The 56581-nt window shown below is 63.4% G+C and carries 58 protein-coding genes (2 of these 58 cut by a window edge); 39 read left to right on the forward strand and 19 right to left on the reverse strand.

Annotated elements, in window-relative coordinates; genetic code table 11:
- Positions 1 to 47, forward strand: the end of a protein-coding gene (locus JGU71_RS15925; RefSeq protein ID WP_199705164.1) for a S9 family peptidase. Its footprint begins 2101 nt before the window's first position; 47 of the gene's 2148 nt are visible here — the last part of the coding sequence; the start codon falls outside the window, past its left edge; its stop codon occupies positions 45 to 47.
- Positions 48 to 70: 23 nt separating this feature from the next.
- Here the strand turns inward: JGU71_RS15925 and JGU71_RS15930 are convergent, their stop codons facing one another.
- The gene (locus JGU71_RS15930) at positions 71 to 667 is read right to left on the reverse strand and encodes a TetR/AcrR family transcriptional regulator (RefSeq protein ID WP_199705165.1); all 597 of its coding nucleotides are present in this window, start codon (positions 665 to 667) and stop codon (positions 71 to 73) included.
- Positions 668 to 758: 91 nt separating this feature from the next.
- Between JGU71_RS15930 and JGU71_RS15935 the strand changes: the two genes are divergently transcribed.
- Genes JGU71_RS15935 through JGU71_RS15945 form a run of 3 tightly spaced genes read left to right on the forward strand, consistent with a single transcriptional unit; the run spans position 759 to position 3593 of the window.
- Positions 759 to 1541 (forward strand): SDR family oxidoreductase, encoded by a 783-nt coding sequence (locus tag JGU71_RS15935; protein ID WP_199705166.1) that lies wholly within the window; start codon positions 759 to 761, stop codon positions 1539 to 1541.
- Between the two features lie 25 nt (positions 1542 to 1566).
- Entirely contained in the window at positions 1567 to 2646 is a 1080-nt protein-coding gene (locus JGU71_RS15940; protein WP_199705335.1) for an NAD(P)H-dependent amine dehydrogenase family protein, read from the forward strand.
- A complete protein-coding gene (locus JGU71_RS15945; protein WP_199705167.1) occupies positions 2643 to 3593 on the forward strand; it encodes an NAD-dependent epimerase/dehydratase family protein in 951 nt (316 codons plus the stop codon). Before JGU71_RS15940 ends, JGU71_RS15945 begins: the two co-directional genes overlap by 4 nt.
- A gap of 32 nt (positions 3594 to 3625) precedes the next feature.
- On the opposite strand, the gene JGU71_RS15950 is transcribed toward JGU71_RS15945, so the two are convergent.
- Together JGU71_RS15950 and JGU71_RS15955 are read right to left on the reverse strand one after the other, a co-directional pair.
- On the reverse strand, positions 3626 to 4330 hold the full coding sequence (locus JGU71_RS15950) for a response regulator (RefSeq protein ID WP_199705168.1): 705 nt from the start codon (positions 4328 to 4330) through the stop codon (positions 3626 to 3628).
- Positions 4327 to 5910 (reverse strand): ATP-binding protein, encoded by a 1584-nt coding sequence (locus tag JGU71_RS15955; RefSeq protein ID WP_307829671.1) that lies wholly within the window; start codon positions 5908 to 5910, stop codon positions 4327 to 4329. Before JGU71_RS15955 ends, JGU71_RS15950 begins: the two co-directional genes overlap by 4 nt.
- 157 nt (positions 5911 to 6067) lie before the next feature.
- Between JGU71_RS15955 and JGU71_RS15960 the strand changes: the two genes are divergently transcribed.
- On the forward strand, positions 6068 to 7471 hold the full coding sequence (locus tag JGU71_RS15960) for a cation:dicarboxylate symporter family transporter (RefSeq protein WP_199705169.1): 1404 nt from the start codon (positions 6068 to 6070) through the stop codon (positions 7469 to 7471).
- A 136-nt stretch (positions 7472 to 7607) separates the two neighbouring features.
- Positions 7608 to 8309 carry a DUF2334 domain-containing protein gene (locus JGU71_RS15965; RefSeq protein ID WP_199705170.1) on the forward strand — a complete coding sequence of 234 codons (702 nt, stop codon included), beginning with the start codon at positions 7608 to 7610 and terminating at the stop codon, positions 8307 to 8309.
- A gap of 7 nt (positions 8310 to 8316) precedes the next feature.
- Here JGU71_RS15965 and JGU71_RS15970 read toward each other — a convergent pair whose 3' ends face one another.
- Positions 8317 to 8964: an MBL fold metallo-hydrolase gene (locus JGU71_RS15970; protein ID WP_199705171.1), complete on the reverse strand. Its 648-nt coding sequence runs from the start codon at positions 8962 to 8964 to the stop codon at positions 8317 to 8319.
- A 114-nt stretch (positions 8965 to 9078) separates the two neighbouring features.
- Here JGU71_RS15970 and purS point away from each other — a divergent pair, with 114 nt between their 5' ends.
- From purS to JGU71_RS15985, 3 genes are read left to right on the forward strand one after another with little or no spacing between them, the layout of a single operon-like run.
- The gene (gene purS, locus JGU71_RS15975) at positions 9079 to 9315 is read left to right on the forward strand and encodes a phosphoribosylformylglycinamidine synthase subunit PurS (RefSeq protein WP_199705173.1); all 237 of its coding nucleotides are present in this window, start codon (positions 9079 to 9081) and stop codon (positions 9313 to 9315) included.
- Positions 9312 to 9989, forward strand: a complete 678-nt coding sequence (gene purQ / locus JGU71_RS15980) for a phosphoribosylformylglycinamidine synthase subunit PurQ (RefSeq protein WP_199705175.1) — start codon at positions 9312 to 9314, stop codon at positions 9987 to 9989. The genes purS and purQ overlap by 4 nt, the downstream gene beginning before the upstream one ends.
- 19 nt (positions 9990 to 10008) lie before the next feature.
- Complete coding sequence (locus JGU71_RS15985; RefSeq protein WP_199705177.1) at positions 10009 to 11226, forward strand: MFS transporter; 1218 nt, start codon at positions 10009 to 10011, stop codon at positions 11224 to 11226.
- Here JGU71_RS15985 and JGU71_RS15990 read toward each other — a convergent pair.
- Positions 11207 to 11491, reverse strand: a complete 285-nt coding sequence (locus JGU71_RS15990; protein ID WP_199705179.1) for a YiaA/YiaB family inner membrane protein — start codon at positions 11489 to 11491, stop codon at positions 11207 to 11209. The genes JGU71_RS15985 and JGU71_RS15990 overlap by 20 nt on opposite strands.
- A gap of 115 nt (positions 11492 to 11606) precedes the next feature.
- Here JGU71_RS15990 and JGU71_RS15995 point away from each other — a divergent pair, with 115 nt between their 5' ends.
- The 10 genes from JGU71_RS15995 (at position 11607) to JGU71_RS16040 (ending at position 21152) form a co-directional block, all read left to right on the forward strand.
- Complete coding sequence (locus JGU71_RS15995; RefSeq protein WP_199705181.1) at positions 11607 to 12881, forward strand: M18 family aminopeptidase; 1275 nt, start codon at positions 11607 to 11609, stop codon at positions 12879 to 12881.
- 137 nt (positions 12882 to 13018) lie between these two features.
- Positions 13019 to 13660: a hypothetical protein gene (locus JGU71_RS16000; protein ID WP_199705183.1), complete on the forward strand. Its 642-nt coding sequence runs from the start codon at positions 13019 to 13021 to the stop codon at positions 13658 to 13660.
- On the forward strand, positions 13653 to 13970 hold the full coding sequence (locus tag JGU71_RS16005; RefSeq protein WP_199705184.1) for a hypothetical protein: 318 nt from the start codon (positions 13653 to 13655) through the stop codon (positions 13968 to 13970). The genes JGU71_RS16000 and JGU71_RS16005 overlap by 8 nt, the downstream gene beginning before the upstream one ends.
- Positions 13971 to 13973: 3 nt before the next feature.
- The gene (locus JGU71_RS16010; RefSeq protein WP_199705186.1) at positions 13974 to 14852 is read left to right on the forward strand and encodes a hypothetical protein; all 879 of its coding nucleotides are present in this window, start codon (positions 13974 to 13976) and stop codon (positions 14850 to 14852) included.
- Positions 14853 to 15130: 278 nt separating this feature from the next.
- On the forward strand, positions 15131 to 15379 hold the full coding sequence (locus JGU71_RS16015) for a hypothetical protein (RefSeq protein ID WP_199705188.1): 249 nt from the start codon (positions 15131 to 15133) through the stop codon (positions 15377 to 15379).
- Between the two features lie 329 nt (positions 15380 to 15708).
- Positions 15709 to 15957, forward strand: coding sequence for a hypothetical protein (locus JGU71_RS16020; RefSeq protein ID WP_199705189.1), 249 nt, complete (start codon positions 15709 to 15711; stop codon positions 15955 to 15957).
- A gap of 144 nt (positions 15958 to 16101) precedes the next feature.
- Positions 16102 to 18396, forward strand: a complete 2295-nt coding sequence (purL, locus tag JGU71_RS16025; RefSeq protein ID WP_199705191.1) for a phosphoribosylformylglycinamidine synthase subunit PurL — start codon at positions 16102 to 16104, stop codon at positions 18394 to 18396.
- A gap of 16 nt (positions 18397 to 18412) precedes the next feature.
- Positions 18413 to 20119, forward strand: coding sequence for an alpha/beta hydrolase (locus JGU71_RS16030; protein ID WP_199705193.1), 1707 nt, complete (start codon positions 18413 to 18415; stop codon positions 20117 to 20119).
- Positions 20116 to 20763: a CPBP family intramembrane glutamic endopeptidase gene (locus JGU71_RS16035; RefSeq protein ID WP_307829672.1), complete on the forward strand. Its 648-nt coding sequence runs from the start codon at positions 20116 to 20118 to the stop codon at positions 20761 to 20763. The genes JGU71_RS16030 and JGU71_RS16035 overlap by 4 nt, the downstream gene beginning before the upstream one ends.
- The gene (locus tag JGU71_RS16040; RefSeq protein ID WP_199705195.1) at positions 20760 to 21152 is read left to right on the forward strand and encodes a sterol carrier family protein; all 393 of its coding nucleotides are present in this window, start codon (positions 20760 to 20762) and stop codon (positions 21150 to 21152) included. The genes JGU71_RS16035 and JGU71_RS16040 overlap by 4 nt, the downstream gene beginning before the upstream one ends.
- Here JGU71_RS16040 and JGU71_RS16045 read toward each other — a convergent pair.
- Positions 21149 to 22474 carry a YhgE/Pip domain-containing protein gene (locus JGU71_RS16045; protein ID WP_307829673.1) on the reverse strand — a complete coding sequence of 442 codons (1326 nt, stop codon included), beginning with the start codon at positions 22472 to 22474 and terminating at the stop codon, positions 21149 to 21151. The two genes, JGU71_RS16040 and JGU71_RS16045, sit on opposite strands and share 4 nt — an antisense overlap.
- A 195-nt stretch (positions 22475 to 22669) precedes the next feature.
- On the opposite strand from JGU71_RS16045, the gene purF reads away from it, so the two are divergent.
- The 5 genes from purF (at position 22670) to JGU71_RS16070 (ending at position 29800) form a co-directional block, all read left to right on the forward strand.
- Positions 22670 to 24235: an amidophosphoribosyltransferase gene (purF, locus tag JGU71_RS16050; RefSeq protein ID WP_199705196.1), complete on the forward strand. Its 1566-nt coding sequence runs from the start codon at positions 22670 to 22672 to the stop codon at positions 24233 to 24235.
- 260 nt (positions 24236 to 24495) lie between these two features.
- On the forward strand, positions 24496 to 26067 hold the full coding sequence (locus JGU71_RS16055) for an ABC transporter substrate-binding protein (RefSeq protein ID WP_199705198.1): 1572 nt from the start codon (positions 24496 to 24498) through the stop codon (positions 26065 to 26067).
- Between the two features lie 12 nt (positions 26068 to 26079).
- Complete coding sequence (locus JGU71_RS16060) at positions 26080 to 27180, forward strand: ABC transporter permease (RefSeq protein WP_199705339.1); 1101 nt, start codon at positions 26080 to 26082, stop codon at positions 27178 to 27180.
- Positions 27180 to 28142, forward strand: a complete 963-nt coding sequence (locus JGU71_RS16065; protein ID WP_199705200.1) for an ABC transporter permease — start codon at positions 27180 to 27182, stop codon at positions 28140 to 28142. Before JGU71_RS16060 ends, JGU71_RS16065 begins: the two co-directional genes overlap by 1 nt.
- Positions 28139 to 29800 carry an ABC transporter ATP-binding protein gene (locus tag JGU71_RS16070; RefSeq protein WP_199705201.1) on the forward strand — a complete coding sequence of 554 codons (1662 nt, stop codon included), beginning with the start codon at positions 28139 to 28141 and terminating at the stop codon, positions 29798 to 29800. Before JGU71_RS16065 ends, JGU71_RS16070 begins: the two co-directional genes overlap by 4 nt.
- Before the next feature lie 4 nt (positions 29801 to 29804).
- On the opposite strand, the gene JGU71_RS16075 is transcribed toward JGU71_RS16070, so the two are convergent.
- Positions 29805 to 30455, reverse strand: a complete 651-nt coding sequence (locus tag JGU71_RS16075; protein WP_307829674.1) for a TetR/AcrR family transcriptional regulator — start codon at positions 30453 to 30455, stop codon at positions 29805 to 29807.
- A 78-nt stretch (positions 30456 to 30533) separates the two neighbouring features.
- Here JGU71_RS16075 and JGU71_RS16080 point away from each other — a divergent pair, with 78 nt between their 5' ends.
- Complete coding sequence (locus JGU71_RS16080) at positions 30534 to 31472, forward strand: oxygenase MpaB family protein (protein WP_199705204.1); 939 nt, start codon at positions 30534 to 30536, stop codon at positions 31470 to 31472.
- Positions 31473 to 31590: 118 nt separating this feature from the next.
- On the forward strand, positions 31591 to 32688 hold the full coding sequence (gene purM / locus JGU71_RS16085; protein ID WP_199705206.1) for a phosphoribosylformylglycinamidine cyclo-ligase: 1098 nt from the start codon (positions 31591 to 31593) through the stop codon (positions 32686 to 32688).
- Positions 32689 to 32799: 111 nt separating this feature from the next.
- Here the strand turns inward: purM and JGU71_RS16090 are convergent, their stop codons facing one another.
- From JGU71_RS16090 to JGU71_RS16110, 5 genes are all read right to left on the reverse strand, one after another.
- The gene (locus JGU71_RS16090; RefSeq protein ID WP_199705207.1) at positions 32800 to 33009 is read right to left on the reverse strand and encodes a DUF3073 domain-containing protein; all 210 of its coding nucleotides are present in this window, start codon (positions 33007 to 33009) and stop codon (positions 32800 to 32802) included.
- Positions 33010 to 33151: 142 nt separating this feature from the next.
- A complete protein-coding gene (locus tag JGU71_RS16095) occupies positions 33152 to 34111 on the reverse strand; it encodes an asparaginase (protein WP_199705209.1) in 960 nt (319 codons plus the stop codon).
- Positions 34108 to 34785 (reverse strand): MOSC domain-containing protein, encoded by a 678-nt coding sequence (locus tag JGU71_RS16100; RefSeq protein WP_199705210.1) that lies wholly within the window; start codon positions 34783 to 34785, stop codon positions 34108 to 34110. The genes JGU71_RS16095 and JGU71_RS16100 overlap by 4 nt, the downstream gene beginning before the upstream one ends.
- The gene (gene ygfZ / locus JGU71_RS16105; protein ID WP_199705212.1) at positions 34782 to 35909 is read right to left on the reverse strand and encodes a CAF17-like 4Fe-4S cluster assembly/insertion protein YgfZ; all 1128 of its coding nucleotides are present in this window, start codon (positions 35907 to 35909) and stop codon (positions 34782 to 34784) included. The genes JGU71_RS16100 and ygfZ overlap by 4 nt, the downstream gene beginning before the upstream one ends.
- A gap of 89 nt (positions 35910 to 35998) precedes the next feature.
- On the reverse strand, positions 35999 to 37063 hold the full coding sequence (locus tag JGU71_RS16110) for an alpha/beta hydrolase (protein WP_199705213.1): 1065 nt from the start codon (positions 37061 to 37063) through the stop codon (positions 35999 to 36001).
- A gap of 123 nt (positions 37064 to 37186) precedes the next feature.
- On the opposite strand from JGU71_RS16110, the gene JGU71_RS16115 reads away from it, so the two are divergent.
- The 7 genes from JGU71_RS16115 (at position 37187) to JGU71_RS16145 (ending at position 46019) form a co-directional block, all read left to right on the forward strand.
- Positions 37187 to 38050: an aminodeoxychorismate lyase gene (locus JGU71_RS16115; protein WP_199705214.1), complete on the forward strand. Its 864-nt coding sequence runs from the start codon at positions 37187 to 37189 to the stop codon at positions 38048 to 38050.
- 105 nt (positions 38051 to 38155) lie between these two features.
- A complete protein-coding gene (locus JGU71_RS16120) occupies positions 38156 to 39610 on the forward strand; it encodes a cytochrome ubiquinol oxidase subunit I (RefSeq protein ID WP_199705215.1) in 1455 nt (484 codons plus the stop codon).
- Positions 39611 to 39645: 35 nt separating this feature from the next.
- Positions 39646 to 40671 (forward strand): cytochrome d ubiquinol oxidase subunit II, encoded by a 1026-nt coding sequence (gene cydB / locus JGU71_RS16125; RefSeq protein ID WP_199705216.1) that lies wholly within the window; start codon positions 39646 to 39648, stop codon positions 40669 to 40671.
- 20 nt (positions 40672 to 40691) lie between these two features.
- Entirely contained in the window at positions 40692 to 42371 is a 1680-nt protein-coding gene (cydD, locus tag JGU71_RS16130) for a thiol reductant ABC exporter subunit CydD (protein WP_199705340.1), read from the forward strand.
- A gap of 1 nt (position 42372) precedes the next feature.
- On the forward strand, positions 42373 to 44133 hold the full coding sequence (cydC, locus tag JGU71_RS16135; RefSeq protein ID WP_199705217.1) for a thiol reductant ABC exporter subunit CydC: 1761 nt from the start codon (positions 42373 to 42375) through the stop codon (positions 44131 to 44133).
- Between the two features lie 236 nt (positions 44134 to 44369).
- Positions 44370 to 45110, forward strand: coding sequence for a Clp protease N-terminal domain-containing protein (locus JGU71_RS16140; protein ID WP_199705218.1), 741 nt, complete (start codon positions 44370 to 44372; stop codon positions 45108 to 45110).
- 57 nt (positions 45111 to 45167) lie between these two features.
- Positions 45168 to 46019: an SDR family NAD(P)-dependent oxidoreductase gene (locus tag JGU71_RS16145; protein ID WP_199705219.1), complete on the forward strand. Its 852-nt coding sequence runs from the start codon at positions 45168 to 45170 to the stop codon at positions 46017 to 46019.
- Positions 46020 to 46026: 7 nt separating this feature from the next.
- Here the strand turns inward: JGU71_RS16145 and JGU71_RS16150 are convergent, their stop codons facing one another.
- From JGU71_RS16150 to JGU71_RS16175, 6 genes are all read right to left on the reverse strand, one after another.
- On the reverse strand, positions 46027 to 46707 hold the full coding sequence (locus tag JGU71_RS16150; protein ID WP_199705221.1) for a heme-binding beta-barrel domain-containing protein: 681 nt from the start codon (positions 46705 to 46707) through the stop codon (positions 46027 to 46029).
- Between the two features lie 195 nt (positions 46708 to 46902).
- Positions 46903 to 47208, reverse strand: coding sequence for a DUF1416 domain-containing protein (locus JGU71_RS16155; RefSeq protein WP_199705222.1), 306 nt, complete (start codon positions 47206 to 47208; stop codon positions 46903 to 46905).
- 2 nt (positions 47209 to 47210) lie between these two features.
- The gene (locus JGU71_RS16160; protein ID WP_199705224.1) at positions 47211 to 48044 is read right to left on the reverse strand and encodes a sulfurtransferase; all 834 of its coding nucleotides are present in this window, start codon (positions 48042 to 48044) and stop codon (positions 47211 to 47213) included.
- Between the two features lie 82 nt (positions 48045 to 48126).
- Positions 48127 to 48612 carry a DUF4395 domain-containing protein gene (locus JGU71_RS16165; RefSeq protein ID WP_199705226.1) on the reverse strand — a complete coding sequence of 162 codons (486 nt, stop codon included), beginning with the start codon at positions 48610 to 48612 and terminating at the stop codon, positions 48127 to 48129.
- A gap of 295 nt (positions 48613 to 48907) precedes the next feature.
- Positions 48908 to 49345, reverse strand: coding sequence for a thioredoxin family protein (locus JGU71_RS16170; RefSeq protein ID WP_199705228.1), 438 nt, complete (start codon positions 49343 to 49345; stop codon positions 48908 to 48910).
- Complete coding sequence (locus JGU71_RS16175) at positions 49342 to 50121, reverse strand: LmeA family phospholipid-binding protein (protein WP_199705230.1); 780 nt, start codon at positions 50119 to 50121, stop codon at positions 49342 to 49344. The genes JGU71_RS16170 and JGU71_RS16175 overlap by 4 nt, the downstream gene beginning before the upstream one ends.
- Positions 50122 to 50293: 172 nt before the next feature.
- Between JGU71_RS16175 and JGU71_RS16180 the strand changes: the two genes are divergently transcribed.
- From JGU71_RS16180 to pstB, 6 genes are all read left to right on the forward strand, one after another.
- Complete coding sequence (locus JGU71_RS16180; protein WP_199705231.1) at positions 50294 to 51064, forward strand: winged helix-turn-helix transcriptional regulator; 771 nt, start codon at positions 50294 to 50296, stop codon at positions 51062 to 51064.
- A complete protein-coding gene (gene mshD / locus JGU71_RS16185; protein ID WP_199705233.1) occupies positions 51065 to 51958 on the forward strand; it encodes a mycothiol synthase in 894 nt (297 codons plus the stop codon). It begins immediately after the preceding gene.
- A gap of 258 nt (positions 51959 to 52216) precedes the next feature.
- Positions 52217 to 53314 carry a phosphate ABC transporter substrate-binding protein PstS gene (gene pstS, locus JGU71_RS16190; RefSeq protein WP_199705235.1) on the forward strand — a complete coding sequence of 366 codons (1098 nt, stop codon included), beginning with the start codon at positions 52217 to 52219 and terminating at the stop codon, positions 53312 to 53314.
- Positions 53315 to 53395: 81 nt separating this feature from the next.
- Complete coding sequence (gene pstC, locus JGU71_RS16195; RefSeq protein WP_199705237.1) at positions 53396 to 54442, forward strand: phosphate ABC transporter permease subunit PstC; 1047 nt, start codon at positions 53396 to 53398, stop codon at positions 54440 to 54442.
- Positions 54443 to 54445: 3 nt separating this feature from the next.
- Positions 54446 to 55354, forward strand: a complete 909-nt coding sequence (gene pstA / locus JGU71_RS16200; RefSeq protein WP_199705238.1) for a phosphate ABC transporter permease PstA — start codon at positions 54446 to 54448, stop codon at positions 55352 to 55354.
- A 53-nt stretch (positions 55355 to 55407) separates the two neighbouring features.
- On the forward strand, positions 55408 to 56184 hold the full coding sequence (gene pstB, locus JGU71_RS16205) for a phosphate ABC transporter ATP-binding protein PstB (RefSeq protein WP_199705240.1): 777 nt from the start codon (positions 55408 to 55410) through the stop codon (positions 56182 to 56184).
- A gap of 154 nt (positions 56185 to 56338) precedes the next feature.
- Here the strand turns inward: pstB and phoU are convergent, their stop codons facing one another.
- Positions 56339 to 56581, reverse strand: the 3' end of a protein-coding gene (gene phoU, locus JGU71_RS16210; RefSeq protein WP_199705242.1) for a phosphate signaling complex protein PhoU. Its footprint extends 441 nt past the window's final position; only the last 243 of its 684 coding nucleotides appear in the window; its start codon lies beyond the right edge, outside the window; its stop codon occupies positions 56339 to 56341.

The following is a 56581-nucleotide window of genomic DNA, read 5'->3' on the forward strand; positions in this document are numbered from 1 at the left end:
CCTTCGAGTACGCGTGGATCCTGACGACGTCGGGTGCGGCGACGTAAGTTTCCGGGTTTGGTTCCGACGGCTACCCGGTGCGGAGGATGCCGGGTAGCCGGGCAGCGACCGCGTCGGCGGCGTCGCCTCTGAGCAAGAGTCGCACCAGCATGCTCGATCCGATGATCAGCAGCATGGTCGCCTGCGCGTCGAGCGCGGAATCCGTTGTCGCACCGTCGTTATCGAGCGTGTCGGACAGCATGTGCACAGCTGGTGAGCCGAACTGCCGCCACAGATTCGACTGTAGGTCGGGGTTGTCGCGCAAGGTCGCGAGCAGCCCGGGCAGTGCCGCTCGCACGTCGGGACGTCCGAACATGTCGAGGGTGTAGTCGAACGACTTCTCGACCCAGTCGTCGGCGCTTTGTGCCTCGGCGACGGGTACGTGGTCGGGTACCCAGCCGAAGACGGCTTCGAAGATCAGATGCGTCTTGGACGGCCAGCGCCGGTAGAGGGCGGGTTTGCCGACGTCGGCGCGTTCGGCGATGGCGACCATGGTCGTCCGATCCCATCCGACCTCTGCCAGAAGCGTGCGGGCAGCGGCGAGAGCGGCGTCGTCGATGGCGGTGTCGCGCGGCCGTCCGGGGCGGCGGTCGCGGGGAGTGTCGTCGGGAGAAAGTGAGTCGACCATTGCCGAATATCGTAACGCGGCGTTACGTTGAATGTATCGTTACATCGCGTTACGTTATGGTCCCGACCGCACCTCGACAGAAGAGAATTGTATGTCCCAGCTGCTCGAAGGCAAGACGGTTGTCGTCTCCGGCGTCGGTACCGGACTCGGCCGCGAAATCGCTGTCGCTGCGCGCCGCGATGGTGCCAACGTCGTGCTCGGCGCCCGCACCGAAGCCAACCTGAAGGCCGTCGCCGACGAGTTGGATCCGAGCGGCACGCATGTTCGGTACGTCGTCACCGACATCATGGATCGACAGGGCTGCGCGGGACTGATTTCCACTGCCGTCGACGAATTCGGTGGCGTGGACGCACTTTTCAACGTTGCCGCCAAAGAAGACGTGTTCGGCGGTCTCGCCGGTGCCGACCTCGAAGGTTGGCGAGCCATGTTGGACGCCAACGTGATCGGGACGCTGCAGCTTGTTCAGGAGGCGCTGCCCGCGCTCGAAAAGGGTGGGGGATCGGTGGTGTTCATCGGTACACAATCGTCGTTTCATCCGCAGATCCCGCAGGCGGCATACGCAACATCCAAGGGCGCACTGCACGCGGCGATGTTCTCACTCGCCCGTGAGCTCGGCCCGAAGAAGATTCGCGTGAACATGGTTGTGCCGACGTGGATGTGGGGTCCCAACGTCGAGCTGTACGTGCAGATGACAGCTAAACATCGCAAGGTGCCCGAAGCGGACGTCAAGGCGAAAATCACCAAGAACATGCCGCTCGGTGAAATTCCCGAAGACGGCGACGTCGCAAACGCGGCCGTCTTCTTCGCATCCGACTACGCGCGCATGGTCACCGGTCAGACGATCTTCGTCAACGCAGGCGAGTACTTCCGCTAGACAGAGGGCGACTCGAGAAAGGTCGATTACTGTGTCGCACAAAGTTATCGTGTGGGGTACCGGAGTTGTCGGCAAGCTTGTCATCCGTGAGCTGTTGGATCACCCCGAGTTCGAACTGGTCGCCGTGATCGTGCACGACCCCGCCAAGGACGACATCGATGTCGGCGAACTCGTCGGCGCCGAGCAGTGCGGACCGAGCGCAACAACCGACATCGATGCCGCGTTGGCCATCGACGCGGATGCGGTTGCGTACTTCGGTCCGACAGCCGAATATGCGGTCCAGAACATCGACAACATGTGTCGATCGCTGCGGTCGGGCAAGCACGTCGTATCGACCTCGATGACACCGCTCGTGTATCCCAAGCCGTGCCCGCGGGAGCTGAGGTCGGCGTTGGAGCAAGCTTGTCTAGACAGCGGAAAAGCCTGTTTCACAACAGGAATCGACCCGGGATTCGCGAACGACCTGTTCCCGATGACGCTGCTCGGCGTGTGCGGTCGGGTCGACACTGTGCGGGTTCAAGAACTGCTCGACTATGCCAACTACGCGGGTGACTACAAGGCCACGATGGGTATCGGTGCGCCTCTGGATACGCAAGCGATCCTGCAAATTCCCGAGATTCTGATCTTCGCGTGGGGCCACACGATTCCGATGATCGCCGACGCGGTCGGAGTCGAATTGGACCGCATCGACACCGTCTACGAAAAATGGCCTGCGACAGAGGCGATCGTCTATCCATACGGGGTGATCGAGCCCGGCCAGACGGCGGCGGTGCGGTTCGAGATCCGCGGCTGGGTCGGCGCCGAGGCGAAGATCGTGATCGAACACGTCAACCGAATCACCAATGCCGCAGCGCCACACTGGCCGCGGGCTACCTCGGTCGAGAACGATGTTTACCGCGTGATCATCGAAGGAAGCCCGAACATCACGCAGGAGACCGCATTTCGGGGCGGTCCCGACAACGATCCGATCGCCGGCGGCTGCCTCGCGACGGGAATGCGGGCGATCAATGCGATACCCGCACTGGCCGGCCTCGCCCCGGGACTCGTTTCGGCACTGGATCTTCCGTTGATTCCCGGCCGCGGCACCATCAGGACGCGCTTGTGAACATTCTGTTGACCGGTGCGTTCGGAAACATCGGATCCGCGGTACTTGCGGAACTGTTGTCTCGCGGTCACCGGGTTCGGTGCTTTGCCAAGGACACTCGTGCCGACAGGAAGCGAGCCGAGGCCTTTTCGTCCGTCGACGATGTTCGATGGGCAGACATCCGTGATCCCGATGCGGTATCGGGCGCAGTGGCAGGTGTCGACGTGGTGCTGCATTTCGCCGCGATGATTCCGCCCGCCAGCGAAGCGGCACCGGCGCTCGCTCGGCAGATCAACGTCGACGGCACCGCCAACGTCATCGCGGCGTGTCAGCGTCAGACCACGCCGCCCAGACTGATCTTCGCGTCGACCTTCGACGTCCACGGCAACACCCTCGACAAACCGCCCCCACGGAGAGTCGACGATCCCCTGCAGGCCATCGACGCCTACAGCGGTCACAAGATCGAATGCGAAGCGCTGGTGCGGAAGTCGGGCCTCGACTGGTTCATCCCACGCTTCGTCGATGTGCCGATCATAGGGATCAGGCCCGCCGAACCGATCATGTTCGAGATCGGACTGCACAACCGAATCGAAGTCCTGCATCCACGCGATGCTGCACTGGCCATGGCGAACGCGCTCGAGACCGACGAAGTCTGGGGCACAACGCTGTTCATCGGTGGAGGCGCGAGTTGTCAGGTCACCTACCAGGAGTTTCTGACGCGGATTCTCGCCGCGATGGGGCTGTCACCGTTGCCTGCGAGGGCGTTCAGTGACAAGGCCTACGCGACCGATTGGGTCGACACGGACGAGAGCCAGCGACTGTTGAACTATCAGCGCTACGACTTCGACGCGATCACGGCCGACATCGCCGCGACGTTGGGGTGGAAGCGGTATCTGATGCCGGTCGCCCGCCCGCTGGCGCGTCGCTCGATGTTGAAAATGTCTCCCTATTGGCCTTCGGCCTCGTGAGTCCTTTCGGTGGTCAGGCCCTCCGAAAGGACTCACGAGCCGCTTGCGGCCTTCCAGATATAACGAACCTGCGGACGACCCGCCCGACCGTATTCGGTCTGCCTCTCGACGATGCTGTCGTCGGCGAGCTTTTCGAGGTACCGCCACGCCGTTACTCGCGATACCCCGACCGCCAACCCGACCTCTGCGGCACCGAGACCGTCCGCTGAATCCCGTACCGCTCGGGCGATTTCGTCCAGGGTCTGTGGTGCAACACCTTTGGGTGAGGCCGAACGTTCTTCCGGCGATCGCAGAACGCCCATCGCACGGTCGATATCGCGTTGACTGACAGCGGTTTCACCCGCAGTCAACGCTTTTCGGTACTCGACGTAGCGGTCGAGTTTGTCCCGGAACGCCGAGAACGTGAACGGCTTGAGCAGATACAGCACAACTCCGTGCGCGACCGCCGACCGCACCATCGCGAGGTCGCGTGCCGAGGTTATCGCAATGACATCGGGGCTCGGCCTGGTACCGGTAAATGCTGCAGCAACATCGAGTCCACTGATGTCGGGAAGGCCGATGTCCATAAGCACCAGATCGATCGGGGTACCGGCCGCCGCTGCGTTCGCCGCTGCTCGCATCGCATCGCGACCCGTATGGGCGACTCCCGCGACCTCGAATCCCGCGACGCGATCCACATACGTTCGGTGTGCTTCGGCGATCAAGATCTCGTCTTCGACGATGAGTACTCGAATCATCGTCGGCCTCGGGTTCCCGTGCGTGGAATCGACACCACGACAGCGGCTTCGGGCTCCTGCTCGGCAACTATCGTGCCGCCATGGCGAGCGACCAACTGGCTGACCAGAGCAAGCCCCAACCCCCGGTGATCTTCCTTGGTCGAGTATCCGCGGCCGGTCGCCTTGGCGAACTGTTCGGTACTCAGGCCCGGACCACTGTCGGCGACTCTGACCACGAGTTGCGAATCTACCTCGTGGACAGTCACTTCGACCCAGGCATCGGCGGAGGAGAGGGCGGCGTCGATCGCATTGTCGGTCAGGTTGCCGATCAAGGTGACTGCCTCGGTCGTCGATAGGGGAGCAGACGACGCCAAGGCGGTCTCCTCGCTGACCGACAGTTCGACACCCCGTTCGGCGGCCTGTCCGATCTTGCCGAGCAACAGTGCTGCCAGCGCAGGCTCGTGTACCGACCCCATTAACCGGTCGATGAGGTGTTGCGACAGTGCAAGTTCCGATGTCGCGAACTGGACGGCGTCGTCGTAGCGGCCGAGTTCGACCATGGTGATGACTGTGTGTAACCGATTGGCGGACTCGTGAGCTTGAGATCGCAACGATTCGGCGAATCCGCGAACCGAGTCCAATTCGCCCATGACACTTTGCAATTCGGTGTGATCGCGGATCGTCAACACTGTCGCGACCACCCGGCCGTCGAACTCGACAGGGTCGGTGTTCACGACGAGCACTCGGTTGGTCGTCACGTGCATCTCGTCGCGAATCGACAAAGGTGACAGGTCGCGCATGGATTCGGGCAGGTCGGTGCGGCGCACCGGACCCGCCGGCAGGTCGAGCAACCGTCGTGCCTCGTCGTTGACGACGTCGGCGACGTCGGGGGAGTCGACGCCGAACACAACAAGGCCCTCGTGAATCGAATGCAGTACGGCGTCGTTGTGCTCGTACATGGTGCGAAGTTCGTCGGGCGCCATACCGTGCGTCTGGCGTCGCAGCCGACGACTCAGCAACCACGAACTGACAACTGCCATTGCGAGGCCTGCTGCCGTGATGCCGAGAATGATCGGCAGGCCACGCGTCACCTGCTCACCGATACGCGCCCGCGTCACTCCCGCTGACACCAGTCCCACAATCGCGCCGCCGTCGTCGTAGACGGGCGTAACCGACCGAATGGACGGCCCGAGCGATCCCGCGTACGTCTCGGTGAAGGTTTCACCCGCGAGTGCCTGATCGATGTTGCCGGAGAAGAGTTGGCCGATCAGCTCGGGGTTCGCGTGCGTGTAGCGCGTGCGATCCGGCGCCATGACGACGATGAAGTCCATCCCCGTCGCGAGTCGGATGCGTTCGGTCTCCGGCTGCAATATCGCGGTCGGGTCCGCCGACTGCAACGCATCCGCGGTCGAGCGTGCCTGCGCCAAACTCACGGCGATGCCAACGACCTCTTCCCGGGTTGCAGAGTCGCTGTCACGCCGTGCATCGACGATCGCGAGGACGGTACCTGCGGCGATGACGATCGTCAGCACCAAAAGCTGCAGGACGAGGACCTGCCGCGCGAGCGAAACGCGCCCCGCCGTCACACGTCCTCGGGTCACTCGGCCTCCTTCGACACGCCGGTTTCGGTTTGGGCAACCGAGCCTTTGTGAACGTAATGAACGCAATCGTGACTCACATCACGTCCGCAGGCCAACATTCTTACTGAGGCGAAGTGATTCACCTCACTTCACCACCCGACACGGGAGAGGACACCAGATGACTACTCGCAATATTCGCCCTGATGACAACCCAGTAACCGAGAAGCCCAAGAAGAGGGACAAGACCCACTGGCTCTACATGGCGGTCATCGTCGCTGTGTTCGCGGGCATCCTGGTCGGCTGGCTAGCGCCCGATACCGGTAAGTCGTTCGGCGTGCTCGGCACGATGTTCATCAGCCTGATCAAGATGATGATCAGCCCGGTGATCTTCTGCACGATCGTGCTCGGCATCGGATCGGTCAAAGCCGCGGCAAGCGTCGGCAAGGTCGGTGGCCTCGCACTCGCCTACTTCATCACCATGTCGACCGCCGCACTCGGAATCGGCCTTCTGGTCGGCAACCTCCTGCAGCCAGGCAGCGGTCTCGACATCTCCGAAAATGTCGGAGCGGGCGCCGACTACGCCGAGAAGGCACACGGTGCCGGCGGAACGATGGACTTCTTCCAGAGCATCATCCCGACGTCGCTGCTGTCCTCGCTCACGGCAGGCAGCGTGTTGCAAACCCTCTTCGTTGCCCTCCTCGTCGGCTTCGGTCTGCAGGCGATGGGCAAGGCGGGCGAGCCGATCGTTCGTGGCGTCGGGCATCTGCAGAAGCTGGTCTTCCGCATCCTGGCGATGATCCTGTGGCTCGCACCGATCGGCGCCTTCGGTGCCATCGCGAATGTGGTCGGCCAGACCGGACTCGACGCGGTCGTGCAACTCGGCACCTTGATGCTTGCGTTCTACATCACCTGTGCAATCTTCGTCTTCGGCATCCTCGGCCTGATCCTGAAGTTCGTCTCCGGCTTCTCGATCTTCCGCCTGGTTCGCTACTTGGCGAGGGAGTACCTGCTCATCGTCGCCACGTCGTCCTCCGAGTCTGCGCTGCCCCGCTTGATCGCCAAGATGGAGCACCTCGGCGTGGAGCGCACCACCGTCGGAGTTGTTGTCCCGACCGGATATTCGTTCAACCTCGACGGCACCGCGATCTACCTCACGATGGCGTCGATCTTCATCGCCGACGCCATGGGACAGCCGCTCGCACTGAGTGAACAGCTCGGACTGCTCGCCTTTATGATCGTCGCTTCCAAGGGCGCCGCCGGCGTCAGCGGTGCAGGCCTTGCGACACTCGCCGGTGGACTGCAGAGCCACCGTCCGGAACTGCTCGACGGTGTCGGCTTGATCGTCGGAATCGACCGGTTCATGTCGGAAGCTCGTGCAGTGACCAACTTCTCGGGCAACGCAGTCGCCACGATGTTGGTCGGCACCTGGACGAAGACTATCGACAACGACAAGGTCAAGGCAGTCTTCGACGGCAACGATCCATTCGACGAGGAGACCATGGTCGACGACCACGGTCCGGCCCCCGAAGATGACGCGAGGCCCTCGAACGAGGGACCAGCGAAAGAGAAAGCGCTGGTATAGGGTCCCGCGCTACACGTGAGTCCTTCCGGGGTGTCCAGTCCTCCGGAAGGACTCACTCGTGTGTACGGCCAGTTTGTCGGGCCGAGTTCATTCTCGGGGAACGACCTGTACACCTTCGGCTGCGACAGTGAAACCCATGAGCGGTGAACTGATCGTTTCGATTTCCGGTATCAGGACCGAAACCCTTTCCGCCGCGACCGACTTCGCCGATGCGATGGATGGTCGCGGTGTTCGGCTTTCCCTCCTGGTCGCGCCACGGCTGCCAGACAAGTATCGGCTCGTGCGTGACGAGCACACGCAGGAATGGTTGCGCGCCAGGCGTGATGGTGGCGACGCCATCGTCTTGCACGGCTACGACCAGGCAGCGACGAAGCGCCGTCGAGCGGAGTTCGCGGCCCTCCCCGCACACGAGGCTCGGCTACGGCTCATCGCCGCTGACCGTGTCCTCGAAGAAACCGGTTTGCGGACAAGAATTTTCGCTGCACCACAGTGGTCCGCATCGGACGGAGCGATGGCAGCGCTACCTGGTGCGGGTTTCCGCGTCGCTGCCGGTCTGAGTGCGATCCACGACTTGGACCGCGGCGACTCCGTGCGCGCGCGGGTTCTCGGAATCGGTGAGGGGTTCCGAGCAGAGCCGTGGTGGTGCCGAGCGTTGGTCATGGGTGCCGGCCGGATTGCGCGCAAGGAAGGCACACTCCGGCTTGCGATCTCGGCGAAGCAACTCGGCCGATCGGGGCCGCGCCAGGCATTGCTGGACGCGGTCGATCTCGCGCTGCACCACGGCGCGAACTCCGATGTCTACCGGTCGATGTCGGAGCCGCAGTCCCGCGCTGCCTGACCTGCCGTCAGCGCAACTGCAGTGCTTCCTCTTCCGGTAGCACCCGGAATTCCGTTCCCGCGGAGGCCAGTTCCTTCAGCCGCGCGTAGTAGATGCCGCGGCCGGCGTCGGAGACGACCTCCTGGTGAATCGGAAATGCGAATCGTGGTGCGACAGCGCGGAGGTAGTCGACGGTCTCGCTGAGCTTCATCCATGGAGCCGCCGCGGGGAGTGCGAGGATGTCGACCGAGACGTCCGGGACGAACAGTGAATCCCCGGGATGCAGCAGCCTGCCGGGTTCGTCCTTCGTGCCGAGCAGATAGGCGATGTTGTCGACCAACGGGAGATCCGGATGGATGACGGCGTGAGTTCCGCCTGCCCCCGTGACCTGGATGCCGCCGACGTCGAACACGTCGCCCGCGCGCACGGCGGTCCACGCCGGACCGAACTTCGCCGCGGTCTGCGGATCGGCGTACAACTTGGCGCCGGGATTCGCCTCGACCAGCGCCGGCAGTCGATCGGCGTCGGCGTGATCGGCGTGCTGGTGGGTGATGAGGATGGCGTCGAGGCCGCCGATGCCTTCGAAACCGTGAGAAAACGATCCAGGGTCGAAGAGGATCTTCGTGTCGCTGTCTTCGACGAGGATGCAGGAGTGCCTGAAGTGACTCATTCGCATACGTACGAGTATGCGCCGGAACGTCGCTGTGGTGGACCGGTAAACTCCATGGTCGTCGAACCTTTCAAGGTTCTCCAGCGCCGAAGAACCGCAGTATCGAGCGAGGAGTTTCACGTGGCCCGAGTCGTGGTCGATGTCATGCCGAAGGCTGAGATCCTGGATCCGCAGGGGCAGGCCATAGTCGGCGCACTGCCACGCCTCGGATTCGATGGTGTGTCCGACGTGCGGCAGGGCAAGCGTTTCGAACTCGAAGTCGACGACAACGTCGACGACACCGAGTTGGAGAAGATCGCCGAATCACTGCTGTGCAACACGGTGATCGAGGACTGGAAAGTGACACGTCTGCCATGACCGCCAAGATCGGTGTCATCACATTTCCGGGGACCCTGGACGACGTCGATGCAGCACGCGCTGTCACGCTCGCCGGTGCCGAACCCGTCGCACTGTGGCACGCGGACGCCGACCTCAAGGGCGTCGACGCAGTTGTGGTGCCGGGTGGCTTCTCGTACGGCGATTACCTCCGCGCGGGAGCAATTGCACGATTCGCCCCGGTGATGGGCGAAGTGATCCGGGCGGCAGGTACGGGCCTGCCGGTGTTGGGCATCTGCAACGGCTTCCAGGTGCTCTGTGAAGCCGGATTGCTGCCAGGCGCATTGACCCGCAACGAAGGTCTGCACTTCATCTGCCGTGACCAGTGGCTGCGCGTCGACTCGAACTCCACGGCCTGGTCGTCGCGATACGAGGTCGGTGCCGAGATCTTGGTGCCACTCAAGTCGGGCGAAGGCCGTTTCCAGGCATCCGAGCAGGTGCTCGACGAGTTGGAGGGCGAAGGTCGCGTTGTTTTCCGATACTCGGGCGACAACCCGAACGGCTCGCAGCGTGGAATCGCCGGTATCGCCTCGGCGAACGGTCGGATCGTCGGCCTGATGCCGCATCCGGAACATGCAACCGAAGCATTGACCGGACCGAGCGACGATGGGCTCGGGTTGTTCCTTTCGGTGCTCGACTCGCTGGTGTCCGCATAACAGATGGTCGTGTCGCGGATTGACTGAGTCGACTCCGCCCGCCCGCGGCTCGTTGCTTCGACGGAACGCGTCGTTCCGTTTGCTGTGGTCGTCACGGGCGACGTCGTATCTCGGTGAATCGCTCGGTCTGGTTGCGCTGCTCGTGCACCTGGAGGGCACATCGCGCGCAGCGATTGCGGCAGCAATGCTGCTTGTCGCATGCGACTTCGTGCCAGGTCTGTTCGGGCCGCTGGCGGGTGCAATCGCCGATAGGTTCGATCTGCGTCGCGTAATGATCGGATGTGAGGTCGCGCAGGCGTTGCTGACGGCGGTCATTGCCATCTGGCTGCCTGAGCTGCCGATATTGCTTCTGCTCGTCGCAATTCGAGGTTTTGCCGCACAGATCTATCTGCCCGCATCTCGTAGTGCCGTCCCAAGTCTCGTCGACGATCGAGACGTCGAGTCGGCGAATTCGACTCTCGGCGCAGGAACCTACGGACTCGAAGCAGCCGGACCACTTGTCGCTGCAGCACTCTTCGGGCTGCTCGATGTGCGCGGACTACTGCTGATCACCGCCGCTAGTTATCTGATCGCTGCAGTCGTTCTGGTTGCACTCCCGAAACTGCCGTCCGCTCGCGTAGATATCGAGCAAGGCCTTATCACTTCGACGCGAGCCGGGATCGGCTTCCTCTGGTCGGCACCGGCAATCCGGGTGATCGCCGTCGGCTTCTTCGCGATCGTCGCATTCAACGGCGTCGACGATGTGGCCTTGGTGTTTCTCGCGAAAGACTCACTGCACGGCAGTGATTCGGAGGCCGCGGCACTGTACGCGGGTGTCGGCATCGGACTGGCGATCGGCTATCCGCTGTTGGCGCGCTATGCATCCCGCTTCCCCACGCTCGCTCTGTTGATCGTGGGGTTCGGCATCAGTAGCCTCGGCAATCTCGCAACCGGACTCGCCGGTGTCGTGATCACGGCGTTGCTGATTCAGATCGTTCGAGGGCTCGGGCTGACGGCATTGGATGTCGCAATCAACACCCACTTACAGCGGACCGTGCCGCGCGAGGTGCTGGGCCGGGTATTCGGCACGCTCTATGGTTTGGTCGGCGTCGCAGCAGGGCTTTCGTATCTTTTCGGCGGCATCCTGCTCCAGTTGACCGACGCTCGAACGACTTTCGTGGTCGCCGGCGTCGGTGGGCTGCTGGTGACCGTGGTGACGGCACTCGCGCTGCGACGGGTCAGTTCTTCGACATCTTGAACGGCGCATCGTGTTCGGTGATCAACCGTTCCATGCGGGCCTCGCGCAGCATCGCCTCTTCCTGCTGATCACGGACCACCTTCGCCAGCGTGAAGCAACTGGTCACGAGGAACAACGCCGTCATGATCAAGAAGCCCTTCTGCCACGGATCGATCGGCAGATAGTAGACGCCGACAAGAGTGCCGAAGAGGCTGACGCCGAACGCGACGACTGCCTGGATATAGAACGCGGTGGTGTTGCGGGACTTCGCAGTTGGGGTTGTCATGCCACAAAATTGTGCCGGTGGGTGCTGCTCGGCACGTGAGTACGACTACTCGAGACGGTTGGGTAGTTCCGCCGCGCGGCGCCGCGCGCCTGCGGTGCAGGCATAATCTCGGTGCATGCCGCCGACAACGAACGCGACCGCAACCCGATTGTGCACCTTCATCGACGCGTCGCCGTCACCGTTCCATGTCTGCGCGACGGTCGCCGCCCAGTTGACTGACGCCGGTTTCGTCGAGTTGGCCGAGGCGGCCGCGTGGCCTGTCTCCGAAGGCAAGTACTTCGTCGTCCGAGGCGGGTCGCTCGTTGCGTGGAGTACCGAGGGTGTCGCGCCGCTTGCTCCGTTCCGGATCGTGGGTGGCCACACGGACAGCCCGAACCTGCGCGTCAAGCAGCATCCCGATCTGACCTCGGCCGGGTGGCAGTTGGTCGGACTGGAACCCTATGGCGGCGCGTGGCTGAACTCGTGGCTCGATCGCGACCTCGGTCTGTCGGGACGGCTCGCGGTTCGCGTTGGAAATGTTGTGCAGCAGAAGCTGGTTCGGGTCGATCGGCCGATCTTGCGGGTGCCGCAACTCGCGATCCACCTGAGCGAAGACCGCAAAGGTGTGCACCCCGATCCGCAGCGCCACGTCAACGCCGTGTGGGGAACCGGCACGTCGCCGGGCCTGATCGAGTACCTGGCCGCTGAGGTCGGCGTGGATGCGGATGCGGTCCTCGGTTGGGAGTTGATGACGCACGACCTGGCGCCCAGTAGCGTGATCGGTGTCGAATCCGACTTGGTCAGCGCGCCGCGACTCGACAATCAGGGCACCTGCTATGCGGGGACACAAGCGTTGCTCGCCGCGGTGCAGGAGCCCGGATCGGTCGTTCCAGTGCTGGCATTGTTCGACCACGAAGAGGTCGGCAGTACCTCCGACCGTGGCGCGCAATCCGATCTGTTGAACACGGTGCTGGAGCGGGTCGTCCTTGCGGCCGGTGGCGGGCGTGAGGAGTTTCTGCGGACGATGTCGGAATCCGTCTGCGCCTCAGGCGATATGGCGCACGCGACGCATCCGAACTATCCGGATCGGCACGAGCCTGCCCATCGCATCGAGATCAACGGCGGTCCGGTTCTCAAGGTGAACCAGAATTTGCGTTATGCGACAGACGCTTCCGGCGCGGGAGTGTTTGCCTTGGCCTGCGAGCAGGCGGGAGTTCCCTTGCAGCGCTACGTACATCGAGCAGATCTGCCGTGCGGTTCGACGATCGGTCCGATCACAGCGGCGCGCACAGGTCTGTCGACTGTCGACGTGGGTGCGGCGCAGCTCGCGATGCACTCGGCCCGTGAGCTGATGGGTGCCCACGATGTTGCCGCCTACGCGGCCGCTCTCGCAGCGTTTCTAGGGCCGTAGGGGCCTTCGGCCTCGTGAGTCCTTTCGGAGGTCCGGTCCTCCGAAAGGACTCACGAGCAGCGTGCTGCCTCCTGGAACCGTTTCTCGTTTTCCCGCGTCCAAGTTGAGTAGAGGACAACGGTTTACGAGGGGGAGTGATGACGGACCTGCAATTCGGGTATCGGGGGGACGATCTCGACGAGGTTGATTCGGAGGTCGGTAGCGCGCCGATCGGGTCGTCGGCGGTGCGGATCGAACTCGACGGTTCTTTGCTGCCGACCGCAGTCGAGATCAGCCGCAACTGGCACGAACTCGTGGGAGCGGCGGAGATCGGCCGCGAGATCTTCGCTGCCTACAACCAGGCCGTTGCCCAGTTTGTTGTCGACTCGCTCAGCGCAGGCAAGCTGGAGCATCGAGGAGCGATACCGCCGCGCCGGACGCAACACATGGTTTTGCTCGAGACCACAACCTGGGACGAGTACGCGGCCGCCAGCGCCGCGATGTTCGACCACAGGTTGGTGACCGTACACGGTCACGCCACCGACCGGTGTGAACCTGCCGTAACGGTCCTCGCAGACAGAACGTCGATACTACGGATCACTGTCTGGTCGGAATGGGCGCAGACGGCAAGAGCAGGTGACATCGAGGGCGAAATCCTCTGGTGTGCAGACCAATTGCGGCAGCAGCAGCCGGTGTTCGCCGTGCGTGGCGACTACACGCCGTTCTCCGACGAAGAGCTGGCGGCTCAGCATTCCGAGCATCGCTTCGCGCTGATCCGAAGCAGGTCGACCAATGGCTGAGCCACCCAGCGGAGACCAGGTCAGCGCCGCACTCGAACGGATGCGGCATGTCGCGAGTGCGTGGCGACAGGTTGCGGGCGCACTTGCCGAGGCTGGCGCAATGACCGACGACACAGAGCTCACTCGACTGGAGGCGGGACTCTTTCAAGTTGCCTTCGACAAATACGCCGTTGCGCCAGGGTTTTTCCGTGACCGGCTTGCGGAAGGCACCGCCGTCATGGGCCAGATAGCTGCGACGCTCTCCGACAACGCAAACGCGTACGCAATCGAAGAGGCGCTGCTGTTGCACGAACTAAACAGGATGTGGTGAGTCATGGGTACCCGCGAGGAATTGATCGCAGCGATCGAATCCATCAACGCAGATACCGAGAACATTCGGAAGATGCCCGACGATGTGCAGGACAAGTTCGAAGAGGTGATCTCTGCAATCCGATGGGGCGGAGGTCTCATCGGCCTGCCATTCGGCGGCATCTTCGGCGCTGCTGCCGGCCTCGCGGCAGCCAACGAGATCGCGGATGCGCTGTGGGAGCGTCGAGACAAGATTCACGAAGTGCTGTCGCAGGTAACGGAAAAACTCGGGGAGATTGCCGAAGGCATCCTCGCTCCGGTCACCTTCGTAGACAAGGCTGTAGTTTGGCGTGATATCAGCGCGAAAGCCGCTGAGGCGTACAACTTTCAGACCCTTACATCTTTGCGCTCCGATTGGTCAGGTATCGCGGCCGATCGATACTTCGACGCGGCGTCGCGGCAAGAGAAGGCACTGAACGCGGTACCGGCCTTGGCGACGTCTGTTGCGAAATCTCTCGAGAATCTTGCTTCCGGGATACTCGCGTTCTATTCGACTCTGGCAACAGACTTGTCAAAGCTGATCACGAATGTCTCGACGAGTCTCGCCGCGATCGTCGGGAAGGGTCCCGCTGCGGTGACGGAGGCTGACGAGATTGTGCGTCTGGTCGGGCTCATAAAGGACGCAGCGGTCGATGCGGCCGCTTCGATCCTGAAATTGGCTCAAGAGGAAATGATTGTTGGCAACGAACTCGGTTCCGCGGTGGGATCGAATATCGGGTTGGGCTACCAGTGGCCGCCCGCCGTCGCGCCCGGCGCAGCCTACGACGATGCGTCAGTTGCCGATGGCTCCAACGAATGGTCGATCAATACCGATATCCGGTTGTCCGAAAGGACGCCGCGATGAAGCGAACTTCGCAGCTATTTGTGGGCGTTGCGATTGTCGCGGTGATTTTCTCCGTAATTGTGGCGTGGGCTGTCTGGGCCGTTCTATCGATCGAGAGGATCGAGTCTCCACCCAAATCGCCGCATGGGGAACGAGAACTGTGCGCCGCAGTTTCCGACTTTTTGGCAGACGGACGCGGCAGCGGGCCGACGAGAATCTCCACAGTCAGAGATGGCGACGAACCGATCGGAAGGTCGGGATCTTGCTACTTCATAAACGACCGCGAGGCATACGCGTCTGTGCAACTGCACAGCGTGTTCGATCCCGCGGATCGGGTGTTCCCCCCGCCAGGTGAGGAAACGGTGCTCGGCAGTTCCAAGCCGGTCACCCTCGACCTTCGCTTCGGTGGGGTCAATCTCGCCACAGTGCTCGGCCCGTGGGAAGCGTCGTTCAAGATCGATGAGGAGGCAGGTATCGACATGACCCGTGAGCGGATCGAAGAGGCCGCCGAGCTGCTGATTCAGCTCACAGAAGACCTGCATGAATAGCGCAGGGATGCCTCGAACGCCGACCAAGAGATTTCCTGTGGGACTCGTTGTGCTCGTTGCGCTCGGCACAGCGATCATGGTCACCTTGGTCGGTTGGTCCGTCTGGGTGGTCACCAGTTTGAAGGACCCATTCGTACCCGCGCCGCGGTCATCGAAAATCGTTCGCGACCTGTGCAATCCACTGCTCGCGTACTTGGAGGATGTGAGGGCCGACGACCTACCGTTGGTCAGGGTGGAGGTCAGCAAATACGACGACAAAAGGTTTGAACGATCGCGTCGATGCACGCGCTGGCTGTCTGTTCATGGCCGGAAGTGAGCAGATCGGAAGCATGTCTGTATACAGTTCGCCGCCGGCGTTCGAGGATCGGAGGTGGCCGCCAATCGGGGACGAGGTGTTCGGCAGTTACTCCCCGATGATCACGATCGACCGACATCGGGGCTACTCGCTCGAGACCGTGCGTGACTCGTGGGACGTCGACATCACGATTTTTCCTGAAGCGGGAATCGACACCACACCGGAACGAATGGACGAAGTAGCCGAACTCCTGATTCAGCTGACCGAGGACCTCCGCGAATAGTGCACTGGTGGCGGGCGTCACGCCTGTGCACTGGCGAAGCATGAGGTGTCGTGGTACCCGTCTAGACTCGATGCAGGCTTCTCACCGCGGCGACGCCTTTTCGCCCCGCATCGCCAGCTCAGGTCGAAAGGACACCCCACCTCCGTGTCTACGCACGTCGATACCGTCACCACCGCCACTGCGAATCCCGATACCCCGCAGCCCTTCAAAGAGCTTGGGCTCAAGGAAGACGAGTACGCGCGTATCAAGGAGATCCTCGGTCGGCGTCCTACCGATGCCGAGCTGGCGATGTATTCGGTGATGTGGAGCGAGCACTGCTCGTACAAGTCCTCGAAAGTGCACCTGCGCTACTTCGGCGAAACGACGACGGACGAAATGCGGTCGTCGATGCTGGCCGGTATCGGGGAGAACGCGGGCGTTGTCGACGTCGGTGACGGTTGGGCTGTGACGTTCAAGGTCGAAAGCCACAACCATCCCTCCTACGTCGAGCCGTACCAGGGTGCAGCTACCGGCGTCGGCGGCATCGTCCGCGACATCATGGCAATGGGTGCACGCCCGATCGCGGTGATGGATCAGCTGCGCTTCGGAGCAGCGGATGCGCCGGATACACGTCGGGTGGTCGACGGGATCGTGCGTGGCGTCGGTGGTTACGGCAACTCGCTCGGCCTTCCCAATGTCGGCGGCGAGACCGTGTTCGACCCGTCGTACGCGGGCAACCCGCTGGTCAACGCCCTGTGCGCCGGTGTTATGCGGACCGAAGACCTACACCTCGCCTTCGCGTCGGGCGCCGGCAACAAGATCATTCTGTTCGGCGCAAGGACGGGCCTCGACGGCATCGGCGGCGTATCGGTGCTCGCATCGGAAACGTTCGACGGCGACGAGACGGGCGGCGGGCGCAAGAAGCTTCCGGCGGTTCAGGTCGGCGACCCGTTCACCGAGAAAGTACTCATCGAGTGCTGTCTCGAGCTCTACCAAGCCAAGATCGTGATCGGCATTCAAGACCTCGGCGGCGCAGGCCTGTCGTGCGCGACGTCCGAGCTTGCCGCGGCCGGCGACGGTGGTATGCACATCGAGCTCGACAAGGTTCCGATGCGTGCCACCGGCATGACGCCCGCCGAGGTGCTGTCGAGCGAGTCTCAGGAACGTATGTGTGCCGTCGTTGCCCCCGAGAACGTCGACGCGTTTATGGACGTGTGCCGCAAATGGGACGTGCTGGCAACCGTTATCGGCGAGGTGACCGACGGTGAGCACCTGGTCGTCACCTGGCACGGCGAGACCGTTGTAGACGTGCCGCCGCGGACCGTCGCACACGACGGACCCGTATACGAACGCCCGGTCCAGCGTCCCGACGATCAGGATGCGCTGATCGCGAACACGTCCGATAGCTTGACGCGACCGCAGACCCCCGACGAACTGCGCGCGACCCTGCTGCAGATGATCGGCAGCCCGCAGCTGTGCAGCCGGCGCTGGATCACCGAGCAGTACGACCGCTACGTGCGTGGCAACACCGTTCTCGCCGAGCACGCCGACGCAGGCGTGATTCGCATCGACGAGACGACCGGTCGTGGCATTGCACTCGCGACCGACGCGTCGGGCCGCTACACCAAGCTCGATCCGTATGTCGGTGCACAGCTCGCTCTTGCTGAGGCGTTCCGCAACGTCGCCGTGACAGGTGCGACGCCGAAGGCGGTCACCAACTGCCTCAACTTCGGTTCGCCGGAAGATCCCGCTGTGATGTGGCAGTTCCAACAGGCCGTCCGTGGCCTCGCCGACGGCTGTGTCACCCTCGGCATTCCGGTGACAGGCGGCAACGTCAGCTTCTACAACCAGACCGGACAGACACCGATCCTTCCGACCCCGGTAGTCGGTGTGCTCGGCGTCATCGACGATGTACGTCGTCGGATCCCGACCGGTCTCGGACTCGAACCAGGCGAATCGCTGATTCTGCTCGGCGACACACACGACGAGTTCGGTGGCTCGATCTGGTCGCAGGTTGTGCACGACCACCTCGGTGGTGTTCCGCCGAAGGTCGACTTCGCGCGCGAGCAGCTTCTCGCCGACGTCCTGCTCGCCGGTTCGCGTGACGGAATGATCAGCGCCGCACACGATCTGTCCGAGGGTGGGCTTGCTCAGGCGGTCGTCGAAGCAGCGTTGGCAGGCGAGACCGGTTGCCGAATCCTGCTTCCCGAAGGCGCCGATCCGTTCGTCGCGTTGTTCTCCGAATCGTCTGGACGGGTACTCGTAGCCGTACCGCGTACAGAGGAGACGCGCTTCACCAAGATGTGCTCTGCGCGCGAATTGCCTTGGGTACGAATCGGTGTGGTCGATCAAGGCTCCGACTCGGTCGAGGTGCAGGACCAATTCTCGGTGACACTCGACGAGCTGCGCTCGACGTTCGAAGGGACGCTTCCCGCGATCTTCGGTTCGCACGTCAGCTGAGAGCGGGGAGTACGACTTGAGCCGATCGTCGCTGACGCTCGCAGCGCAGCGGGCTTGGCGAGTGATCGACCTGAACTTCGTCGGTCTCGCGGTGGCTGGGCTGTTCTTCGCGTGGTCGGTCACCCCGTCGTTGCTACCGCGAGACTGGATGTTCCAAGGTCTGATCAGTGGGATCAACGCCGCGATGGGCTACGGCTTCGGCTGTGTTCTGCAATGGCTCTTCCGCAGCCTCGTGTTGCCGAAATTACGGATTTCCGATCCGCCGCAATGGGTTTCGAACTCTGTCCGGTTAGCGGTCGTCGTCACAGTTGTGGCCGGTTCTGCTTACATGCTGATTCAGGCGGCGCATTGGCAGCGTGAACTCACCGCACTTATGGGTATGGAAGGCACAACCACACCGGCCTATCTGCGGACCGGTGCGCTGAGTTTCGCGGTGGCCGCCGCCGTTGTCGCGGCGTTTCGCACCGTGCGTGAAATGGTCCGCTGGATGGCGAAAGTGCTGAACCGTTGGGTTCGGATCCCGCGGGCGCTCGCCCCGACGGCCGGGTTTGTCATCATGGTCTTCCTTACGGTCACATTGATCAACGGTGTCCTGTCCACCGCGCTGTTCGCGGTGGCGAACTCGGCCTTCAGCGTTCGCAACGACCTGACCTCACCTGCCGCGGTGCAGCCGGATCTTCCCGAACGGTCGGGTAGCCCGGCCTCGCTGGCGAAATGGGAGACGCTCGGTTCGGAGGGACGATGGTTCGTCTCGCAGGGACTCGACGCCGCACAGCTCGGATTGTTGACCGGTCGCGTTGCGCAAGAACCGATTCGGGTTTACGCCGGATTGGAGTCGGCGCAGAATCCCGAAGCGCAAGCCGAGTTGGCCGTCGCGGAATTGGAACGAACAGGTGCCTTCGATCGGGCTGTGCTCGTAGTCGTGACCACCACCGGAACGGGCTGGGTGAACACGAACTCGGCTTCGGCCATCGAGCTGATGTACGGCGGAAATTCGGCGATCGTGGCGACGCAATACTCGTATTTGCCTAGTGTGCTGTCGTTTCTCGCCGACCGCACCAAGGTCGCCGACGCGGGCAAGCTGTTGTTCGACAAGGTGCACGAGCACTGGGCCGCCCGGCCGGAGGGGCAACGACCGAAGCTGTACGTCTACGGCGAGAGCCTCGGGTCGCAGGGTTCGGAAGCGGCATTCGACGGTATCGCCGATTTGCGGACCAAGGTCGACGGTGCGCTCTGGGTCGGCCCGCCCAACTCGAATCGCATTTGGCGCCAATTTGTTTCGCGACGTGATCCCGGGTCCCCGGAAACCGAGCCCGTGTACGCCGACGGTTTGGTCGTGCGGTTCGCGGGCGATGCCGGTGACCTCGCGCACCCTGCTGGTCCCTGGCTCACCCCCCGCGTTGCCTATCTGCAGCACGCATCGGACCCGATCGTGTGGTGGTCGCCCGACCTGCTCTTCGAACGACCGGACTGGCTCAGCGAGGACCGCGGTTCGGACGTCTCACCCGACATGACGTGGCGTCCGTTCGTCACGTTCTGGCAGGTCGCCGCTGACCTCACGAATGCGCAAGGCGTCTCCGACGGGCACGGTCACAACTACGGGACCCTGGTCCTCGATGCGTGGGCGGCTGTCGCGACGCCGCCGGATTGGTCGGCGCAACGAATGGAGCAGATCCGGGCAATCCTGGTCATGCTCGCCGACCGAGAGCAGGACGTGAAGTGAGCCGCGATCGCGCGCAGGCGCTTGTCGCAGTGGCAACTGCGTTGACGTGGAGCAACCTGATGCTGCCACGTCTCGGACTAGGAAATCGCGGACGGACGGCAGCGAATGCGGTGTTTGCCACTGCCTTCGATCGAACGATCCACGCAACCAACCCAGACCTTGCCCCTGTGCCATGGACCTCACGCGAGGGGACCGCACTCGGTGTCGCGGTCGCCGCCGTTCCCGTCGCCGGGTACGGCGTGATCGCGTCGGTTCCAACGCTGCGGGAGGCGGTCGCCGGGCATGCCGGCGAACATCGGACTCCGCTCGAATTCGCAGAATGGATCGGGCTGCACATCCCGGTCGGCACCGTGTACGCGGAGGAAGCAATCTTCCGCGGAACGTTGGATCCGTTGTTGGAAAGCGTATTCGGAGTAGAAATCGGCAGTACGGTAGCAGCGCTCACCTTCGGGCTGTGGCACATTCATCCAGCACGTGCGGCTGGTGACAACGTCGCGGCGACCGTCGTAGCCACTGCCGTTGCGGGTTACGGTTTCGGGTTTCTGCGTCGCCGTGGCGGCAGCCTTGCCGCGCCGGCGTTTGTACATCTGGCGATAAACGTCGTCGGTGCCCTCACGACGCGCCTCGGTTCGGACGCGAGATGAAGCCAGCGATACCCGACCTGCGCACCAGCCTGCTTACCGTCGCCGCCTGGTTGCACGACGAGACACTGCCCAAGCCCCCGCGTGCCGACCTCGCGACGGCGGTTCGAGTGTCGGCACGAGCGCTTGCCAAGGATGCACCTGGGTCGTCGGTCGAGGTGCGGATTCCGCCTTTTGTTGCGGTGCAATGTATTACCGGTCCCCGGCACACCCGTGGCACCCCACCCAACGTGGTCGAGACGGACCCGCGGACCTGGCTGCTTCTTGTTGCAGGCCTGCTGGACTTCGGTACCGCGCTCGATTCCGGCGCGCTCACCGCGTCGGGTGGGCGCGCAGCCGAGGTCGGTCAGTGGCTACCGCTTGTGCCGCTGCCACGACCGGATCAGACCTAGGCCGTAACGTCGGCTGCCTTGCGGTGGAAGCCTTTCCGGTCGTAGACCCGCGTTGCGACGGTACCGACGACAAGGCCGGTGATGAGGCCGAAGACCGTCATCCAGAACGCGTGCAATAGACCGGAGTCGTATCTGGCGTCGTAGTAGAGGATTGCGCGCACGCCGATGAACACCTGGTGCAGCGGTTCGAAATTGGCGAGCCAGGCGAAGAACGGCGGCTGACCTTCCAGTGGGACGGTGCCGCCCGACGAAGGCACACCCAGAATGATGAACAGAATCAAGTTGATGATGAGGCCGGCGGTACCGAACGCAGCCATGATCGAGGTCGCTGTAATGCCAACTGCCGCAATGGCAAAGGCGCCGTAGGCGAACAGCGTCGCCGGTCTGGTCACAGGCATGTCGAGGAACGTCGAAATGCCCAGATAAAGCCCGGACACAACTATGCCGACGACGATCATGATCGCCCACTTCACGACCAGCGTGTGGAACCGCGACATGTGGACCGACGGGTTGTAGATGTACCAGGGGCCGAACTCGGCAGGTGCGAAACCGAGCTGAGCGTCGACGAGGGAACTGACGATCATCGCGCCGGTGAACCCTGCGAGCAGTAGCAGAAGTGCGTAGTAGAACGCGGCAAGACCGTTGCCCGAACCCGCGGGCAAGGGGTTGTACTGCGCAGTCTCGATCTGGATCGGTTCGGCAAGCACCAGGCGACTCGCCCCGGAGATGGGGGTCGGGGTGGGGCCAGCGTTCAACTGCGCAATGACCTGCTCGGTCAACTGCTTGCCGACCGTCGTATTGACCTGTTCCATGGCCTGGTCGTAGATCGTTGTGGCAATACTGATCGCGAAGGTGCCTGCTCGCGGATTCGTCTTGACCGTGATGACGGGTTTTTCGACGTCGCCGTCGACGACGCTTGCCTGCGCGAGGATGAGCAGCCGCTTGCTGAAGTCGCTCGGAATGACGATCGAGCCGTAGATTTCGCCCTTTCGCAGCAGCGTCTGCTCTTCGGCGATACCGACCTGACGCAGGTCGACCTTGTCCTTCGGGATCCCGTCGACAAGTCCCTGCACGATCTGGTCACCGAATGTCTGACGCTGAGTCGTCCCGTCGGGTGCGACGACGTTCTCGCCTTCGTCCTGGTTGACGACGGCGATCGGGAAGTCGTGCAGGTTCTTCTGCGGGTCGAGAATGCTGTCCAGATACAGCACCGCGAGCAGCGACATCACCAGTCCGACGACGACGACCGGTGCGAGCCAGACTCGTGGGTTGCGGATCGAAGCAATTGTTGCGGCCTTAACGCTCGAGTCGTCGCTAGTCACGGGCGTGACGCTAGCATTCGACGTAGATAGCGGCCCGACGTTCCACAGGGTGTTCTCCAGAGCGTGATTTGCCCGACATTCGCGGGACGAACGCCCAGGTGCGCCGGGTTCATCGCGATTGGTTGGCTCGCAGTGGCGCGGATCACCCGTAGACTAGGCAAGCACCCCTCACCCAGCCGCAAAGGGAGCGCCCCGGTGACTACAGCCGATACATCGGTCGACAGTCCACTTCACCAAGCGAACGATCTTCCGGACCAGGACGAGAACGAGCCCCGCGAAGAATGTGGAGTTTTCGGCGTCTGGGCTCCCGGAGAAGATGTAGCCAAGCTCACTTATTACGGTCTTTATGCGCTACAGCACCGTGGCCAGGAAGCGGCCGGCATCGCGGTCGCCGACGGGTCGCAGGTCCTTGTGTTCAAAGATCTCGGGTTGGTCAGCCAGGTTTTCGACGAGCAGACCCTCGCCGCTATGCCTGGCCACGTCGCCATCGGCCACTGCCGCTACTCGACCACCGGGTCCACGAGCTGGGAAAACGCTCAGCCGGTTTTCCGGACGACCGCGGTCGGGACCGGCTTGGCGCTCGGGCACAACGGCAACCTGGTCAACACCGGTGAACTTGCCGACCGCGCGCGCTCCGCAGGCTTGATCAATTCGCGTCGAGCGATGGCCGCGACGTCGGATTCCGACGTGATCGGCGCACTCCTCGCACATGCCGCCGCCGATCGCACGATCGAGCAGGCAGCGATGGAGCTGCTCCCCACGGTCCGGGGCGCCTTCTGTTTGACGTTTATGGACGAGAACACCCTGTATGCGGCTCGCGATCCGCACGGCGTTCGTCCGCTCTGCCTCGGCAGGCTCGACCGCGGTTGGGTTGTCGCAAGCGAAACCGCGGCGCTCGACATCGTCGGTGCGTCGTTCGTTCGTGAGATCGAGCCCGGCGAACTGCTTGCGATCGACGCCGACGGTGTCCGGTCTTCCCGGTTCGCCAATCCCGAGCCCAAGGGCTGCGTCTTCGAATACGTCTATCTCGCTCGTCCCGACAGCGTCATCTCGGGTCGGTCCGTACACGCCGCACGAGTCGAGATCGGCCGTCGACTCGCCAAGGAACACCCCGCCGAGGGCGACCTCGTCATCCCGGTCCCCGAGTCGGGTACCCCCGCCGCGGTCGGCTACGCGCAAGGGTCCGGCATCCCGTACGGCCAGGGCCTGATGAAGAACGCCTATGTCGGGCGAACGTTCATCCAGCCGTCGCAGACGATTCGTCAGCTCGGCATTCGCCTCAAGCTCAATCCGTTGAAGGAAGTCATCCGCGGTAAACGGCTGATCGTCGTCGACGATTCGATCGTCCGCGGCAACACCCAGCGCGCCCTCATCCGCATGCTGCGTGAGGCAGGGGCGTTGGAGATCCACGTGCGGATCGCGTCGCCGCCCGTCAAGTGGCCGTGTTTCTACGGCATCGACTTCGCGTCGCCTGCCGAACTGATTGCCAACGGTGCTGACACGATCGACGAAATGCTCGAAGGTGTCCGTCGTTCGATCGGCGCGGACACGCTCGGCTACATCTCTATCGACGGCATGATCGCCGCGACGGAACAGCCGCGATCTCGGTTGTGCGCGGCCTGCTTCGACGGCAAATACCCCATCGCGCTGCCGCACGAGGAAGCGATCGGTAAGAATCTGCTCGAGGGTGTGCTGACGGCGTCGACGCCTCGAAAAGTTGCACCCGCCGACGACAATGTGAGTGCACTCAGCAGGCCTTGAGCCCCCTCGGTTCCTGTTCTATTTCCTTTTTCGTTTGCGCTGCGCAGGAAACGGTTCATCGGTAGATTGCGCAGAGTTGAAATTCAACCGCAATCGAGCGAGTCGACGCCGGTACCTCTGCGACTGAGCGGGCTCGGGGATCGGGGCACCGCATGGCTGGGTCGGGACAGGCTAAATCACCTCTGATTGGTTCGGGCAGAACACGAACTGCCGAGCACGGTGGCCGACGGCGACGCCGCGGCGCGATATCCACGGTAGGAATGCTCGGCGTCGTCGCGTTGGTCGCCGCTGGGTGTGGCTCCGGCCGCACGGACGAGGGTTCCGGCACGGCCGACACGGGCGATGCGATCGTCGTAGGCACGACGGACAAGATCGTCACACTCGATCCTGCGGGCGCCTACGACAACGGTTCGTTCACGCCCATGAACCAGGTCTATCCGTTCCTGATGAACTTCGCACCCGGCAATCCGACGCTCGCGCCGGACGCCGCAGAAAGTTGTGGCTTCTCGCAACCGACCGTCTACACGTGCAAGCTCAAGCCGGGACTGAAGTTCGCGAACGGGAATCCGCTCACAGCGACGAGCGTGAAGTTCTCCTACGACAGAATCACCAAGATCAACGATCCGAACGGTCCGGCGTCGTTGCTCGGCCAGCTCGAAAAGACCGATGTGGTGGACGATCTCACGGTCGCATTCACGCTCAAGGCCGCAAACGACCAGACGTTCCCGCTCGTCCTCGCCACCAATGCCGGTCCGATCGTCGACGAGAAGGTGTTCCCCGCCGACAAACTCCTCGACGATGCCGAGATCGTCGAGAAGAAGCCGTTCGCGGGTCCGTACTCGATCGAGAGCTACCAGAAGAATCAGCTCGTCGAGTACAAGGCGATCCCGGATTACAACGGCATTCTCGGCAAGCCGAAGACCGATGCGATCACTGTCAGATACTTCGCGACGACCGACAGCCTCAAGATCGACACGCAGAACAACGACATCGATGTGGGCTTCCGTTCCTACAGCCCAACGGATCTCGAGTCGCTTGCAGGGATGGACAACGTCGTCGTCCACGAGGGTATCGGCGGCGAACTCCGCTACATCGTGTTCAACATGAATACGATGCCGGGTGACACGCCGGAGCAGAAGCTGGCTGTGCGCAAGGCGATCGCATCGTCGGTCGACCGTGACGCACTCTCCAACGACGTCTACAAGGGGAACTATCTGCCCGCGTATTCGTCTGTGGTCGAAGGACTTCCAGGCGCGAAGCCGTCCTACAAGGAGATCTACGGCGAAAAGCCGAACAAGGAAGCAGCCGCGAAATTCCTCGCCGACGCGGGAGTTGCAACGCCCGTCGTGCTGAATCTGCAATACAACCCGGACCACTACGGTGGCAGCAGCTCCGAGGAATATGCCGCGATCAAGTCGCAACTCGACGGCACCGGCTTGTTCACGGTGAACCTGCAGTCGACCGAATGGGTCACCTACCAGAAGGAACGGGTGCAGGACGCGTACCCGCTCTATCAGTTGGGCTGGTTCCCCGACTTCGTCGACGCCGACAACTACCTCACCCCCTTCTTCGCGCCGAACAACTTCCTGCAGAATCACTTCGAGAATCCGGTGATCACTGATCTGTTGGTCAAGGAGACAACGGAACCCGACAAGGCCAAGCGTGAAGAGATTCTGCGGCAGGTTCAGGACGAGCTTGCCCGCAACTACATTTCGATGCTGCCGTTGCTGGCAGGCAAGCAGTTTGCGGTATCCGGTAAGAACATCGCCGGGGTCGACGAGACGCTCGACGCGTCGTTCAAGTTCCGCTACACCGTCCTGAGCAAGAACTGACAGATGAGCGAGATGGTGGAGCCTGCGCCAGCACAGGTTTCGGACAGTCCACCACCAGGTAGCCGTAAAGGAAGGGCGGGCGCGCGCTCACGACGAGCCGCGCTCGCCCGCTACCTCCTGGTCCGACTCGCACTGATCGTTCCAACGGCGTGGATCCTCGTCACCGTCGTGTTCTTCCTGATGCGGGTGGTCGGCGATCCGATCACCGCGGCCATGGGTGGACGCATGACGGCCGAGCAGATCAACGAGCGCAAGGAAGCCGCAGGCCTCAATCGTCCTATCCTGACGCAGTATTGGGAGTATCTGTCGGGTTTGATGCGTGGTGATTTCGGCCGGTCCGCCGACAATCGCGAAATCAGCGAAGTGATCACCGTCTACGGTGCCGCGACGCTCGAGTTGGTGTTCTGGTCTCTGCTTATCGCCTTCGCCATCGGTATTCCGTTGGGTCGCTATGCCGCTACACATCGCGACCGGCCCGCCGACGTCGTGCTCCGACTCTTCGCGATACTTGCCTACGCAGCGCCGGTGTTCTTCGTCGGTCTGCTACTCAAGTTGCTGTTCTCGGTGAAACTCGGCTGGTTGCCCGGATCGGGTCGGGCAAGCACCAATGTCGAACTCGCGCTGCAGAATGTGTCGCCGAAGACGAACATCATGATCATCGACGCATTTCTCTACGGCGACATCGGTTACATCGGCGACGTGCTGAAACACGCGATACTGCCGTCCTTCGCGCTCGGCATGCTGACGGCAGGTGTTTTCCTGCGACTCGTCCGGATCAATCTGCTGCAGACGCTGCGCAGCGGAAGTGTGGAAGCTGCTCGTGCGCGCGGACTTTCGGCTCGTGTCGTCACCGGTCGGCACGCCTTCAAGAACGCCTTGATTCCGGTGGTGACGGTGATGGGGATGTACATAGCCGTGCATCTCGGTGGCTCGGTGCTGACCGAGACGACGTTCGAATGGAAAGGCCTCGGTTATCAACTCGCCGAGTATCTGAAGGCTCGCGATTTCATTGCGGTGCAGGGGATCGTCGCGTTCGTCGCCCTGCTCGTCGCGGTGATGAGCTTCGTCGTCGACGTTGTCGTGTCGATTATCGATCCGAGGGTGAGGTTCTGATGACCGCCGCAGCGCTCGCCAAAGAGCCCGATCTGCCGCCGCCCCCTCGGGTTCGGCGGCGAGGCGTACCCGGTGTCGCGCTCCTGCGTTCGACCCATGGGCTGCAACGGATCACGTTGATCTTCGGGCTGATCCTCATTGCCGCGTTCGTGATCGCAGCCGTCTTCGCACCACTGATCGCACCGTACGGGTTCGCTCAGAGCTCGGCTGACGGAGTCGATTTCGCTCGGCAGCAGGCGCCGTCGGCGGAGCACTGGTTCGGCACCTCGGTCCGCGGCGAAGATGTGCTGTCCCGCGTGATCTTCGGTGCGAGAACAGCTTTGCTCGTCATCGCGTTGTCGCTCGTCTTGTCGCTGATCATCGGTGTCCCACTCGGATTGCTCTCGGGCTACATCGGTCGGTGGATCGATCGGGTGCTGGTGCTGTTCATGGATGCGATGTACGCGTTTCCGTCGCTGTTGCTCGCGATCGTCGTCTCGATCGTGGTGGCCGGCGGCAATTCGAGTGCGTTCGGCGGCGTCCTGTCGGCCGCCGTTGCTATCACCGCAGTCTTTGTGCCGCAGTACTTTCGGGTGGTTCGCAATGCCACTGTCGCGGTGAAACAGGAACCGTACGTCGATGCGGCGCGCGTCACCGGTGCGTCGACGATTCGGATCATGTTCAAGCACATTCTCGCCAACGTCACGGCGTCGCTGCCGGTCATCATCACCCTCAACGGTGCCGAAGCAATCCTGACGCTCGCCGGCCTCGGCTTCCTCGGCTTCGGGATCGAGCCGACTTCGGCGGCGGAGTGGGGCTACGACCTCAACAAGGCGCTGGCAGACGTGTCCAACGGAATCTGGTGGACCGGAGTCTTTCCGGGTGTTGCGATCGTGTTGGTCGTACTCGGGATGACGTTGGTCGGAGAGAGCCTCAACGAAGTGTTCAACCCGATACTGCGCACCCGGCGGGCAGTCCAGTGACCGATGCCGCGCTGACGATCGAATCGTTATCCGTTGTATTCGCAACCGATTCCGGCCCGGTCGATGCTGTCTCCGATGTTTCGTTCGAGGTGTTTCCCGGAGAAGTGCTTGCGATCGTCGGCGAGTCGGGATCCGGCAAATCGGTGAGCTCTCGGTCCGCGATGGGACTGTTGCCGCCGACCGCGCGCGTGCGAGGACTTGTTCGGCTGGGGAGCAACGAGATCACGTCGATGTCGGAACGTGAGCTCACCGCCGTTCGTGGCGGTGCCATCTCGATGGTCTTCCAGGAGCCCGGCAGCGCACTCGATCCGCTGTTCACCGTCGGTTTTCAGATCGGCGAAGCGTTGCGCGCGCACACAGGCATGGGACGAAAGGCTGCGAAGGAGAAGGCAGTCGAGTTGTTACGGCTGGTCGGGTTGCCCGATCCGGAGCAGCGGGTCGACTTCTACCCACACGAACTGTCCGGTGGTCAGAAGCAGCGAGTCGTCATAGCGATCGCGATCGCGTGCGAACCGAAGGTCATCATCGCGGACGAACCGACGACCGCACTCGACGTGACGGTGCAGGCCGAGATCCTCGAACTACTTCGTGACCTGCGCGATCGAATCGGCAGCGCAATCGTGTTGATCACCCACAACATGGGCGTCGTCGCCGATCTGGCCGACCGGGTCGTAGTGATGAAAGACGGTCGCGTCGTCGAGCAGGCGCCGGTGGATCAGTTGTTCGCCAGCCCAGCGCAGGACTACACGCGGGCGCTTCTTGCAGCTGTGCCGCACCTCGGCACCGGCGACGAGTTGCACAAGGGGCCGGCCGTGGCAGAGTCGGAAGCCGAGGCGGTGCTGGAGATCTCGCATCTCACGGTCGAGTTTCCGGGAGCGATCGGTCGTCCTGCATTCAAGGCGGTCGACGACGTGAGCCTGAGCATCGCGCGTGGCGAGACCGTCGGTTTGGTAGGGGAGTCGGGTTCGGGCAAATCGACGATCGGTCGATGTGTCGCCGCGCTTGCACGGCCGACGAGCGGATCCATCAGAGTGCTCGGCCAGGACATCACCGCGATGCGCGAGCGTGAACTGCGGCCGATTCGGCGTCGCTTCGGATTCGTTTTCCAGGACCCCGCGACGTCGATGAATCCACGTCTCACCGTCGGTGAGTGTGTTGCGGAGCCGCTGATCGTGCACAAGGTCGCGAAAGGGCAAGCCCTGCGCGACAAGGTCGATCGACTGCTCGACGACGTGCAGTTGCCGCGGGCGACCGCGGCTAGGTATCCGCACGAGCTGTCGGGTGGTCAGCGTCAACGTGCCAGTCTGGCAAGGGCTTTGGCGCTGAATCCCGACCTGCTCGTCGCCGACGAACCGACGAGCGCACTCGACGTGTCCGTCCAGGCGAAAGTGCTCGAACTGTTCGAGCAACTGCAGCAGGAGAACAAGTTCGCGTGTCTGTTCATCAGTCACGACCTCGCGGTGGTCGACCTGCTTGCCGACCGAGTGGCGGTCCTGCGCAACGGGGCGCTCGTCGAATTGGGTACGCGGTCGGAGATCTTGCGCAACCCGACGCAGGATTACACACGCAGACTCGTTGCGGCAGTACCGGTTCCGGACCCCGTCGAGCAGCGGGCGCGGCGTGCGCAGAACGCCGCGCTGTTCGGCGCGATCACGTGAGTGCCTACCGCGCTGGGTAGGTCTCGCCCGCGAGGTACCCGCCGACGAGCACGAACAGTTCGGTCGAGCGGTCGACGAGTTCGTCGCGGCTGATCGGAAGCGTGCCGTCGATCCACCCCGTGATGGTCTCGTGCAGGCCACCGACGAGGTGCATCGCCGCGAAGTGCGCGCGATCGCCGACCTGCAACGCCGTCGCCGGACCGTAGTACTGCTGGCCCGCTGAGACGACGAGGCTCGCGAGGGTGTGCATCGTTTCCGAGCGGCGCGCAGCGAGTGTTGGATGGATCAGCGCCTCGGTGAACAGAATGCGCACAGTGCAAGGGTCGTCTATCAACATGTCGACGGCCGCGCCGATCGCGGCCCTCGATTTGGCGTCGGCGTTGTCGGGCGCTGAGGCGACCGCCTCCAGGATCACGCGGCCGAGTTCGGCGACGATCCGATCGAAGAGGGCGGTGAGCACGGCCTCCAAGTTGCCGAAGCTTTCGTAGTAGTAGCGCTCGTTGAGACCTGCTTCGGCGCACAGTCCGCTGACCGTGAGTTTCGCGAAGCCGCGAGTGCCGACGATCTCGTGCGCTGCGTCGAGGAGGGCGTCGCGTCGTTGCGCGCGGCGATCGGCAGCAGAAACCCCACCGTAGGCACGCTTCGCGGTCGACACGACGCAATTGTGGCACATTCTCTTGCCAGATTCGCAATTCTGGGGGATGCTCTTGCCAGAATCGAACAGGAGGCAACGATGCCTGGTAAGCAGGGATATTTCCCCGCCGACTCGATGGCCGTTCGGGTCATGAGCAAACGAGCCGTCGGCTTGACCTACGGCGAGCGCGCTCTGGTGGTCGGTGCGACCAACCCGCTGCTCTACGTCGGAACGGCCGAGAACACAAGTCACCGCGAGACGCCGTACAACCGACTCGCGCTGACGGGTCGACTGTTCGAGGCCGTGTTTCTCGGGACGAAGGCCGAGGCCGACAGGGCTCTGGACTTCACGCGCAAGAAGCACGAACGTGTGGTCGGCGGTCTCCCCGAAGCAGCCGGACCCCACCATCCGGCCGGCATGCACTACAGCGCACGCGATCCCCATCTGATGTACATGACGATGGCGTTCACCTTCGATTCCGCCGAGGCGATGCACGATCTGCTCGTCCGCACGTTGACCGACGGTGAGCGCGAGGGCCTGTGGCAGGACTTCGTGCGCTGGGCGGAACTGTTCGGCATGCCGAGATCGGCCGCGCCGGCCACCTACCGTGAGTTTCGGGCTTCGTTCGACACCTACCTCGCCTCGGACCAACTGTTCCTCACCGCCGAAGCGCGCCTGGTGGGCGCACATCTCGCAGGTGCCGAGCGGCAGAAGTACCCGTTGCCCGGCAGATTGCGCCACGGCGCGCCTGCGCTGGCCCTGATCGTGCAGGGGAGTCTGCCTGCTCGGATTCGCGAGATCTACGGTCTACGTTGGACTTCGGCCGACGAACTGGCGTTCCAGCTCGCGGTCCGCACACTGCGCGCGGTGCACTTCCGGCCGCGACTCGCCCCCGCCGGTCCGTTGCGCATCGCCCTGCGGGGCCCGAGCGCCCCCAGCTACGCGACCCTCGCCCGCGGCGAACGGGAGCTGATCCGGAGCGGACGGCCGAGTATGCCCGGTGTCGACACGACGCGACGGGTCGAGGAAACAGCCTGACGAGAGCGTTGTAGGTGGTTGGGACCGTCGTCCAAGTCACTGCATTACTGTCTCGATAGTCGACTCCGGTAGCGTGAGGCCGCATCTGCACGCGAACCACAGTTGGAGCGCCGACCCCATGAACGACCAGACCCACCGCCGCACAGGCGCTTCCTACGCAGCCGCGGGTGTGGACATCGAGGCGGGCGATCGGGCTGTCGAACTGTTCGCTCCGCTCGCCAAGAAAGCCAGCCGTCCGGAGGTGCAGGGTGGTCTGGGCGGCTTCGCCGGACTGTTCGCACTCAAGAGTGGCTACCGCGAACCGCTGCTCGCTGCGTCGACCGACGGTGTCGGTACCAAGATCGCTGTCGCGCAGGCGATGGACAAACACGACACGGTCGGCCTCGACCTCGTGGCCATGGTCGTCGACGACCTCGTCGTCTGCGGCGCCGAGCCGCTGTTTCTGCAGGACTACATCGCTGTCGGCAGGGTTGTGCCCGAAAGGGTCGCAGAACTCGTCGGAGGCATCGCTGAGGGCTGTGTGCGGGCAGGCTGTGCGTTGCTCGGTGGCGAAACGGCCGAACATCCGGGCCTGATGGCAGACGGCGACTACGACCTGTCCGCAACGGGCGTCGGCGTTGTCGAGGCCGACCAGGTACTCGGGCCGGACCGAGTACGTCCCGGCGACGTCGTCATCGCCATGGGATCGTCGGGACTGCATTCCAACGGCTACAGCCTTGCCCGCAAGGTTCTGCTCGAGATCGACAGGATGTCGCTGAGCGCGCACGTCGAAGAATTCGGTCGCACGCTCGGTGAGGAACTGCTCGAGCCGACGAAGATCTACGCCAAGGACTGCCTTGCGTTGATCGCCGAAACCGATGTTCGTACGTTCTCGCACGTGACCGGCGGCGGGCTGGCCGCCAACCTCGCCAGGGTCATGCCGAAGGGTCTGGTCGCCGAGCTCGACCGCGGCACCTGGAATCCCGCTCCCGTGTTCAAGATGATCGCGCAGCGTGGTCGCGTCGAGCGCGCTGAGATGGAACGCACGTTCAACATGGGCGTCGGCATGGTTGCCATCGTGGCACCGGAGGATGTCGACCGGGCCCTGGCCATCCTGACGGCACGGCACATCAAGTGCTGGACGCTGGGAGCGGTGAAGAAGGCGAACACGAAGACGCCGGAAAAGGCCGACGGTGGGGACCGCGCACTGCTCGTCGGAGACCACCCGAGGTTCTGACAGATCGCCGCAGATCGAACGTTCGATCTCGGTGGATGTGCTCGAAAGAGTCCAAAGATGAAATGAGGGGGAAGCCGACCGAAGTCGGCTTCCCCCTCATTCATTCAAAGGTCAGCGACGCCACTCTTCGTACGCGTCGTCGTCGTCCCAACGGGAACGTGTGTCGGGCTCGTCTGGCGGCCTGACAGTATTCCGGTGCGAGATGGGTGAACCTCCTCCAGAGAGCTCTCGCTGCAAGCTGTCGAAGTCGGTGGATGGTGAGCTGTACTTGAGCTCACGTGCAACCTTGGTCTGCTTTGCCTTAGCCCGGCCGCGGCCCATGGCTAACCCCCTCGCGCCTTTGCGGGGCGGCCTGGGGAATTTGGCGGCCCCGTTTGAGTGTGTATTTTCCTGAGACACACTCTAGCGTGCAAATCGCGGTCGCGCTTCCACGACTGCTCGGGTCGGCCGGATCGCCCGCGTGTCACAGGTCCAACACGCCAGGAATTGCCCTGATCGTGCCGACCCTGGCCCCGCCACCGAGCACCGGCCGGGCTGCGAGGTCGGTGAGCACGTCACCGCCGTCGACGCCGATTCTGCAGAGGATCGCCGCGGTCATCGGTACCCGCGCGCGCTCGCCACCGTCGTCCAATTTCAGTGCGAACGCGGTCCCGTCCGGCAGTGCACCTGCATGAACGCCATCGGCACCCGCCTTGCAGAACAGTCCGGCCACCGCCGACATCAACGTCAGGTCGTCCTCGTCGGTCCCGCTCGCAACAGCGGGATGCGCGCGGATCGCGTCGGCTACGGCTCGTTCGTTGCTTTCGGGCGCAGCTGTGACGAGCGCCGCGAAAGCTCTCGCGAGATTGACCAACGACACAGGCACGATCGGCAGCCCACACCCGTCGATTCCCAGCTCGGTCTCGGGTTCACCGGTCAGCTCGGCGATCGTGTCGACAACCGCCTGCTGCAGGGGATGCCCCGGTTGCAGATAACTGTCGGTCGGCCAGTCGTTCGCTACGCAGGTCGCCAGCATTGCGGCGTGCTTGCCCGAGCAGTTCATGTAGATCCGCTTGGAACGGGCGCCGTTGGTCAGGACAGCGGCACGCGCGAATTCGTTGGTCGGCAGGTCTGCAGGGCACTGCAAGTGCTCCTCACGCAGTCCGTGCCTGGCGAGCAGGCCGCGGACGAGGGCAAGGTGGGTTTGCTCCCCTGTGTGCGACGCAGACGCGATGGCGAGCTCGGCGGTGCTGCTCGGGACGAACCCGTTACGCAGCATCGCAACGGCCTGCATCGGCTTGTTGCAGGATCGCGGGAAGATCGGCGTGTGGACCCTACCGACCTCGATGTCGATCTCGCCGTCGGGCCGCAGCACGACGAACGATCCCCGGTGGACGCATTCCCTGAAGCCGGATCGGACGACTTCCACAAGTTCGACGCTCATTTGGATCGGTCCTTCCGCCTGTCCATCCGGCGCAGTGCCGCATCGACCAGGTAGCGCGACCCATCGGACAGCGACGGTTCGTCGAGCAGGCGCGCGAGGCGGTCCGCGTCGGTCGCCACGAACAGATCGCGGACGGTGACCCCGTGTGTCGGGATGTCGACGATTTCGATGCTGTCGCCCGCCGAGATCGTTCCCGGTTCGAGCACACGAAAATAGGCGCCGACGTCCGCGCGTTCGGCAAACCGCCGCACCCAGTGCTTCTCCCCGGTCCAGATCTGAAAGGTCACGCACGGTATCCGCGGTGCCGTTGCCTCTAGCAGGACGTTCCCGATCCGCCACCGCTCACCGATCACAGCGTCGGTGACGGAGATTCCGCTGACCCGCAGATTTTCACCGAACCAGCCGGGAGGTACCGGTTTGCCGAGTTCGTCGGACCAGCGCTGCGCCTCGTCCTCGCCGTACACGTAGACAGCCTGATCGAGCCCACCGTGATGTTTCGTGTCGCAAACGTGGTCGCCTTCGGGTCCGAGCGGTTCGATCCGCACGGGGCCGGCTACGGGCCGCTTGTCGATGGCGGTGATCGGAATCGCACGAGGCTGCGGGATGTCGGCGAATACGACGCAGACGGCCAAGACGTTTCCGACGTTTGCTTCGTTTCCGACCCGCGCACTCACCGTCCGCGGAGCCGATCGATCGCAGCGCGTCCCGCTTGGACCTCGTCATGAGCCGGAACAGAGTCTGGATCGATCGACGCTGCACACGGACCCGCGTCGAGTTGGGTCTCGACCGGCACGGAACGCTTGATCAGTGCCAGCGCGATCGGGCCGAGTTCGAAGTGGTCGATGACCGTCCCGATTCGTCCGACGCTGCGTCCGCCTGCGGTCACCGCGTCGCCGGGCGCAGGGCGACCATCTGCCGAACCGTCGAGGTGCAACAGCACCAGGTGCCGTGGCGGCTTGCCGAGATTGTGCACCCTGGCAACGGTTTCCTGACCTCGGTAGCAGCCTTTGTCGAGGTGCACAGCACCGCCGGCGTCCACACCGCCGATCCAGCGGACCTCGTGCGGGATCGTGCGGTCGTCGGTGTCGATGCCGAGGCGTGGTCGCAATGCTGCGACGCGAAGAGCTTCGAACGCCCACATACCCGCAGGCGCAGCACCCGCAGCTGTCAATCGGCTCCACCACTGCGCAAGGTCGCCACGCGGGACGATCAGGTCGTAGGAGTGAGGGGTCGGCCACGGCATCGCGCGGATGAAGCCACCGCCCGGCAGCGCAGTGGCTTCGTAGATGCCAGGCAACGCGTCGATGCCGAGCGCAGCGGTGATCGCCGGGCTTGCGGCATCGGGTCCGATGAGGCTCAGAACGGCGAAATCAGGAGCTCCGGACGGTTCGGCTTTCGCCCAGAACACCATCTTCTGCAGGAAGGCCAGCAACGCGGGTCCGGTCTCGGCTTCGGTGTCGATCCACAGCGTGCCGTCGAGGTCGGTCATGACGAAGTGCTGCTCGACACGACCGTTGAGGTCGAGGCTGAGATTTTCGGCCGTTCTGCGATCCGGCAGGGCGGCAACGTGCTGGCTCGAGATCGTATGCAGCCACGTCAGCCGCTCGGCGCCGGTGATCGTGAGCACGAAGCGATGCGATCGGTCGAGCACAGCAACAGCTTGTGCAGCCGCCCGCTGCTCGGCGAAAGGATCTCCGTAATGCCAGGCGACTGCGGCGTCGGGTGTTTCCGGTGCGCCTGGGACGGCGCCTGGTGCCACGAGCAGAACACTCGGGGGGACTAACAACGATTCCACCACCTCTCCATAGTAGAGGTGCGCAGGCCTACCGCTCGTGAGTCCTTTCGGAGGGCGGGACCGCCGAAAAGACTCACGAGCGGCGGAGCCGCCTAAATTCCGAGCCGGCCTGACAGCACCGGCCACGACTTCTTCAGCTCGTCTTCCCAGTACCCCCACGAGTGCGTTCCGCTCGGGGGGAAGCTGTACGTTGCCGGGATACCGAGCTGGTTCAGCTTGTTCTCCAGGTTGTGGCTGCAGTAGTTGACAACCGCCTCGATCACGCCGCCGACGATGACCTGATTGGCCAGCGATGCGGGCGCATTTCCGTTCTGCACCAAAAGATGTGGATCGGTCAGCGTCTCGTGCGCGCCTGGCAGACCGTTTCCGTTCGAGATGTAGAGATCGATGCCTCGCAACTTCTCGGCGTTGATAAGAGGGTCGTTCGCGGCCCACATCGGGTCGTTGGGTGGGCCGTACATGTTTTCGTAGTTGCCGCCACCGCGTTCGACGGTGAGTTTCAAGAACTGCTGGCCGAGGGGGTCGGCGATCTGTGCGCACCCGCTGTAGGCGGCGACGCTCTCGTACAACGTCGGCTCGGACTGGGCAAGCGAAAGTACGGACGTTCCCGACATCGAAAGGCCGGCAATCGAGTTCTTGCCGTTCGTGCCGAGCGCCGCGTCGATGATCGGGGGCAGTTCTGCTGTGAGGAAGGTCTTCCACTTGTTGACGCCGAGAGCCGGGTCAGGATTACGCCAGTCCGCGTAGTAGCTCGCGATGCCACCGATCGGCGAGACGACATTGATGTTCTTGTCGGACAGGAAGTCGAAGGCGTCCGTCCGGGCCTGCCACGACGCGTCGCCGACGCCGGCGTCGAGGCCGTTGAGCAGGTACAGGGTCGGCCGCGGCACGCTGGTGTCGTGTGGTCGCTGGACCTCGACAGGGAAGGTCCTGTTCATCGACCCGGAATGCACGTAGATGATCAGGTCTTGCGGTCCTTTGGACTCGACCTTCTCGACGTAGGAGCCATTCGCTGAGGTGACCTTGGCGAGGAGAGTGCCGTCGGCTACCGGATCGGCCGCTGCTGTGCCGATGCCCGCCAGCGGGAGCAGCGCCAACGCTGCGCCGCCGACCACGAGCTTTGCGGCTATCGACGATAGTCGGATCGGTCCATACATCTGCTGAGTCCACCTAACCTTTGGTTTGCCGGATAGTAAACACGACCCGACCTTCTCCGCTTGGCATCGTACGGTCAATAACGCGCGAGCGGGTCGCGGCACCACGCCTCTACCCTTGGGCTTATGGCTGATCGAGTACTAGTGACTCTGGACGGTGTTGTCCGAGACCCCGACGCTCCGCTGCTGTGCGCCGACGACCTTGCCGCTGTGCGCGGCGACGGGGTCTTCGAGACACTCCTCGTGCGCGCAGGCCGACCGTGCACGATCGAGTTGCACCTTTCGCGCCTGCAGCGGTCGGCCGAGGCGCTCGATCTGCCCGAGCCCGACGTCGTGAAGTGGCGAAACGCCGCGGAGGTTGCGGCGAAGCAGTGGGGGACCGAGGCGGAGGGCGCGATGCGACTCGTCTACAGCCGAGGTCGCGAATCCGGGGGCGACCCGACCGCGTTCGTCACCGTTGGACCGCTTGCCGAGCGGGTGCAGCGGGCGCGCGCCGACGGCATTTCGGTGATGACGCTCGCACGTGGCCATTCGACCGAGCTCGGTCAGACAGCGCCATGGCAGCTGTTGGGTGCCAAGACGCTGTCCTACGCGACGAACATGGCCGCGTTGCGGTTCGCTGCACGCTACGAGGCCGACGACGTGATCTTCGTGAGCAGTGAGGGCCGTGTTCTGGAGGGTCCGCGGTCGACCGTCGTGATCGAGCGAGGCAGGACGTTGATCACGCCGCCCGCAACGCAGGGAATTCTTCCTGGCACTACCCAACGCGCGCTGTTCGAGGTGGCCGAGGACGCTGGCTTCGCGTGTGAGTACGCGCCGCTGTTCCCTGCCGACCTCATCACCTCGGACGGGGTGTGGTTGCTGTCGAGCGTGACCCTCGCCGCACGCGTGCACACCCTCGACGGGTTGGTGATGCGGCGGTCTGCGCGGGCGGACGAGATCGTCTCACTGGTCGACGTGGCTGTCGAGTCGATTGGGGCATCGAAGTAGGCCTGATCTGTGCGGTAAGGATCACGTCCGCTTCTCTTCGAAAAGGGTTCCTGCCTACTACTGCCTGTAGTACGTTGTGTGTAGTAGACGACGGCAGGAGCAGGCATGGACGCCTTGGACATCTCCCGGTGGCAGTTCGGCATCACAACCGTCTATCACTTCATCTTCGTCCCGCTCACGATCGGTCTCGCCCCGCTGATCGCGGTGATGCAGACGGCCTGGGTCGTGACCGGCAAGGATCACTGGTACCGACTGACCAAGTTCTTCGGCAAGCTGTTCCTCATCAACTTCGCTCTCGGCGTCGCAACGGGCATCGTGCAGGAGTTTCAGTTCGGCATGAACTGGAGCGAATACTCCCGATTCGTCGGTGACGTCTTCGGCGCTCCGCTCGCTCTCGAAGGTCTGGTCGCCTTCTTCCTCGAGTCCACGTTTCTCGGTCTGTGGATCTTCGGCTGGCACCGACTCCCGAAACTTGTTCACCTGGCAACGATTTGGCTCGTCGCAATCGGAGTCAACGCCTCCGCGTACTTCATCATCGCGGCCAACTCCTTTATGCAGCACCCCGTCGGTGCGCGGTACAACCCGGAAACCGGTCGGGCGGAACTGACCAGCATTTGGGAATTGCTCACCAACAACACTGCGCTGGCGGCCTTTCCGCACGCGGTCGCCGGTGCGTTTCTCACGGCAGGCACCTTCGTCGCAGGCGTTGCCGGGTGGTGGATGGTCCGCGGCCTCAAGCACCCCGACGGCGAGGGTGCGACGATGTTCCGCCCGGTCGCTCGCCTTGCGATGGGCGTCATCGTCGTCGCGGGTGGCGCACTCATCTACACCGGTGACGTGCAGGGCAAGCTGATGTTCGAACAGCAGCCGATGAAGATGGCGTCGGCAGAATCGTTGTGCCACAGCGAGACCGATCCGAATTTCTCGGTTCTCACGGTGGGAACGCACAACAACTGCGACAGCGTGACGCACTTGATCGAAGTACCCGGTGTCCTGTCGTGGCTCGCAGAGGGCAAGTTCTCGGGCGTCGATCTCAAGGGCGTCAACGAGCTGCAGCAGGAGTACTCCGAGAAATACGGTCCTGGCGACTACCGGCCGAATCTCTTTGTCACCTATTGGTCTTTCCGAATGATGATCGGCCTGTCGGCAGGTTCGTTCCTGCTTGCACTCGCCGGCCTGTGGGTCACCCGCGGCGGGCGCGTCCCCCATCAGCGCTGGTTCGGTTGGCTCAGCCTCGCCGCGATACCGACCCCGTTCCTCGCCAACAGCGCAGGCTGGGTGTTCACCGAGATGGGCCGCCAACCGTGGGTTGTTGCGCCCAATCCCACAGGGGTCGACCAGATCCGGTTGACCGTTTCCCAAGGGGTGTCGGGGCATTCGTCCGCGACGGTGATCGCGTCGCTCGTGACGTTCACGGTGATCTACGCGGGACTCGCCGTCGTCTGGTTCACGTTGATCAAACGTTACGTCGCCGCAGGTCCGTCCGAACACGACAAACACCCTGGCGCACCCGAACCGGCCGATCCCGATGGGCCGAAACAACTTTCGTTCGCGTACTAGAAACTGCTGGTCCACAGCACTGCAAAGGAGCCGTGATGGGAATACAAGAGGCGTGGTTCGTCGTCATCGCCGTACTGTTTCTCGGCTATTTCGTGCTGGAGGGATTCGACTTCGGGGTCGGCATGCTGTTCCCGGTGCTCGGTCGAACCGACACCCGGCGACGGGTGCTTCTCAACACCATCGGACCGGTGTGGGACGGCAACGAGGTGTGGCTGATCACCGCTGGTGGCGCCCTGTTCGCGGCCTTCCCCGAGTGGTACGCAACGATGTTCGCCGGCTTCTATCTGCCGCTGCTGCTCATCCTTGTCGCGCTGATCCTGCGGGTGTGCGCCATCGAATGGCGCGGCAAGATCGACGACCCGACCTGGCGTCGGCGATGCGATCTAGGCATCATGATCGGGTCGTGGGTGCCTGCGATCGTGTGGGGCGTCGCCTTCGCGAACCTGGTTCGCGGCGTAGCTATCGACGCCGACAAGCAGATGACGTCGAGCCTTTTCGATCTGTTCGGTCCGTACGCATTGCTCGGCGGTATGACGTTCGCACTTGCGTTCGCGCTGCACGGTGCCGTTTTCATTGCGCTCAAGACCAGCGGCGAAGTTCATGCCGATGCCATGAAAGTCGCACAGCGACTGACTCTTCCAACTCTGGCGGTGATCGGTGTCTTCGTGATCTGGACCCAGACCGCGTACGGCAAGACCTGGACGTGGGCGTTGGTAGCGGCCGTGCTCGCAGCGTTGCTCGGCGTGATCGCGACAATCAGGGCAAATCGTGAAGGCTGGGCCTTCACGTTCAATGCCATTGTGATACTTGGCTTCATCGGGTTGCTGTTCGCTTCGCTCTTTCCGAACGTGATGCCGTCCACCACCGCAGCCGAGTACGGATTGACGATCTACAACGCCTCGTCCAGTCCGTACACACTGAAGGTGATGAGTTGGGCCGCAGCCTTTTCCGCGCCGGTCGTGCTGCTGTACCAGGGCTGGACGTATTGGGTCTTCCGGCAACGGATCTCGACCGAGCAGATTCCACCGTCGATCGGTCTGAAGTTGGGTAGCGGGAAGTGACCGCCGCCGTCGAGAGTCGCATGCGCGGTCCGATCGACCCGCGCCTGTGGCGGTACTCGCACGCGGCGCGCAAGTACTTGGTGCTGAGCGTTGCGCTGTCGGTGCTGATCACCGCGGCAATCATCGTCTCGGCCTTGGTGATCGGTGCACTGCTCGCAGGAATCATCACCGAACCAGGTGAGCGGACGGCCGAGTCGTGGACCTTGCTGCTGTCGATTCTCGGCGCAGCGTTCGGGATACGAGTCGTCGGGGTGTGGCTGCAGGCCCGTCTCGGACACCGCTCCGCATCGCACGTCGTCGCCGACCTCGAAGGCGAAGCGCTTGCCGCTGCAGTCGGCCTCGAGCCTCGCGAACTCGATTCGCGGCGAGGCGAACTCGCGACGGTGCTGACCCGCGGCATCGGCGATCTACGGCCCTACCTGTCCGGTTACCTGCCTGCACTGATCCTCGCCGTCATCGTTCCGCCTGCGGTGCTCGTCGTCATCGCGACGCAGGATCTGATCTCGGCTGCGATCATCGGTGTGACGCTGCCACTGATTCCGCTGTTCATGATCCTGATCGGTCTGCTGACCCGCGGTAAGTCGCGCTCTACGCTCGAGGCGATGTCGACGCTGTCGTCCCAACTGCTCGACCTGCTCGCAGGTCTGCCGACCCTGCGCGCACTCGGTCGCGAACAGGGACCGCAGGCCCGGGTCGAGGAACTTGGCGACGCACATCGGCGAACTGCGATGTCGGCATTGCGAATTGCGTTCCTGTCCTCGGCGGTCCTCGAGCTGCTCGCGACCCTGTGTGTTGCCCTCGTTGCGGTGAGTATCGGCTTGCGGCTCGTCTTCGGCGAAATGGGACTGCAGGCCGCGATCATCGCTCTGATCCTGGCACCGGAGGTGTATCACCCACTCCGGTCGGTAGGCGAACGATTCCATGCTGCAGAAGACGGAATGGCTGCGGCAGAAAAGGTTTTCGGAGTTCTCGCTGCGCGCGAAGCCACACCGAGCGCAGGCGAGCGCAGGCCCGCTCGCCTGAACGGAATCATCGAGGTCGGCGGGCTCGGTGTGCGCTCCCGCGATGGCTTCGCGCCGAACGAATTCGGTGCTGTCTTTCGCCCAGGTTCGGTGACGGTGTTGACCGGTGCCAACGGCAGCGGTAAATCGACAGTGCTGCAGGCGGTTCTGGGTCTCGTAGCACCGGACCGCGGGTGGGTTACGGTCGACGGTATCGACGTCGGCGAACTCGATCGGGCGTGGTGGTGGGACCACATCGCATGGCTTCCGCAGCGTCCGGTACTTGTGCCTGGAACGTTGCGCGAAAACCTCGAGCTCGTCGGTGAACCCGGCGTCGACCTCGATCGCGTATGTGCGGCAACAGGGTTCGACGCCGTCCTCGCCGAGTTGCCGGACGGCTGGAACACGGTTGTCGGGTCGGGCGGGGTCGGGCTGTCGCTCGGGCAACGGCAACGGCTCGCGCTCACCCGAACACTCGTGTCGGCCAAACCGATTCTGCTGCTGGACGAGCCGACGGCGCACCTCGACAGTGCAAGCGAGGCAACGGTACTCGAATCGATCGTTCGGTGCGCCGATGTCGGCGCCACCGTCGTCGTCGTGGCACACCGTCCGTCCGTACTTGCCGCCGCGGACGTGATCGTCGAGGTAGGCAGGCACACCGTGAATGCGGAGTCCACGCTCCCAGGGGAAGGGATCTGACATGAGCACCGACCCGCTGTGGCGCGCTCTGGCTCTGCTGCAATTGCAGCCTCGCCGGATCGTGACCGCGGTGGTGTTCGGAGCGGTCGCAGTCGGCAGTGGCTTGGCGTTGGCGGCTTTGGCAGCGTGGTTGATCGCACGAGCCTGGCAGATGCCGCCGGTGCTCGATCTGACGGTGGCCGTCGTTGCGGTACGTGCGCTCGGAATTTCGCGAGGGGTGTTTCGCTATCTGGAAAGACTGGCGAGTCACGACACCGCGTTTCGTGGCATGACTGCTGCTCGAACGAACATCTATCGCCGCCTGGCGACTGGTGACCCTGCGGCGGTGACGGGTGTGCGACGCGGTGTGTTGCTCTCACGAACCGGCGAGGACATCGATACGGTCGGCGCGGTCGTCGTGCGCGGGATCGTCCCCATGGCTGTTGCGGTTGTATTGTCCTTCGCCGCAATCGGATTGCTGGCCACCATCTCTTTGGCGGCAGCGGGAATTCTCGCTGTGTCTCTCGCCGTCGCGGGCATCGTCGCGCCGTGGCTGGCGACCAGCGCAGCCCGGACTGCGGAACTCGCGGGCATGGCTGCGACCGCGGAGTATGCCGAACACGCTGTCGCCGCACTCGACCATGCTGCCGAGTTGCGGGTTGCGGGCAGGTTGGACGCCGTCGTCGAAGCGGCGCGGTCAGCGAGTGCGGAGGTTGCTGCGGCCACGGACAGAGCGGCGCCACGCGCGGCGTTCGCGGCGGCCGCGACACCGTTGGCGACCGGGGTGAGCGTGCTCGGATCGCTGCTCATCGGCGTTGTTGCCTACGACGGCGGCACGATGACGCCGATGGCGCTTGCGATACTGGTGTTGCTGCCCTTGGCCGCGTTCGAGGCAGTCGGACCGCTCCCGGCCGCCGCGCAGGCGGTCAGCCGAGCGCGGATAGCGGCGGGCCGTATCACGGCCCTTATCGACACGGCCCTCATCGATACTGCGTCGACGACGAAGGTCGGCACCAGCAGAGCCTCTGTCGACGATTGGGTCCTGCGCGCTCGCGGGCTGCGTGCAGGTTGGTCGACCTGTCCCGAAAAGTCCACCAGAGCAATAGATCTCGATCTCGCCCGCGGCGCGCGGGTCGCGATCACCGGTCCAAGCGGGGTCGGCAAGACGTCGTTGCTGATGACGCTCGCGGGATTGCTGTCTCCCGTCGAAGGTCGGCTCACGTTGGGTGGCACGCCCATCACCGACCTCGAGCCAGCGAGCGTGCGACGCGTTGCGACGTTCTTCGCGGAGGACGCCCACCTATTCGACACCTCTGTGCTGGAGAACTTGCGTGTGGCGCGAGGTGAGCTGAGCGCGGACGAGGCCGAGGCGGTAGTGCGTTCGGTTGGCCTTGGTGACTGGTTGGACGGCTTGTCGAACGGTCTCGATACGGTCCTGACCGGTGGCGAGCGGGCCGTATCCGGCGGTGAGCGCCGCCGCATCTTGCTTGCCCGTGCGATCTGCTCGCCCGCCGAGGTGCTGCTACTCGACGAGCCGACCGAGCACCTCGATGCCAAGGCCGGCGCCGACCTGCTGACCGCTTTGCTGCAGCGCGGTTCCGGATTGGTGCACCCCCGTCGCACCGTCGTCGTCGTGACCCATCACCTGCCCCGGGATTGCACCCCTGACCAGGTGCTTTCTCTCGATTTCGCGGACCGCGAAAATACGTTGCCGAACGCAGCGGAGGCACGTACTTTCGTGAGTACACAAGAGAGGAGGTGGTCTGGAGTTGGTTATCCATAGGACGCGTGAGGTGGCTGCCAGCTAGCCGCTACCGCTGACGGATTCTTCTCTCCGCGCGAGCGGCTAGCGAATCCAAGGCAGCTACCCGGCCCCCGAGCCTCCGGTCTTGTCCAGACCGGAACCTGCGAACGACGTTCACGTCTTCGTCGGTATGGCTCGGGGGTCGTTCGCATTTCCGGCACCTTGTCGTCAACAAGGGGTTGACGACAAGCGGAACGTCAACTTATGGTTGACGCATGACGAAGCCAATCAAAATGACAAATCCGGTCCGTCTCGACGATCTGATCGAGGCCATCAAACAGATCCATGACGATGTGCTCGATCAACTGTCGGATGCCGTGATTGCGGCGGGCGCTCTCGGCGATGTCGCCGACCACCTGATCGGCCATTTCGTCGACCAGGCCAGGCGTTCCGGCGCTTCGTGGACCGACATCGGCAGGAGTATGGGCGTCACCAAGCAGGCTGCTCAGAAGAGATTTGTTGCCAAAGGTGAGACGCCGGACCTCGACCCGAAGCAGGGCTTCAGTAGGTTCACTCCGCGCGCGCAGAACGTGGTGATGGCGTCGCAGAACGAAGCGCGCGCAGCAGGCAACGACCACATCGGCCCGACGCACATTCTTCTCGGCCTACTTGCCGAGCCGGAAGGCCTCGCCGCAATGCTCCTCGAGTCGCACGGTGCAACCCTGGCGGCAGTGCGCGAGAAGGCCACGGCGATGCTGCCGACTGCCGTTGCAGACGTTCCCGAGTTGATTCCGTACGACGCGCAGGCCAAGAAGGCGCTCGAGCTGACCTTCCGCGAGGCATTGAGGTTGGGGCACAACTACATCGGCACCGAGCACATCCTGCTTGCGCTGCTCGAACTCGAAAACGGCAGCGGGCCACTTTCGGAGCTCGGTGTGGCCAAGGCCAAGGTCGAGTCGGACATTGTCGAAACGCTGAACGCGCTGATCGTGAGCAGTCGCAACGCGGGCGAGTGACATCGTCGGCGAGGCTCCCTTCCCTTTCGCATTGAAATACCGCTAGTATCCGAAACTATGACGCTATTCGGAAACAGCTACCCGCGCATCGATCTGTCGGACTCGATGGTGTTGATCACCGGTGGTGGCCGTGGGATCGGCCGCGCAACCGCAGAACTGTTCGCAGCGAAAGGCGCGAGGGTTGTCCTCGCAGACGTCGACCTCGCGGCAGCCGAGATCGCGGCCGGTGCGATCGGCGGTTCCGCGACAGCGTTGCAACTCGACGTTCGTTCCCGCGACGACTGGGAGAAGGCCGTCGCCGAACTCGGTCGGGTCGACGTGCTCGTCAACAACGCGGGTGTGATGCCGGTGGCGGCGTTTCTCGACGAGACCGACGCGATCATCGAAGCAACGATGGACATCAACGTGCTCGGGCTGAGTCACGGCATGCGGGTTGTGGTGCCAGGCATGATCGATCGCGGCTACGGCCACGTGGTCAACGTCGCGTCGCTCGCGGGCAAGATTCCGATCCCCGGGCTCGTCGCCTACAACGCGAGCAAGTTCGCGGCCGTCGGCCTTTCAGCCGCTGCCCGACTCGAATTCGCACCGCACGGCGTCAGCGTCAGCACCATTCTGCCGTCGGCGGTTCGGACCATGCTGTCCTCCGGTATCGAACTCGGCCACGGCATGCCGACCGTCGATCCAGAGGACGTAGCGGCCGCCATCGTCGCGACCTGTCGTTCACGTAAGGCGGAAACGCCTGTGCCGGGCTACCTTTCGGCGATAGACCTCGGCCTCGCGGTCGCGCCCGAGCGACTGCTCAACCTGGTTCGCAGCCTTGCCGACGGAAACCGTGCGCTCACAGGCGTCGATCATTCGGCACGGGCCGCATACGAAAGCCGGGTGTTGTCGGTCACCGACCAGACGTAGGTTGCCGTCAGCCGATGTAGCGCGCGAGCCGAGCAGACAACCTCGGCACGAGCGGTCCGTCGGCTACGACGCGTTCCTCGACGTACGCCAAGTCCCCGCCTTCGACGATGCCGTACAGCCGCTTCGCGCCGCCGACAACCGCGGCGGACTGACTGCGAATCACTACGTCTGTCGCCAACTCCCACGACGACTGCGTGAGCGCCTGGCCGTAGTACAACTCGACGATCCCCGAGCTGTGGGTCAGTAGCAGCTCGACAACCTCGTTCTCCTTGGTGCCGTCACCGCTGACGCGCCAGAAACCGGTCTCGCGAAGGTCAGGGCGTACGTAGGCACCGTCGGCATCGAGCACCCATGATCGAGATTCCCAATTGAGGTAGTCGCCGCCGTCGTGGGACACCACAACCTGCTGCCCGAAGCGATAATCGCCGGTCTCTGGGTCGTTGCCTTCGCCCTCACCGCGCCAGACACCGACGAGGGGGAGCAGCGCGAGCATGGCGGGATTGATGTCCGGACCGAGTCGCAAATTCGCTGTGTCCTCCGGCAGGGGGAGGTCCGGCAGCGTCGCAATGTTGAGGGTCGCCGTTATCCGCGCACGCTCGGCAGCGTCGGCGACAGCCTGATCGCCACTGCGACGCGCAACGTGATCGTCAGGGCCCTGAGCGGATGGCTCCGAAGGGTCCTGGCTCACGACTCGTCGGTCACCAGTCGATAGATGACATACAGCCCGAACCAGGTGATCAACACCGATGCCAGCGCGAGGAGTGCCTCGAAGAATAGGACCACGAGGAGTAGTTTAGCCCCGCCGTATCGGAAACGACGAACGGGCGGTTATCGCGGCAACGCCCGAAGACATTGCGCGACAACCGCCCGTTCGGCAGGTGCGTCAGACGCCGACGGTGACGTCTACCTTGTGCACGCCGTTGCCCTCGGGGCTCACAGCGGAAGTGCCGTTGCCCGACGACGACAGCGCGCGCACGGTCCAGTCGCCCGGTGCCGCGAAGAAGCGGAAATCGCCTGTGCCGGAAGCGACGACCTCGGCCGTGAACTCACCGGACCGATCGAGGAGGCGAACGAACGCGCCACCGACCGGCTGCCCGTCACCGGCGACGACCTTGCCCGTGATGACAGTTTCCTTCTCGACATCGACGCCGGCCGGAATGGCCTGGCCCTGTGTTGGTGCTGCGCACATATCTATTCTCCCAATTCGATCGGTACGCCGACGAGTGAGCCGTATTCGGTCCAGCTGCCGTCGTAGTTCTTGACATTTTCGTGGCCGAGCAGTTCCTTGAGCACGAACCAGGTGTGGCTGGAGCGCTCGCCGATCCGGCAGTAGGCGATGGTGTCCTTGGATCCGTCGAGGCCGGCTTCGCCGTAGATCTCGGTGAGCTCCTCGTCGGACTTGAACGTGCCGTCCTCGTTGGCTGCCTTGCTCCACGGCACGCTGATTGCACCGGGGATGTGGCCCGGACGCTGGCTCTGCTCCTGCGGGAGGTGAGCCGGTGCCAGGATCTTGCCGGAGAACTCGTCGGGAGAACGCACGTCGACCAGGTTCTTCACACCGATTGCTTCGATGGTCTCGTCGCGGAACGCGCGGATCGTCAGGTCCGGCTCGGCTGCCTTGTACTGCGTCGCTTCGCGGGTGACCTCGTCACGCGAGAGCGGACGACCGTCGAGTTCCCACTTCTTGCGGCCACCGTCGAGGAGCTTGACGTTGTCGTGGCCGTACAGCTTGAAGTACCAGTACGCGTACGCGGCGAACCAGTTGTTGTTGCCACCGTAGAGGACAACCTCGTCGTCGTTCGCGATGCCACGTGCCGACAGCAGATCGGAGAACTGCTCGCGGTTGACGAAGTCACGCCGGACCTGGTCCTGCAGATCAGTCTTCCAGTCGAGCTTGATCGCACCCTCGATGTGACCATCCGCGTATGCGGCGGTGTCTTCGTCGACCTCGACGAAAACGGTCTTCGGTGCGTTCAGGTTCTGCTCGGCCCAGTCAGTTGAGACCAGGACGTCGGAGCGAGCCATGTTGTTCCTTTCGGGTTTTTCTTTGTGACGTTCGAATTGTTCGTGCGGGTTGTTCGAGCAAGGGGAAAAGAGTGGGGGTTGCTCAGGCAGTCGCCGGACGAAAGCGGGCGACGAGTGGGTAGATCTGGCAGCCGAGGCAGATTCCGAAAGCTGCGTTGAGAAAGGCCGCGAAAAGAGCGAACCCGGCGAACACAGCACCGACGAGCGGCGCTCCGATGGCGAATCCGAGTACTCCGACGGCTGCGAAGACGAACCCGACCAGTTGCGCGAAGCGCAGTGGTGCGGTTGGTTCACGCTCGGTCGGAGGTCCGACGCGTGGTGCCACCAGTGTCGCGTACACCCGGCCGTACGGGCTTCTGCGCGGCCCCACCGCGGCGCCGATCGCGAAAACGACGGCCTGCAGTGCAAGCAGAACGCCCGCGACGGCCGGTGAGAAAGCCGCTGTCAGCAGAACGACGACCAGAACTGCAGTCGTGATCCAGGCGGCAAATCGGGGTCCGCGGACGTCGACCTGATCGACGGCGACGGTCGAGGTGGTGGTGGACGAGGTGTGAGAAGTTGTTGACATGACGTGCTCCTGCGCAGAATTTGGGCGAGGGGATGCGAGGCATCGCGGCGATGTAGAGCACCGAATCGGCCGAACAGCGTGGACGTCAGCTATTGCTCGCCCAAGAAGGGGGAGCAGCAGACCTGGCCTGGTGATCTAGCGGCAGGGGCGACAACAACAGCCGCCGAGGCGGCACAGGTCCACTGTGCGGCGACGGGTGAGCATCAGCTCGCGGCAGGTTTGCACGTGGCGGAGTTTACCCTTTTCTGGGCAAAGTTGAATCCTCGGTCTTCGATTTCGTCCTGACCTGCAGTTTTCAGCTACTCAGCGGGACGAGGGCGGTCCGCAGATCGGCGGAGGTCGGTACGCCCGAAATGCGGAACATTTCCGCAGTTGGACTGTCGAAGATAAAGGTCGTCGGTAGGGAGAGGACACCGAGTTCCTTCGCGAGACGGGGGTGCTCGTCGATGTCGACTTCGACCTCGGCCGGCGGTTTCGGCGACCGTTCCAACTCGGCGACAACCTGACCGACGACCCGTCGCACCGCCGCACACGGACCGCACCAATCGGCGGAGAAGTGCAACACCGTCGGCCCGGCAGTGCCGACGCCGACGCCGGAAAGCAGTTCGATCCGCTCGCTGTCGGTGTTTTCGGACGCCTTGGTCGCACGGACTTTGCCTGCTCGGCGTTGCAATGCTACGCCGGCAATCGTTGCGACGAGGAGAGTGAGAATCAGTACTGTGATCTGCGTCATGTCTTCTGGAGGTCGTCGAGGTTGATGATGACATTGTTACCCGAACCCTCGATGACGATCTGCGATCCGATCGCCGTCACCTTGGTCGGAAGCACACCGAACGGAAGCTGACTGGTGTCGATCGTCCGGGTGAACAGTCCGAGTACGCCGTCGCGATCGGGAATCGGAATGTTCAGACCGATGCCTGCCCCGGCGTCGACGTAGAAGTCCGTTGCCTGGACCCGCAGCTTGTCGCCGTCGAGGACGAGCTCGGCCTCGACGCTCACTTTGGTCTCGATCGGGCCGATCGGAACCGTGCCGGTCAGGACCACGCCGCCGGTTGTGAACAACCCGCTTCCGCCTGAACCGCCCGTACCGTCGGATTTGTCGGCGGGTGCGGCGGAAACCTGCAGGTCAGGGATATCGAATAGCTTGCCGAGCTCGGTGGCGTCGATGCGGATGCGGCCCTCGACACGATCGACCGGGATTCGGTGGACATTGCCGTCGACCAGATCGCTGACGGGTACGGACACACCTGTGAGTGTCGCCTCGACGGTTGTGTTGCCGATGAGGTCGGCGCGTACGCCGTTCGCCCGAATGTCGACGCTCTTGTACTTGCCTTTGGCAGCGTGGGAGAGAAACGGAAAACCGTGGATCGTCACTTCGGGATCGGAATTCAACTCGGCGCCGTCGCGGATGGCCCTGGAAACGCTGTACTCCGCGTACGCCGCCGCGCCGAAGTCGACGACGACGGCGAGGCCGAGAAGGCACACGAGCCCGATGATGAGTTTCCGCACCACACCATTGTTACCGAAACGTCGAACCTCATCTGCCACGACGATGCCCCTGCACCCTCGCCAGGACACGGAAACGCACGTCGGCGCGCTAGTCTGTCACGCAAAGTACAAATGTCTGTCACATCGACGTGCGGCCGAAAATCCAATGCGTCACGGCGAGAGGGAGGGTTTCATGGAACTACTCCTACTGACTTCCGACTCCAATCCCGAGGCAGTGCTTCCTTCGTTGGCGCTGTTGTCGCACACAGTGCGGCCCGCGCCGACCGAGGTGTCGTCGCTACTCGAGGCAGGCACGGCCGACGTTGCTCTTGTCGACGCACGGATCGATCTCGCTGCTGCGCGTGGTCTGTGCAGGCTGCTCGGCACCACAGGTTCGGCGATACCAGTGGTTGCGGTACTGACCGAAGGCGGCCTCGTCGCGGTCAACGCGGACTGGGGCCTCGACGACATCCTCCTTCCAGGGACCGGCCCCGCCGAGCTCGATGCGCGGCTGCGGTTGCTCGTGGGTCGCAGCGGTGGCATCGCAAGTCCCGAGAACACCGGCAAGATCACACTCGGCGAACTCGTGATCGACGAAGGCACCTACACCGCCAGATTGCGTGGGCGTCCGCTCGACCTCACCTACAAGGAATTCGAACTTCTCAAGTACCTCGCTCAGCACGCCGGACGTGTGTTCACCCGCGCGCAGCTGCTGCAGGAGGTCTGGGGCTACGACTTCTTCGGCGGCACCAGGACGGTCGACGTGCACGTCCGACGCCTGCGCGCGAAGTTGGGCACCGAGTACGAGTCACTGATCGGAACCGTCCGCAACGTCGGATACAAGGCCGTCCGCCCTTCCCGCAACGCCAGCAGGGTCGATCCTGTCGCCGTAGCCGACGACGTCGACGACTACGACGGACCGGAAGACGCCGAATACGCACCTGCGAACGGATCGGCACCCTGAGTGACCGCTGCTGACTGGACGACAACCCTGGACGACGCCGCCGTCGTTCGGGTCCGGGAACTGATCGCTGCCGCATCGAAGGCCGATGGCACAGCACCTGTTTCGGAGCAGGTGGTGCTGTCGTTGGCGCATACGTCCGACACCCGCCACCTCGTCAGGTCGGTCGACGGCCGGATCGTCGGCTACGCCAACCTCGTTCCAGGCACCGCCGACCACCCCGCGATGACCGAGGTCGTCGTGGCGCCGGATGCGCGCGGCAACGGCGTCGGTGGCGACCTGGTGACCGCAGCCCTCGGCGCGGGCGGAACCGGCGCGAGGGTCTGGGCGCACGGAAATCTGGCGCCCGCTCGTGCTGTGGCATCTCGCCTCGGGCTGAGCACAGCGCGCGAACTATTGCAGATGCGTCGCTCCCTTTGGTCGACTCCTTTACCGGAAATCGATGTGCGCGAGGATGTTTCGATTCGAACCTATCGACGCAACGCCGACGATACCGAAATCCTTCGGGTCAACAACGCGGCCTTCGATTGGCATCCGGAGCAAGGCAACTGGACCGCGGACGACATCTCCGCACGAAGAGCGGAGCCCTGGTTCGACCCGAACGGGTTGTTCCTCGCCGTGGATTCGGCCGATCGGGTCATGGGCTTCCACTGGACCAAGGTGCACACCGAGGTCGAGCCGCATATCGGCGAGGTGTACGTCGTCGCCGTCGATCCGAACATCCACGGCAAGGGTCTCGGTCGATTGCTCACCGTCGCAGGACTGCGTTACCTGCGCGACCGTGGCCTCGCGAACGTGCTGCTCTACACCGAGGCGGACAACGCTGCGGCCGTGCACGTCTATCGCAAGCTCGGCTTCGAGACGCACTACACGGACGTCGCCTATACCGCTGGTTGATGAACGTCGTCTACCTGTGAAGACTGTCTGCGACGTACGTAACTCGACTACGCGGTGAATACTTCGAACCGGACATAACCACCAGCCTGTTCACCTCCCGTTCACCGAACTGGGACCAGCTGTCCACCAGGTGCCTTTACCTTTCTCGATGGGCGGCGTCACGCTGCCTGGTGCCGGGTTTGCTCCCGCATCCACAACTCGCCGCCCGGCTAGCACTGTCTAGGGAGCGCGGTGGATCGAGATTCCTGGAGGAATTAGGTGAACCGTAAGCGCAGCAGCGTCCTTATCGGACTCGCGGTCGTCGCTTTGACCGCAGCCGGATGTGGCGGCGACGACACTAAAGAGGGCGCAGCACCAGCATCGTCCAGCGACGTGAAGTGCGAGGGCAAGGACAAGCTCAGTGCTGAGGGTTCCTCGGCACAGAAGAACGCATTCGACCTGTTCAGCGCCGCATACAGCGCAGCATGCTCGGGTAAGTCCGTGGCATACAACCCGACCGGTTCCGGTGCGGGTCGCGAGCAGTTCCTCTCGAAGAACGTCGACTTCGCAGGCTCCGACTCGGCACTGAGCGAGGAAGAGGCCGCCAAGGCGAAAGAGCGTTGCGCAGGCAACGACGCCTGGAACCTGCCCATCGTCTTCGGACCGGTCGCCCTTGCGTACAACGTCAGCGGCGTCGACAACCTGGTCCTGAACGCCGACGTGACCGCCAAGATCTTCACCGGCGCGATCACCACCTGGAACGACCCGGCAATCGCCGCGCTGAACTCGGGCGCGACCCTGCCCGACACGAAGATCACGCCGGTCTACCGCTCGGACAAGTCAGGAACGAGCGAGAACTTCGGTCGCTACCTCGAGACCGCAGCCCCGCAGAGCTGGAACAAGGGCCACGACGGCGCTTGGCAGGGTGGCGCTGGTGAAGGCGCAGAGAAGTCTTCGGGCGTCGCGGAGAAGGTCAAGAACATCTCCGGCTCGATCACCTACGTCGAGAAGGGCTACGCCGACGACCTCGAACTCGTCTACGCGCAGATCGACAACGGCAGCGGTCCTGTCGAGCTGACCGCGGATTCGGCAGCCAAGTCGGTCGACACCGCGAAGTTCGCAGGCGAAGGCAACAACCTGACCCTCGATCTCGCGTCGATCTACGGCTCCAAGGAAGCGGGTAGCTACCCGATCCTGCTGGCCACCTACGAGATCGTGTGCTCCAAGGGCTACGACGCCGAGACCGCTGCGGCAGTCAAGGACTTCCTGACCGTTTCGGTCAACGAAGGCCAGGCCGAACTCGCCGACGTCGGCTACGCGCCGTTGCCGTCGAAGTTCAAAGAGCGCGTGACGACCGCTATCGACGCCATCGCGTGACCCCCTCGATCACCCCGCCCGGTGTAGCGCCGGGCGGGGTGATCGGCCCCGTGTTTTCTCGAACAAGCTAAGAGAGCGAAGATGAGCGACGCACCTCCGCAACCGCGAACGATGCCGTCAGTAGCGGAAGCGACTTCGGCGGCGACGGTGACTGCCAAGCAAGGAAAGGAACCGCCAGTGCCACCGGTCAAAAGCGGCAAGACAGTTGTCCGCCCAGGGGATCGTATTTTCTCCGGTCTGGCTGTCGGCTCGGGAACGTTCATCGTCTTCCTCATCGGCGCTGTGGCGTTCTTCCTGCTGTGGCGAGCGATTCCGTCGCTACGAAACAACGAGGAGAACTTCCTCACCTTCCGCGGATCGTGGGAGACCGACAACACGGCCGCGATGCATTTCGGCATCTTGGACCTGTTGCAGGTCACCGTGTTCGTCTCGATCATCGCGCTCATCATTGCGATGCCGATCGCACTCGGCATCGCGATCTTCCTCACCGAGTACTCGCCGAAGCGTCTCGCAGCACCGCTTGCGTACGTTATCGACCTGCTAGCAGCGGTGCCGTCGATCGTGTACGGCTTGTGGGGCATCTACGTGCTCTCGCCTGCGATCGCGCCCGTTGCCCTGTGGCTCAACGAAAACCTTTCCTGGATACCGATTTTCGCTGACGGCGACATCGACATCAGGGCAGGCGGAACGATCTTCACCGGTGGCATCGTGCTCGCCGTCATGATCCTTCCGATCATCGCGGCCGTAACGCGCGAAGTCTTCATGCAGACACCGCGTACCAACATCGAAGCGGCGCTCGCACTCGGCGCTACCCGGTGGGAGATGGTCCGGACGACGATCATTCCGTTCGGCAAATCCGGCTATATCAGTGGTTCGATGCTCGGCCTCGGACGTGCGCTCGGTGAAACGATTGCTCTGCTCCTGATCCTCTCCTCGACGCCGGGCTTCTTCGGCTGGTCGGTGTTCGACAGCGGCAAGACGTTCGCAACGCAGATCGCGTCCAGCGCACCCGAGTTCAACAACAATCTCGAAGCAGGCGCCTACATCGCCGCCGGCCTCGTGTTGTTCGTGCTGACGTTCATCGTCAACTCGTTCGCCCGCGCCATCATCGCCGGAAAGAAGGCCTGACCCATGACGACGACACTGGACAAGCCGGTCAAGGAGCCGACCTTCCGTCGGACCAGCGCCAAGCGACGGTTCGTCAACTCCACGGCCACCGTGCTGGTGACTCTTGCAGTCCTCATCGCACTCATCCCGCTGGTCTGGGTGCTGTTCTCGGTTGTGTCACGCGGACTCGATCCGCTGCTCGATCCGGACTGGTGGCAGAAGTCGCAGAACCTGATGACCAACCGCACCGAGGGCGGTGGCGCTTACCACGCGATCATCGGCACCCTGTTCCAAGGCCTGTTGTGCGCGATCATCTCGGTTCCGATCGGTTTGTTCGTCGCGATCTACCTCGTCGAATACTCCAACGGGTCACGGCTCGGCAAAGTCACCACGTTTATGGTCGACATCCTGACGGGTGTTCCCTCGATCGTCGCCGCGCTGTTCATCTACTCGCTGTGGATCACGACCTTCGGTTTCCCGCGATCGGGATTCGCGGTCTCGCTCGCCCTTGTGCTGCTGATGATTCCGGTTGTCGTCCGCTCGGCCGAAGAGATGTTGCGCATCGTTCCGCAGGACCTCCGCGAGGCGAGTTATGCACTCGGCGTACCGAAATGGAAGACGATCGCTCGCGTCGTCGTGCCGACAGCGCTCTCGGGCATCGTCACCGGCATCATGCTCGCATTAGCTCGGGTCATGGGCGAGACGGCGCCGCTGCTCGTGCTCGTCGGCTACACGAAGACCGTCAACTTCGACCTGTTCGACGGAGAGATGGCGTCGCTGCCCGGAATGATGGTCGACCAACGCAGCGGCTCGGTCGTCGGCCTGGCCGACGAACGACTCTGGGGTGCGGCGCTGACCCTCATCCTGCTCGTGGCGGTACTGAACATCTTCGCCAAACTCGTCTCCAAGTTCTTCTCGCCCAAGAGCGTCTGACACAGACGTCCGCCGGACCACAAACCACACCGAAGCAGATCCAGGAGCCAGCCATGGCGAAGCGCATCGACATCAAAGACGTCAACATCTATTACAGCAAGTTCCACGCCGTCGCCGACGTGTCACTGGCCGTGCCGCCCCGCGCGGTGACCGCGTTCATCGGTCCGTCGGGTTGCGGAAAGTCGACCGTCCTGCGGTCGCTCAACCGTATGCACGAGGTCATCCCCGGCGCGTACGTCCAGGGTGCCATCCTGCTCGACGGCGACGACATCTACGGGTCGGGCGTCGACCCCGTTAGCGTTCGCCGCACCATCGGCATGGTGTTCCAGCGCCCGAACCCGTTCCCGACCATGTCGATCAAGGACAACGTCGTGGCCGGGCTGAAGCTGCAGGGCATGCGTAACCGCAAGGAACTCGACCAGATCGCCGAGCGCTCGCTGCGCGGTGCGAACCTGTGGAACGAGGTCAAGGATCGTCTCGACAAGCCGGGTGGCGGTCTTTCCGGCGGTCAGCAGCAGCGTCTGTGCATCGCCCGCGCCATCGCCGTCCAGCCCGACGTTCTGCTGATGGACGAGCCGTGCTCGGCGCTCGACCCGATCTCGACCCTGGCCATCGAAGATCTGATCACCGAACTGAAGAAGGACTTCACGATCGTGATCGTCACGCACAACATGCAGCAGGCTGCGCGTGTGAGTGATCAGACCGCCTTCTTCAACCTCGAGGCGACGGGCAAGCCCGGCCGGTTGATCGAGATCGACGACACCGAGAAGATCTTCTCCAACCCGACCCAGAAGGCGACCGAGGACTACATCTCGGGCCGCTTCGGCTGAGTTGGCGAGCGCAAGCACAAGCACTGCGAAAGGCCCCAGCGTGACGCTGGGGCCTTTCGTCGCTTCCGACGCCGTCTCGGCGAAAATAGTGCTGCCCCGCATCGACTCGTCGGTCGATGCGGGGCAGCGCTGAGCAGTTGTTGTGCAGCCGAAACTAGCGAGGCGCGGAGGCGATGCCGTACTCATCGTCGGAATCGGACGGGAGCTTGCCCGTGACGAGGAAGATGACCCGGCGACCGACTTCCACGGCGTGATCGGCGAAGCGCTCGTAGAAACGTCCGAGCAGGGTGATGTCGACCGCTGCGGCAACGCCGTGCTTCCATTCGCGGTCCATCAGAACGCTGAACAGGTGGCGGTGCAGGTCGTCCATCGCTTCGTCTTCGTCACGTAGCCGCGC

The sequence above is a fragment of the Antrihabitans stalagmiti genome (genome assembly GCF_016482825.1).
GTDB lineage: Bacteria > Actinomycetota > Actinomycetes > Mycobacteriales > Mycobacteriaceae > Antrihabitans > Antrihabitans stalagmiti.

Excerpts from the sequence above, each read along its gene's own strand:
- purQ (WP_199705175.1), top strand. The coding sequence starts at position 9,312 with ATGACCGCCAAGATCGGTGTCATCACATTTCCGGGGACCCTGGACGAC.
- JGU71_RS16095 (WP_199705209.1), bottom strand. The coding sequence starts at position 34,111 with ATGAGCGTCGAACTTGTGGAAGTCGTCCGATCCGGCTTCAGGGAATGC.
- JGU71_RS15965 (WP_199705170.1), top strand. The coding sequence starts at position 7,608 with ATGAGCGGTGAACTGATCGTTTCGATTTCCGGTATCAGGACCGAAACC.
- JGU71_RS16120 (WP_199705215.1), top strand. The coding sequence starts at position 38,156 with ATGGACGCCTTGGACATCTCCCGGTGGCAGTTCGGCATCACAACCGTC.
- cydD (WP_199705340.1), top strand. The coding sequence starts at position 40,692 with ATGCGCGGTCCGATCGACCCGCGCCTGTGGCGGTACTCGCACGCGGCG.
- JGU71_RS15970 (WP_199705171.1), bottom strand. The coding sequence starts at position 8,964 with ATGCGAATGAGTCACTTCAGGCACTCCTGCATCCTCGTCGAAGACAGC.
- JGU71_RS16020 (WP_199705189.1), top strand. The coding sequence starts at position 15,709 with ATGTCTGTATACAGTTCGCCGCCGGCGTTCGAGGATCGGAGGTGGCCG.
- JGU71_RS16080 (WP_199705204.1), top strand. The coding sequence starts at position 30,534 with ATGCCTGGTAAGCAGGGATATTTCCCCGCCGACTCGATGGCCGTTCGG.
- JGU71_RS15995 (WP_199705181.1), top strand. The coding sequence starts at position 11,607 with ATGCCGCCGACAACGAACGCGACCGCAACCCGATTGTGCACCTTCATC.
- JGU71_RS15935 (WP_199705166.1), top strand. The coding sequence starts at position 759 with ATGTCCCAGCTGCTCGAAGGCAAGACGGTTGTCGTCTCCGGCGTCGGT.
- JGU71_RS16010 (WP_199705186.1), top strand. The coding sequence starts at position 13,974 with ATGGGTACCCGCGAGGAATTGATCGCAGCGATCGAATCCATCAACGCA.
- JGU71_RS16055 (WP_199705198.1), top strand. The coding sequence starts at position 24,496 with ATGCTCGGCGTCGTCGCGTTGGTCGCCGCTGGGTGTGGCTCCGGCCGC.
- JGU71_RS16110 (WP_199705213.1), bottom strand. The coding sequence starts at position 37,063 with ATGTATGGACCGATCCGACTATCGTCGATAGCCGCAAAGCTCGTGGTC.
- JGU71_RS16160 (WP_199705224.1), bottom strand. The coding sequence starts at position 48,044 with ATGGCTCGCTCCGACGTCCTGGTCTCAACTGACTGGGCCGAGCAGAAC.
- pstB (WP_199705240.1), top strand. The coding sequence starts at position 55,408 with ATGGCGAAGCGCATCGACATCAAAGACGTCAACATCTATTACAGCAAG.
- pstA (WP_199705238.1), top strand. The coding sequence starts at position 54,446 with ATGACGACGACACTGGACAAGCCGGTCAAGGAGCCGACCTTCCGTCGG.
- purM (WP_199705206.1), top strand. The coding sequence starts at position 31,591 with ATGAACGACCAGACCCACCGCCGCACAGGCGCTTCCTACGCAGCCGCG.
- JGU71_RS15950 (WP_199705168.1), bottom strand. The coding sequence starts at position 4,330 with ATGATTCGAGTACTCATCGTCGAAGACGAGATCTTGATCGCCGAAGCA.
- JGU71_RS16005 (WP_199705184.1), top strand. The coding sequence starts at position 13,653 with ATGGCTGAGCCACCCAGCGGAGACCAGGTCAGCGCCGCACTCGAACGG.
- JGU71_RS16115 (WP_199705214.1), top strand. The coding sequence starts at position 37,187 with ATGGCTGATCGAGTACTAGTGACTCTGGACGGTGTTGTCCGAGACCCC.
- JGU71_RS16000 (WP_199705183.1), top strand. The coding sequence starts at position 13,019 with ATGACGGACCTGCAATTCGGGTATCGGGGGGACGATCTCGACGAGGTT.
- cydB (WP_199705216.1), top strand. The coding sequence starts at position 39,646 with ATGGGAATACAAGAGGCGTGGTTCGTCGTCATCGCCGTACTGTTTCTC.
- cydC (WP_199705217.1), top strand. The coding sequence starts at position 42,373 with ATGAGCACCGACCCGCTGTGGCGCGCTCTGGCTCTGCTGCAATTGCAG.
- JGU71_RS16170 (WP_199705228.1), bottom strand. The coding sequence starts at position 49,345 with ATGACGCAGATCACAGTACTGATTCTCACTCTCCTCGTCGCAACGATT.
- JGU71_RS16040 (WP_199705195.1), top strand. The coding sequence starts at position 20,760 with ATGAAGCCAGCGATACCCGACCTGCGCACCAGCCTGCTTACCGTCGCC.
- JGU71_RS16090 (WP_199705207.1), bottom strand. The coding sequence starts at position 33,009 with ATGGGCCGCGGCCGGGCTAAGGCAAAGCAGACCAAGGTTGCACGTGAG.
- JGU71_RS16145 (WP_199705219.1), top strand. The coding sequence starts at position 45,168 with ATGACGCTATTCGGAAACAGCTACCCGCGCATCGATCTGTCGGACTCG.
- JGU71_RS16140 (WP_199705218.1), top strand. The coding sequence starts at position 44,370 with ATGACGAAGCCAATCAAAATGACAAATCCGGTCCGTCTCGACGATCTG.
- JGU71_RS16155 (WP_199705222.1), bottom strand. The coding sequence starts at position 47,208 with ATGTGCGCAGCACCAACACAGGGCCAGGCCATTCCGGCCGGCGTCGAT.
- JGU71_RS16180 (WP_199705231.1), top strand. The coding sequence starts at position 50,294 with ATGGAACTACTCCTACTGACTTCCGACTCCAATCCCGAGGCAGTGCTT.
- JGU71_RS15960 (WP_199705169.1), top strand. The coding sequence starts at position 6,068 with ATGACTACTCGCAATATTCGCCCTGATGACAACCCAGTAACCGAGAAG.
- JGU71_RS15930 (WP_199705165.1), bottom strand. The coding sequence starts at position 667 with ATGGTCGACTCACTTTCTCCCGACGACACTCCCCGCGACCGCCGCCCC.
- JGU71_RS16060 (WP_199705339.1), top strand. The coding sequence starts at position 26,080 with ATGGTGGAGCCTGCGCCAGCACAGGTTTCGGACAGTCCACCACCAGGT.
- pstC (WP_199705237.1), top strand. The coding sequence starts at position 53,396 with ATGAGCGACGCACCTCCGCAACCGCGAACGATGCCGTCAGTAGCGGAA.
- JGU71_RS16065 (WP_199705200.1), top strand. The coding sequence starts at position 27,180 with ATGACCGCCGCAGCGCTCGCCAAAGAGCCCGATCTGCCGCCGCCCCCT.
- JGU71_RS16165 (WP_199705226.1), bottom strand. The coding sequence starts at position 48,612 with ATGTCAACAACTTCTCACACCTCGTCCACCACCACCTCGACCGTCGCC.
- JGU71_RS15990 (WP_199705179.1), bottom strand. The coding sequence starts at position 11,491 with ATGACAACCCCAACTGCGAAGTCCCGCAACACCACCGCGTTCTATATC.